Consider the following 45,930-nt stretch of genomic DNA (forward strand, 5'->3'; position numbering starts at 1 on the left):
GCTGCGCCTTTTGCCCGAATCCATTGAATCCTCCTGAGGAAAGGTCAGAAGGTGTAAACCTTATTCAGGACGGGACAGCGCACACAAAAAAGCCCGCAGCGACAGCGGGCTTTTTGTTACGACAACCACTCAGATAGGGCGGCTACCGTATTTGTTGTCCGGCTTCTTGGGCGGGTCAGCGACCACATTCGGCTCAACTTCCTGCACCTTGCCACCGCGAGCCAGGAACTCTTCCATGGCCTTGGCCAAGGCATCACGCTCTTTCTGCTTGGCTTCCATGCTTGGCATCTCGTCAACCGAGACAGCCGCCTTGGATTTGCCTTTGGCGACCGGTACGGGACTGTCGTCACCGTCGTCTGCCACGTCTTCGGCAGCGGCTTCCAGGCCTTCGTCGCCTTCGTCTTCGTCGCCTACTTCGAGGTCATCATTTTCCAGATCGTCGTCGCTCATGTTCTACCTCATGACTTGCGAAAAGCACATTAGTTATGGACCCGCGGCGCAAATAGCGCAGCCGCCGGGCAAAATTCAAAGGTGATGAAGCCCCATCACCTGCAACGCTCGCCCTACCGGCAAGCGCCATGCGAGCCCGACACACACCGAGCCCGACAAAAAGTAAAGAGCCACCGGCGACACCGAGCCGGCCCACCCTGGCGTCATGGGCATGCCCATTGACAAGCCTAGCAAAGGGTACCGAAGTGTGCGGACCACTGATAAGCACCCTTCGGCGCGCATTCTAGCGTGCTGTGGGAAAAAACAAAGTGTCTAAATATCCTTGTTGCCTGTAAGTCTTGTGCTTAAGGGCAAACGCTTCAGGGCAGTACCTGCGCAAGTATTTGAGGAAACCGTTTGCGTGTAATTTCCGGCTCAAATCGCAGGCAAAAAAATGCCCGGCGAACCGGGCAGATTTTTTCTGGCGATTACAGTGCGTAACCACGCTCGTTGTGCTGAGCCAGGTCGAGGCCGACCGACTCTTCTTCTTCGTTGACCCGCAGGCCCATGACCAGGTCCAGAACCTTGAGGATCACGTAGGTGGCGATTGCGGTGTAAATCACGGTAAAGCCTACGCCCTTGGCCTGAATCCAGACTTGCGCGGCGATGTCCTCGACGGTGCCGAAACCACCCAGGGACGGCGCAGCAAACACACCGGTCAGGAGCGCGCCGACAATACCGCCGATGCCGTGTACACCGAAGGCATCCAGCGAGTCGTCATAGCCCAGTTTGCGCTTGAGGCTGGTAGCGCAGAAGAAGCAGATCACCGAAGCCACCAGGCCGATCACCAGCGCCCCCATCGGGCCTACAGTGCCAGCGGCCGGGGTGATGGCTACCAAGCCTGCAACCACACCCGAAGCGATACCCAGAGCGCTTGGTTTACCGTGCGTCAGCCACTCGGCAAGCATCCAGCCCAGCGCAGCGGCGGCAGTGGCAATCTGGGTGACCAGCATGGCCATACCGGCGGTGCCATTGGCGGCGGCGGCAGAGCCGGCGTTGAAGCCGAACCAGCCGACCCAGAGCATGGCCGCACCCATCAGGGTGTAACCCAGGTTATGGGGCGCCATTGGGGTGATCGGGAAGCCTTTACGCTTGCCCAGCACCAGGCAAGCCACCAGGCCGGCGATACCGGCGTTGATATGCACCACGGTGCCGCCCGCGAAGTCCAGCACGCCCCAGTCCCACATCAGGCCGCCGCTGCCACTCCAGACCATGTGCGCAATAGGCGCATAGACCACGGTGAACCAGATGGCCATGAAGATCAGCATGGCCGAAAACTTCATGCGCTCGGCAAAGGCACCGACAATAAGAGCCGGCGTAATGATCGCGAAGGTCATCTGGAAGGTGATGAACACGGCTTCCGGAAACAACGCCGTCGCGGAGGTGAGGCTCGATGGCGTCACACCGGCGAGGAACGCCTTGGACATGCCGCCGACGAAAGAATTGAAGTTGACTACGCCCTGTTCCATACCGGTGGTATCGAACGCCATGCTGTAGCCATAAACGACCCAGAGAATGCTGATCAGGCCAGTGATCGCGAAACACTGCATCATCACCGACAGGACGTTCTTGGACCGCACCATGCCGCCGTAAAACAGCGCCAGGCCGGGGATGGTCATGAACAGCACCAAGGCTGTAGAGGTCAACATCCAGGCGGTATCGCCGGAGTTGAGCACAGGTGCTGCGTCCTCTGCCAGGGCCAGGCCAGGCATTACGAGGGACAAAAGGGCTCCTAGCCCTGCGAACTGACGCAGAGTCATGATGTTATCTCCTGGGGCGTTGGGTTTGGGGCGGCTTTTTGTTAGATCGCGTCGGTATCGGTTTCGCCGGTACGAATACGGATAGCCTGTTCCAGATTCACCACAAAGATCTTGCCGTCACCGATCTTGCCGGTATTGGCCGCCTTGGTGATGGCTTCGATGACCCGGTCCAGATCCTTGTCGTCAATGGCGACATCAATCTTCACTTTGGGCAGGAAATCGACCACATACTCCGCACCGCGATACAGCTCGGTGTGGCCTTTCTGCCGACCGAAACCTTTGACTTCGGTAACGGTAATGCCCTGCACGCCGATTTCAGACAACGACTCGCGCACGTCGTCCAATTTGAACGGCTTGATGATGGCAGTGACTAGCTTCATGAAACTTTCTCCCGAATTGGTGGACTTGCCCCAGGAAAACAAACCCGACTCAAGTCTAAGCGCAGCGCTTGGCTTTGTAACGCGTCGTCGACCACTCATCCTCAAGCCGACGCCACAAACCACGTCTTACGAAACACGTCCTTCGCTCCATTTGCGCACTGCATCGTCACAGCGACAGCATCGGTGCATGGGTCACAGTGGTCTAAGCAGAAACCTTGCCATGTCCGACAAATTCACCAATTACAACGACTTACGGCAACCCGGTCAGTTTGGCCATTCGCCAGCAAGGTTCGGGCGCACAACTACGGTGCGCGGCATTGCGCCGCGATGCGCAAAAAGTGTGCAATGCGAGCCCGGTTTCCTTGCGTGATACACTGCCGGCCTTGTGGAATTTTCTGGATACTGCCCATGCTCGCGCCCAAAGCCTTTCTCGATGCCCTGAGCGACCATGCCTCGCGCCTTTTCAGCAGCGACACCTCACAGCCTCGCAGTGAACTGGAAAGCCAGTTCAAGGCGCTGCTGCAAAGCGGTTTCAGCAAGCTTGAACTGGTCAGCCGCGAAGAGTTCGACAGCCAGATGGTGGTACTGGCCCGTACCCGCGCCCGCCTCGAGGCGCTGGAAGCCAAAGTGCTGGAACTGGAAGCGCGGATGACCCCGCCAGTAGAAACAACCACCGAGCAGTAATCACTCACGCGCAGCAGCTAATCGCCAGCAAGGCCGACACCTACAGGTGTGAGGTGCCTTACCGGCGACTGCGCGACACCCCAGTAACCCCAGCCATCCATTCACCAGCGCAGAAGGCGAGCGCAACATAACAACACCCCCGGATAGGGCATGCTTCAGAAGCGTCTGACAGCGAGTGGCAGCCTATACAGAGCCATGCTGTCAAAGCCTGAGACGCGGGGCTAAGATGATGAGCAGAGCACACGCCCTGACCATACGGAGCAGACATGAAAGCCGACAAAGCACTGAATGAAGACCTCCTGAACTGCCTAGAGGACAAGATCCCAGGTATGGCTGCGGGTGCTATCAGCTCTGCCTATATCAATGCTTTGGGTTCGGGTCGTGCTGTGGCGGAGGTAGTGGACGGCATGATCGTCGAGACCTCTGCGGACGGTGATCGAAAAGTGATCTGCTCAACCAAGCCCAAACATAAAGTGAGCGTTGGATCTGTAATTAACGTGCGCAGGGTTTCATGAAAGTCCCTCGTCTGCGTGTCTTTGCCGGCCCCAACGGTTCCGGAAAAAGCACCATGAAGAGCGCAATTCCGCATCATCTGATTGGGATCTACATCAATCCTGACGAAATCGAAAAGACGGCAAACGAAAGTGGCCTCCTGTCATTTAGTGACTTTCAGCTAGAGGTCGAACCATCGGATGTTCTGGATTTTTTTCTGAATCATCGACTGATTCTGAACGCCAATCTGACCGAACAGGCCAGCAAACTTACCGTCAGTAACAACTGCCTGGACTTTCGGTCTGTTCAGATAAACTCCTACTTTGCCTCCGTGGCGTCCGACTTCATCAGAAACAAACTCCTTCAGGCATGCCTCTCGTTTACATTCGAGACAGTAATGTCCTCAAAGGACAAAATCGAGTTCATGCTGAAAGCAAAAGCACTAGGGTATAGAACCTACCTTTACTTCGTGGCCACAGAAGACCCGTACATCAATATTAACCGGGTCAAGATCCGCGTAGACTCCGGTGGCCATAACGTTCCAAAGGACAAAATCATCCAGCGCTACTCACGCTGCCTGGATCTGCTGCCATCGGCAATAGCTGCAGCAAATCGTGCCTATATTTTTGACAACTCTGGTCCTGATCTGGTGTTACTTGCCGAGATTACAGATGGAACAGCGTTACAGTTCCGAACAGAAGAAATGCCGGATTGGTTCATGACTGCCTATGTAGACAAAGTCTCGACCTAGCGCATAAAAGTCCGGCGCAACAGAGCAACGGCCCGCCAACCTTGTTCAGAAACGTCTGGCAGAAAATTGCGAACGGGGCTGTCTAGCCCCGCTCGCGGCCCGCTTACCAGCCCAACTGTTTGTTGAACGACAACGCATCGTAGTAATCATGCTGCGTCGCGATCTTGCCATCCTTCAGGCGGATGAAGCTGACCCCTTTGAAACTCAACGGCTTGTTGGTCGCAGGGGTTTCAGGTGCCCAGGCACCGGTGTTATGGCCATCGAACTGCCATTCAAAGGCAATGTTGTCGCCTTCAATGATCGGCTCGCCAACCATCTGCCACTTCAAATCCGGCACGGCATCGATAAACAGCTTGATGACTTTATCCCGGGCCGTTTCCCGGCCGACTTGAGGGATCCCTACGGACGCATCCAGAAACTCCCCGTTTTCAGCAAAGTACTGCGCCGCCGCATTGGGGTCATGCTTGTTCCAGGCACTCATGTAAGCATCGATGATGCTCCGGGTGCTCTGTTTTTCCGCTGCAATCGACAACTGGGCGAACAAGAGCATGCAAAGGAGGCTAACGAGACGTATCGACAGTCGACGCATGGTATTTCCTCTTCGATTATTGCTGTTGTGGTAGAAACGGAAACAGGTATCAGTGGTGCGTTGAGGGTAGGCCACGGCCTATCGCGGCGTTGGCAGTTCAACCAATGACCACTCGATCGATAACGGTTCAAGCTTTCGCACGTTGGCAGCTGCAGGGCGGCTGGCAATGTTCCCCACGAACCAGTTGGCCGAATTGGCGGCAACGATTCGGCCTTCAGCATTGATGATGAACGCCTCGTTCTTCATCCGCAGCAGGCACCGGGTGAGCAACTGATCGAATTCGTGCAGGGCGATATCCGCTGCGGCAACGCCGACAAAATGCCCCTTGGCAACAATCGGAACGGAGAAGGCCAGTATGTAAAGCTCTGTACCGTACAGGTCCACGAATGGCCCCTCGACCGACGCTTCACCCGTCAGCTTGGGGCGCGTAAACCAAGGCATGCCCTGGTAATTGTAGAAGCTCTCGCTTTGACGATTGAAGTTCAGCATCATCGGGGCGACTTTGCCGCTGGAGGGGCGGTAGAACCACTCAAGAAACAATTCTTGGTCCGCAAGCTCACCCGGCTCCAGCACCACGCCCGTCCCGTGGATATAGCTGTCGTTTGCCAACAGCCGCGCTTCAATGGTCGCCTGAAGAAAAGCGAGGTCTTTGGAGGTCGGCTTCCGCCCTTCGGCATCCAGCGCCTCCCAGACCGTTACCACCTCCCCGGCCAAGCTGTTCAATTGCTCGAACAGGGTGCAGAAGATCGCTTCCAATCGCTGGGCACACTGATGAAGCTCTTCGTTTTGTTCGACTGTGATCATGGTGATGTAGCCTCTTGCAGCTCAAGCAGTGCGTAGCGCAAATCCATCAGGCGTTTTATGCCCTCTTTGACATGAGCCTCTGTCAGCGCACTGGCCAGATTAGACTCACCGGCCATCACGGCCTGCAGGATCGCCCGGTGCTCCGCAATGACCGTACTCTTGTGAGCGTCCGCCATAGAGATCCATAGCAACTCGCCCATTTGGGACTGAAGGCGCATTTCTGCGTGCGTCAATCGCACCGACTGCGCAGCAACCGCAACCTCGATATGAAATCGTGCATCCGCCCGGCGAAGCTCGCTTCGGGTCGTGGCCTCTTGGAGCGCCGTCACGAAATGCTCCAGCCTTTGATGCTGGGCACTGGTAGATCGGCTGGCCGCCAAGCCTGCGGCAGTAGCCGAAATAGCGATTTGCTCGTCGCACAGGTCGCGAAGCTCCAGCGAACTCATCGCACTGAGCCTGGCCTTGAGGAAGTCATCGGAAACCTCCACAGGGGCACAGACGAAACTGCCGCCGTTTCTGCCGCGCTTGGTTGCAACAACACCCCGCTGACGCAAAATCGCCAACGCGTCGCGCAATGTCACGGTCGCCACGCCGAAGCGAGTCGCCAGTTCACTCTCACTGGGCAACTGCTCACCTTCACCAATCAGCCCCAGCTCAATGACCTCGATCAGTCGGCGAGCCACTTCCTCGGGCTTGCCCTCCTGGCTGACTTGCAACAGGGACAGGCGGTTCACTTTGTTCAGTTGAGTCATCTACTCGCCACTAAAAATATGAAACCAGTTTTCTTTTAGCCATATCGGCTTAAAAACTCAACAGGAATGCACAAGCCAAACAAAAATCAGTCGCTCAAATGTCGTTTTTAGGCAAAAACGACAGGTCAATTGGCAGGCTCAAATTCATAAGATATGGTTTTAAATGTTTACTAGGCAGCCCGGCTCCGCGACTCACCGATAGCGCTGAGGGGCCATTGGCATCGACACAGAGGAATGGCAGATCATGACGAATCCAACGCTAAGCACATGGGAAACCCGGGCACGAGAACTGAAGATAGAAGGGCGGGCCTTTGTCGGTGGGGAATACACCCACGCGATCGAAGGCGGAACGTTTGACTGCCTGAGCCCGGTCGACGGTCGACTGCTGACCAAAGTCGCCAGTTGCACGGCCGCCGACGCCGACCATGCTGTCAGCGTTGCTCGCGCCACGTTCAATTCTGGCGTCTGGTCGCGCATGGCGCCAGCGGACAGGAAGCAGATCATGGTGCGCTTCGCCGACCTGCTGATGGCCAACGCCGACGAGTTGGCGCTGTTGGAAACCCTGGACATGGGCAAGCCGATCAGCGACTCACTGGCGGTCGATGTGCCGCAAGCAGCGCAAGCGCTGAGCTGGAGCGGCGAAGCGATCGACAAGATCTACGACGAAGTGGCGGCAACCCCCCATGATCAATTGGGCCTGGTAACACGCGAACCGGTCGGTGTCGTGGTCGCCATCGTGCCGTGGAACTTCCCGTTGATGATGGCCTGCTGGAAACTGGGCCCGGCCTTGGCCACCGGCAACTCGGTAATCCTCAAACCCTCGGAAAAATCACCGCTGACCGCCATTCGCATTGCCCAGCTGGCGATTGACGCAGGCATTCCGGCGGGCGTGCTGAACGTATTACCAGGCTTCGGCCACACCGTCGGCAAGGCGCTGGCCCTGCACATGGACGTCGACACACTGGTGTTCACCGGCTCAACCAAAATCGCCAAGCAACTGATGATCTATGCTGGCGAATCCAACATGAAACGCGTCTGGCTCGAAGCCGGCGGCAAAAGCCCGAACATCGTCTTCGCCGATACCCCGGACCTGCAAGCCGCTGCCGAGTCTGCTGCCGCGGCCATCGCCTTCAACCAGGGCGAAGTGTGCACCGCCGGCTCGCGCCTGCTGGTAGAACGTTCGATCAAGGACGCCTTCCTGCCACGGGTGATCGAGGCCCTCCAGTACTGGAAGCCAGGCAACCCACTGGACCCGGCGACCACCGTTGGCGCGCTGGTCGACACCCAGCAGATGAACACCGTGCTCTCGTACATCGAGTCGGGCCATACCGAGGGCGCCAAACTGGTAGCCGGCGGCAAGCGCATCTTGCAGGAAACCGGTGGTACCTACGTTGAACCGACCATCTTCGACGGCGTCAGCAACGCCATGAAGATCGCTCAGGAAGAGATCTTTGGCCCCGTGCTGTCGGTGATCGCCTTCGACAACGTCGACGATGCCATCCGGATCGCCAATGACACCCCGTACGGCCTGGCCGCGGCCATCTGGACCGCCGATATCTCCAAAGCCCACCTGACCGCCAAGGCCTTGCGCGCCGGTAGCGTCTGGATCAACCAATACGACGGCGGTGACATGACCGCGCCCTTCGGTGGTTTCAAACAGTCGGGCAATGGCCGTGACAAGTCGCTGCATGCCTTCGACAAGTACACCGAACTGAAGGCCACCTGGATCAAGTTGTAAGGCAGCAAGACAACAGCAAAAACAGCCGGCAGGACACACTTTTCAGGACAACAACATGAACAGCTCTGAATTTTCCATGGCTGATAGCGATGCCGCCCAGTTAAGGGCGCTTGGCTACACGTCCAACTTTGAAAGAAGCATGAGCCTCTGGGAAAACTTTGCCCTGGGCTTCACCTACCTCTCCCCGGTGGTCGGCGTCTATACGCTGTTCGGCCTGTGTTTGGCGGCGGGCGGGCCGCCAATGTTCTGGTCGTACCTACTGGTCGGTCTCGGGCAAATGCTGGTGTGCCTGATCTTCTGCGAAGTCGTCTCGCAATTCCCGATCTCCGGGGGCGTTTATCCGTGGGCGCGTCGCCTGGTGGGCAAGCGCTGGGCCTGGATGGTGGGCTGGATCTATTCCGTCTCATTGTGCGTGACCATTGCTGCCGTATCGCTGGGCGCAGGGCCCTACATTGCCGCCATGCTGGGCTTCGAGCCCAGCCCGGTGACCAACACCCTGATCGCGCTGGCGCTCACCGCAATGGCCACCGTGCTGAACCTGAGCGGGACCAGCCTCTTGGCAAAAGTGGCCATGTTCGGTTTTATCTGCGAACTGCTGGGCGCCATTGTCATCGGTGGCTACCTGCTGATCTTCGAACGCCACCAGCCGTTCTCGGTGCTGTTCAATACCTTCGACATCAGCATCGACGGCAGCTACTGGCCCGCATTCCTGACCGCATCGCTGGCAGGCATGTTCCTCTACTACGGCTTTGAAGCGTGCGGCGACGTCGCGGAAGAAACCCCCAACCCGAGCAAACGCATTCCCAAGGCCATGCGCATGACCATCTACATTGGTGGTGGTGCCGCGATTTTTGCGGCACTGGCACTGATTCTGGCGGTCCCGGACATCGCCAAAGTGCTCTCCGGCGATGACAAAGACCCGATGTCCACCATCATGGCCAATGCGTTCGGGCCAACCGGATGGCGCGTCGTGACTGCGGTCATCACCATCTCCTTCGTGTCGTGCGTACTGAGCTTGCAGGCTGCCGCCAGCCGGTTGCTCTACTCCTTTGCACGGGACGAAATGGTCATGGGCAGCAATGTACTCAAGCGTCTTTCGCCGACGACACGTGTGCCAACGGCTGCACTGATCACCTGCGGTGTGATCCCGGCATTCATCGTCTGCGCAGGCTTCTTCTTGGAGAACGCCATCGCGATCGTCGTCAGCTTCGCAGCCATTGGCATTTACCTGTCCTTCCAGATGATCGTGGGCGGGGCGCTGTTCGCTCGAATCCGCGGCTGGAAACCAGCTGGTCAATTCACCCTTGGCGGTTGGGGCTGGATCGTGAACATCCTGGCGCTGGTCTACGGCTTGCTGGCGGTCGCCAACATGTCCTGGCCGCGTACCCCGGATGCGCCTTGGTACAGCAACTACGGCATCTTGCTGACCGCCGCCGTCGTGATCGTCTTCGGCTTGCTCTACATGACCCTGTTCAAGCCATACGACAAAGGCACGGCGCCGTTTGCCGATGCGTGGGAGCTACACAAAAAGTAGCGCCTTGGTACGCTTAAAAAACGAAGGCCTTGCAGCAATGCACGGCCTTCGTTGTTTTTCGGGGCAGGTATCAGACGTGACCTGCTACCTGCCCCGCAATCTCCAGCATCACTCTACATCCGGCATCCCTGCCCTACCCCACTATCCTTGCCTTAGCCGCAGGGCGCGGCCCCGTACTGATCATGGAGCGAACATGTCTCTTGCTATCGTTCACAGCCGCGCCCAGGTTGGCGTGCTGGCCCCGGCCGTTACCGTCGAGGCGCACCTGGCCAACGGCCTGCCCACGCTCACCCTGGTTGGGCTACCCGAAGCCACGGTCAAGGAAAGCAAAGACCGGGTACGCAGTGCGATACTCAACTCCAGCCTGGAGTTTCCTGCCCGACGAATCACGCTCAACCTCGCCCCTGCTGACCTGCCCAAGGATGGCGGACGCTTCGACCTGGCCATCGCGCTGGGCATTCTCGCTGCCAACGGGCAGATCCCCATCATGGCGCTGCATGACGTGGAGTGCCTTGGCGAACTGGCGCTGTCCGGGGCGATTCGCCCGGTGCAGGGTGTGTTGCCAGCAGCGCTGGCCGCACGCGATGCCGGACGGGCGCTGGTGGTGCCGAAGGAAAATGCCGAAGAAGCCTGCATGGCCTCCGGGCTCACCGTATTCGCCGTCGAACACCTGCTGGAACTGGTCGGGCATTTCAACGCTCAGGAGCCGCTCTCGCCTTACCGCGCCAACGGCCTGATCCTGCAAAGCCGGCCCTACCCCGACCTGAGTGAAGTGCAAGGCCAGATTGCCGCCAAACGCGCATTGCTGGTGGCCGCAGCCGGGGCGCATAACCTGTTGTTCAGCGGCCCGCCCGGCACTGGCAAGACGCTCCTCGCCAGCCGCTTGCCCGGCCTGTTGCCACCACTGGACGAGCGGGAAGCGCTGGAGGTAGCGGCGATCCAGTCGGTGGCCAGCCCGGTACCGCTGAACAGCTGGCCTCAGCGCCCGTTTCGCCACCCACATCACTCGGCCTCGGGGGCGGCACTGGTGGGCGGTGGCAGCCGACCGCAACCCGGTGAAATCACCCTGGCCCATCATGGCGTGCTGTTTCTCGATGAACTGCCGGAGTTCGAGCGGCGTGTACTTGAGGTGCTGCGCGAACCCCTGGAATCGGGCGAAATCGTGATCGCCCGGGCTCGTGACAAAATCCGTTTCCCGGCGCGCTTCCAACTGGTAGCGGCGATGAACCCCTGCCCCTGCGGCTACCTGGGCGACCCGAACGGGCGCTGCCGCTGCAGCAGCGAGCAGGTCCAGCGTTACCGCAACAAACTCTCCGGCCCGCTGCTGGACCGTATCGACCTGCACCTGACCGTTGCCCGCGAAGCCACGGCGCTGGCCCCAACCGTCCACAGTGACGACAACAGCGCCAACGCTGCCGCCCAGGTCGCCGCCGCCCGCGCACTGCAGCAACAACGCCAAGGCTGCGCCAACGCCTTCCTCGACCTGCCCGGCCTGCGCATGCATTGCCCGTTATCCACCACCAACGAACGCTGGCTGGAAAGCGCCTGCGAACGCCTGACCCTGTCATTACGCTCGGCCCACCGCTTGCTCAAAGTGGCGCGCACCCTCGCAGACCTGGAGCAGGCCAAGCAGATCAGCCGCGCACACCTAGCCGAAGCCCTGCAGTATCGTCCGGCAACGCAGTAAGGCGAGCGCTTGGTAGCGATACAAAGACCGCGCACCGCCGGATACCTCACGGATGCTCTCGCACGCAAGCTTCCCCCAGATCGCTCTGGATTTCCCCGGATTCTGCTCTTTACTTTCAGCAGCTCACCGAGCCGAGACACGCATGTTTGAACTTATCCACAACTGGCCCTTGCTGATCGGCACGACCCTGCTGCTGATCGACCTGCTGCTTTGGCGCGCGATTCCGGCGGAGCGGCGCAATGCGCGTACGGCGGCACGTTTGCTGGCGTTTCTGTTGTTCAGCTGGGTGTTGATCAGTGCAGGGATGAGCCCACTGCAACCGGCCCCTTGGGTTGAGGATGTACCGCGCAATTTACTGGCAACCGTGCTGGAGATCGTCTGGTGGCTGTTCGCCGCGCGTACGTTGACGGTGGTGCTCGGGTTGATGTTGATTGCTCGCAGCGGGCATACCGGCCGGCTGTTGCAGGATGTGCTGGGGGCGGTCATTTTCCTGATCGCTATCGTTGCGGCGGCGGCCTACGTCATGCAGTTGCCGGTCAAGGGCCTGCTGGCCACCTCGGGCGCGATGGCGATCATCGTCGGCCTGGCCTTGCAGAGCACCCTGAGCGATGTGTTCTCCGGCATTGTGTTGAACACCACACGGCCCTATCAAATCGATGACTGGATCTCCATCGACGGCACCGAAGGCAAGGTGCTGGATATCGACTGGCGCGCAACCCGTTTGCTCACGGCCAACGGCAGTATGGCGGTGATTCCAAACTCGGTGGCGGCCAAGGCCAAGCTGTTGAACTTCAGCCGCCCGAACGATGTTCATGGGGTATCGATCAGTGTCGTGGTGCCCTCGCAGATTCGCCCGCGACGCGTCCTCGATGCCTTGGAAAAGGCCCTGCAGGGCACCAGCGCCCTGCTCGCCATGCCCAAAGCCAAGGCCACGGTGAAGAGCGTCAGCCTGGAATCGGTGGAGTACGAGGCCAGTGGTTTCGTCGCGGCCATGGACAAGAAAACCGACGTGCGCAATTACCTGTTCGACCTCGCCCACCGCCATCTGGAAGCCGCCGGGGTCAACTGGAACCCGGACGCAGTGCCCAAGCCCTGGAGCCGTCAGCGCAGTTTGCTGGAAGATGTGCGCATTTTTCGCTCGCTGAGTGATGAGGAAAAGGACAGCCTGAGCCAACGCATGATGCCGGTTGAGTACCTGGCCGATCAGGTGATTCTGGGGCTCAATGAGGCCTCTGATTACCTGCTGGTGATCGGTACGGGGGTGGTCTCGGCGTCAATTCGCGACGGGGAGCGCAGTGTCGAAGCCGGACGGATGGGGCCGGGGGAAATTCTCGGGGCCGAGGGCCTGCTGGACGGCAACGACTCCAATGCGGAGTTCCGCAGCCTGACCAACTGCCTGCTCTACCGAATCGAGAAAACCGCCGTACGCAGTTGCCTGGAGCAACGCGAAGAGGTGAAAAGCGCGCTGAGCAAGTTGCAGCGCCATCGTCAGCAAGCCAGCCAGTCGCTGTTGTTACAGCGACCGGCTGCGGTCAAGAAAGGCGGCTTCCTGAGCTGGCTAAAGCCGCACTAAAGCACGACTCGCAGGCACTGGCCGGCGTGGTACAGCGAGAACCCGGTCTCGTAGAAGCCGGTACGCAGCGAAGCGCCCGTCACCGGTTTCATCGGCGAGAATGGAATCGGCAGTTCGTCCGGGTTGTCCTTGAGCAGGTACTCGGCGAACGCCTTGCCAATCACTGTGCCGGTGGTGTTGCCACGCCCGTTGTAGCCGGTTACCGCCACAATGCCCGGGGCCGGCTCGAACAGCCGCATCAGGTGATCGGGGGTGAAGTCGATACAACCGGTCCAGTGCATTTCCCATTCAACCTTGCCCAGTTGCGGGAAGTAATGGCTCTGGATGCGGTCGGCCCAGCTGCGGATGAACCAGGTCGGTTTGTTGTCGACCCGCCCCAGGCTGCCCAGTAGCAGACGGCCCTGATCGTCACGACGAATGCTGCTGAGCACGGTGCGGGTATCCCAGGACCCCTGACCATGCTTGAGCACGTTGTCCGCTGCGGCACCGGTCAGCGGCACCGAGGCTACCTGATAGTAGTAACCACGGAAGAAGTTGCGCTGCAGGTCGGTCCAGTCACCTTCGGTGTAGGCACCGGTGGAGATGATGACCTTGTCGGCGCAGACCGAACCCTTGGCGGTCTTGACCCGCCAGGCGCTGCCTTCGCGCTCCAGCCCCTGAACTGCGGACTGCTGATGAATCTGCCCGCCCAGGCGCGCCACGGCAGCAGCCAGGCCACGGGTGTAACCCATCGGGTTGATGGTGCCGGCGCGGCGGTCGAGCAGCGCGGCGGAAATCTTGTCGGTACCGCAGTATTCCTGGCAACGAGCCCCGGTGAGCAGCTCGACGTCGGCACCACGGCGGCTCCATTGGGCATGCCGTGCCTCGAGATCGGCCACACCGTTGGCATTGTGTGCCATGTGCAGCGTGCCTTCGTTACGGGCCTGGCAATCGATGCCCAGACGCTTGATGGTGGCAAACACCTCGGCCGGCGCTTCACCGAGTACCTTGTTCAGGCGGCTGCCTTGTTGCTGGCCAAGGGTCGCTTCAACGTCATCCGGACGAATCCAGGTGCCTGCGTTGACCAGGCCAACGTTGCGTCCCGAGCCGCCGTGGCCGATCTTCCAGGCCTCCAGCAGCACCACGCGCTTGCCTTGCTCGAGCAAATGGATCGCAGCGGACAAACCTGTAATACCGCCGCCGATGATGCACACATCGGCCTTGATGTCCGCGCTCAACTCGGCAGACGGGGCCGCCGCCGGTGTAACGAACTCCCATAGACACTCTTGACGCAGGTCGGTCATGGTCGGCTCCGCTTTATTGATCTTTTTAGTCGGTGGAAACCCCATCGCCGGCAAGGCCTGCGCCCATTAGAGGCAGGCGTTACCGGCGACGAGGGCCTGAGTGGCTATCAGTCGAACACAATACCCTGCGCCAGCGGAAGCTCACGCGAGTAGTTCACGGTGTTGGTCTGACGACGCATGTAGGCCTTCCAGGAATCGGAACCCGACTCACGGCCACCGCCCGTTTCCTTTTCGCCACCGAAAGCGCCACCGATCTCTGCACCGCTGGTGCCGATGTTGACGTTGGCGATGCCGCAGTCACTGCCGGCCGCACTCTGGAAGCGCTCGGCTTCACGCAGGTCGGTGGTGAAGATGCACGAGGACAGGCCTTGTGGCACTTCGTTGTTCAGGCGCAGGGCTTCTTCGAACTCGTCGTAGGCCAGCACATACAGAATCGGCGCGAACGTTTCGTGACGCACGACTTCACTCTGGGCCGGCATTTCGACAATGGCCGGGGCCACGTAGTAGGCGTTCGGGTAGTCCTGCTGCAGTTGGCGCTCGCCGCCAAATACCGTGCCGCCTTCGTCACGGGCACGGGCCAGGGCGTCCTGCATGGCCTGGAAGGATTGCTTGTCAATCAGCGGGCCGACCAGGTTGTCCTTGCGTGGGTCACCGATACGTACCTTGCCGTAGGCGGCTTTGACGCGTGCGACCACCTCGTCCTTGATCGAGCGGTGCACGATCAGGCGACGCAGCGTGGTGCAACGCTGGCCAGCAGTACCAACGGCACTGAACAGGATGCCGCGCACAGCCAGGTCCAGGTCGGCGCTTGGCGCCAGGATCATGGCGTTGTTGCCGCCCAGCTCGAGGATGCTGCGACCGAAGCGTGCGGCCACACGTGGGCCGACTTCGCGGCCCATGCGGGTGCTGCCGGTAGCGCTGACCAAGGGCACGCGTGGGTCGTCGACCAGTACCTGGCCCGCTTCACGGTCACCGACGATCAACTGGCTGAGGCCTTCCGGTGCATCGCCGAAGGTTTTCAGGGCTTTCTCGAACAGGGCCTGGCAAGCCAGGGCCGTCAGCGGCGTCTTCTCCGACGGTTTCCAGACTACGGCGTTACCGCAGACCAGGGCCAGCGCAGTGTTCCACGCCCAGACTGCAACCGGGAAGTTGAACGCGCTGATCACGCCGACCACACCCAGCGGGTGCCAGGTTTCACGCATGTGGTGGCCTGGGCGTTCGGATGCGATGGTCAAACCGTACAGCTGACGCGACAGGCCAACAGCGAAGTCGCAGATGTCGATCATTTCCTGTACTTCACCCAGACCTTCCTGGGTGATCTTGCCCGCTTCGACAGACACCAGTTCGCCGAGCTGCGCCTTGTGCTCACGCAGCACTTCGCCGAACAGACGAATCAACTCGCCACGGCGTGGCGCTGGGACATTGCGCCAGGCCTGGAAGGCTTTTTCAGCCTGGTCGATCTTGCCCACGACCTGGGCTTTGCTCTCCAGGTGGACCGAGGCAATGACGCTGCCATCGATGGGGGTGTGAATGGGATGGTTGCCGTTGGTGTAGGCGCTGGCCGGTACACCCAGGCGATCAAGCAGTCCATCAACCATTTTTGTTCTCCTGCATACGATGAGTAGTTGATTTCAATGACGGAGGTCAGTATTAATCCGATTACTCTGGCACAACAAACGACCTTTACTCAGCACATCATTCCGCCAGGTAATGATTAACGAGAACACCATGTCCAAACGCCTCGTGCCCTCGATGGCCGCCCTGCAATGCTTCGAAGCTGCCGCCCGTCATTTGAGCTTTACCCGCGCGGCCGAAGAGCTGCACCTGACCCAAAGCGCCGTCAGCAAACAGGTGGCACAGTTGGAGGACATGCTGCGCCATCACCTGTTCCTGCGTATACGGCGACGTCTGCAATTGACGCCGGCCGGCGCGCTGTACCTGGCCGAAGTGAACAAGATCCTCACCCAGGTCGACATGTCGAGCCGCTACATCCTCTCCTATGGTGAGCAAACCGAGGTGCTCAAGGTCGCCACCCAGCCAAGTTTCGGCGTGCGCTGGCTGATCCCGAACCTGAAGGGCTTTGGCAAACGCCACCCGAACATTCACCTGGATATCCGCAACGAGATGGAGCCCTTCGCCCTGCTTCAGGGTAATGCCGATGTGGTGTTTTTCTTTGGCCAGGGCACATGGCCCGGGGCAACCTGCATCGAACTGTTCGGCGAAGAGATGGTGCCGGTCTGCTCGCCGGAGCTGTTGCAAGGGCGCACCCTGAACGATGCCAGTGAAGTGGCCGACCTGGTGCTGCTGCAAGCCACCTCGCGCCCCGAAGCCTGGCACGAGTGGTTCCTTGAGCAGGACCTGCATTCGGCGAACAGCTATCACGGGCCGCGCTTCGATACGTTCTACATGTGCCTGAGTGCCGCCCAGGCTGGTTGTGGCGTGGCGTTGGTGCCACGCTATCTGGTGGCTCAAGAGCTGGCCGAAGGCAAGCTGGTCGTTCCTTGGCAGCACGCGATGAAAAGCAACGGCGCGTATTTCCTGGCGTTCTCCGAACATGCTGCAGAAGTGCCCAAGGTACGCAGCCTGGTGGAGTGGATTCGCGAACACGTGTGAGCGCCGACGTTTCCTGAATTTCAGGAATGATGGCTCGACTTTTTTTCGCTTGTGTCGGAACAGCATTCCTCGCTTTCATGTAAGCCTGCACTTTTCACCAGGAAGCTTTCGATGACCGCTCAAGATTTCGTCAGCCCGGATAGTATTCGCGCACAGTTCTCGGCCGCCATGTCGCAGATGTACAAACAGGAGGTGCCGCTGTACGGCACACTGCTGGAGTTGGTGAGCGAGACCAATCACCAGGTGATGCAACAGCATCCCGACATCGCCGAAGCCCTGCGCTGGACCGGCGAAATCGAACGCCTCGACCAGGAGCGCCACGGCGCCATCCGCGTGGGCACGGCTGAAGAGCTGGCCACCATTGGTCGCCTGTTCGCAGTCATGGGCATGCAGCCGGTGGGCTACTACGACCTCAGCCCTGCCGGTGTGCCAGTGCATTCCACAGCCTTTCGGGCCGTCCACGAACAGTCGCTGCATATCAGCCCGTTCCGCGTCTTTACCTCGCTGCTGCGCCTGGAACTGATCGACAACCCGCAGTTGCGTGAACTGGCCCGTGGCATCCTCGCCAAACGGCAGATCTTCACCCCACGTGCGCTGAGCCTGATCGAGCAATTCGAGCGTGATGGCGGCCTGAACGACGTCGATGCCCGTGAGTTCGTCGAGCAGGCGCTGCATACCTTCCGCTGGCACAACACCGCCACGGTCACCGCCGAGCAGTACCGTCAGTTGCATGATCAACACCGTTTGATCGCTGATGTGGTGGCCTTCAAAGGCCCGCACATCAACCACCTGACGCCGCGCACACTGGACATCGACGCCATTCAGGTCGGCATGCCGGCCAAGGGCATTCCACCCAAGGCAGTCATCGAAGGCCCACCACGCCGGCGGTGCCCGATCCTGCTGCGCCAAACCAGCTTCAAGGCGCTTCAGGAGCAGGTTGCTTTCAGTGACCAGGACGCCACGGCAGGCGGCAGCCATACCGCCCGCTTCGGTGAAATTGAACAACGCGGCGCCGCACTGACGCCCAAAGGGCGCGCACTGTATGACCGCCTGCTCGATGCCACACGCGAAAGCCTGGGTGGTGTCCCCGCAGAAGCGAACGCTGAGCGCTACATGAGCCTGTTGGCAGAACAGTTCCAGGCCTTCCCGGACGATCTGGGGCAAATGCGTCAACAAGGCCTGGCCTACTTCCGCTACTTCCCGACTGAAAAGGGCATGGCCGCACGTGATGCCGCGCAACGACCAACCTCGCTGGACGCGTTGATCGACGCCGGGCACATTCACTTTGAAGCGCTGGTCTACGAGGACTTCCTGCCGGTCAGTGCCGCAGGCATCTTCCAGTCCAACCTGGGTGATGACAGCCATAGCCAGTACGGCAGCAACGCCAACCGCGAGGCGTTCGAGCAGGCACTGGGCAAGTCGGTCCAGGATGAGTTGGCGCTGTACGCGCAGAGCGAGCGTCGCTCGCTGGAAGCCTGCGCCGAGGCGTTGAACCTGGCCTCTTTGTAAAGCGCTGAGCGGCTTTGCCTACCCCCACGAAGATCGCCTACGCGCACCCTTCGTGGGGGCTGGCTTGCCAGCGATGCGGGTCAGCCTGGATGCGTGGCCTCAAGCGCATTCAGTACCTGCACATCCGGCAGGTTCATGACCTGGGCTTCATGTTGCAGAAAGTCGCTGAGCCGCCGCAGCCGCTCACCACCGGGACGGGTCTTCGGCCATACCAGGTAGTAATCCAGACCACTGGCCACCGCCGTTGGCCAGGGCAGGCTCAAACGCCCCTGGGCCACATCCTCGGCCACCATCAGCAGGTCGCCCATCGATACGCCATAACCACGCGCCGCAGCGATCATGCCCAACTCCAGCGTGTCGAACACCTGACCACCCTTGAGTGAGATCTGCTCGGTGAGGTGCATGCAGGCCAGCCAACTGCGCCAGTCGCGTTTATCCGGGGTCGGGTGCAACAGCTCGACCGAGGCCAGCCGTTCAGCGTCCCAAGGGCCGTCATTGAGCAGCTCTGGCGAACCGACCGGTACCAGCAGCTCGGAGAACAGACGGTTGACTTCCCAGTCCGGGGGAAAATGACCATCACTCAACAGCACCGCACAGTCGAACGGCTCCTGATTGAAATCCACGTGATCGACATCCATCCAGGCGCTGGTCAGTTGCACTTCGTTGCCAGGCTGTAAATGACGGAAGCGGCTCAGACGGGCCAGTAGCCAACGCATGGTGAGGGTTGATGGCGCTTTCATGCGCAGGATGTCGTCTTCACTGCGCAGCGTGTTGCAAGCCCGCTCCAGTGCAGCGAACCCCTCACGTACGCCGGGCAACAACAAGCGGGCGGCTTCACTCAGCTGCAACGTTCGGCCATTGCGTAAAAACAGTCGACAAGCGAAGTGATCCTCCAGCGTACGAATGTGCCGGCTGACGGCACTCTGGGTGATCGAGAGTTCCTGTGCCGCGCGGGTGAACGAGCTGTGCCGCGCGGCTGCCTCGAATGCCCGTAGTGCATAGAGCGGCGGTAAACGACGTGACATGACCCTGCTCCCGACAATACCCCGATACGTGATGAGCGATCTTACTCGCATGAGTTTTAATCATGCCAATGATCGTTATTATCCTTTTGTGCAGCATCGTCCAAAGCACGAGAATCAATGGCTTCACCTTACCTTGCCCGAGAACAGGACGATCATCATGCAAGCCGTGCCATCTAAAGAACTCAAGGCGTTGCTGCGCCTGGCCGGGCCGCTGATCGCCTCTCAGTTGGCACACATGCTGATGCTGCTGACCGACACCCTGATGATGGCCAGGATCAGCCCGCAGGCCTTGGCCGGGGGCGGGCTGGGTGCCGCGAGCTATTCCTTCGTGTCGATTTTCTGCCTGGGGGTGATTGCCGCTGTCGGCACGTTAGTCGCGATTCGCAAGGGTGCTGGCGATACCGAAGGTGCCACGCGCCTGACCCAGGCGGGCTTGTGGCTGGGTTGGGTGATGGCACTGGTTGCCGCATTGGTGCTGTGGAACCTGTCGCCGGTGCTGTTGCTGCTCGGCCAGACACCAGACAACGTCGAGGCCTCCAGCCAGTTCCTGCTGTTGTTGCCCTTCGCCCTGCCCGGCTACCTGACCTTTATGGCCTTGCGCGGTTTCACCAGTGCGTTGGGGCGCTCGGCGCCGGTGATGGTCATCAGCCTGGTCGGTACCGTGCTCAACTTCCTGCTCAACTATGCGCTGATCGAAGGCCTGTTCGGCCTGCCAAAACTCGGGCTGGTAGGGATCGGGCTGGTCACGGCCATCGTCGCCACCGGTATGGCGGTGGCGCTGGCCCTGCATATTCATTGGCACCCAGCCTATGACGCCTATGCCATCCGCCACCGGTTGAGCCGGCCATCCTGGCCAGCCTTGAGCGAGTTGTGGCGGCTTGGCCTGCCGATTGGCGGCACCTACACGGTAGAAGTCGGGCTGTTCGCCTTTGCGGCGCTGTGCATGGGCACCATGGGCAGTACCGAGCTGGCAGCACACCAGATTGCCCTGCAGATCGTTTCAACAGCGTTCATGATCCCGGCAGGGCTGTCCTATGCAGTGACCATGCGGGTCGGCCTGCATTTTGGTGCCGATAACCTGCATGCTGCGCGGCATGCCGGGCGAGTCGGGATCGGATTTGGCGCCTCGCTGATGCTGGCGTTTGCAGTGTTGTTCTGGCTGCTGCCAGAAGCCTTGGTCGGGCTGTTCCTCGACCAGGGTGATCCGGCGTTCGCTGAAGTCATTCAATTGGCGGTCAGCCTGCTGATGGTTGCCGCCTGGTTCGAGCTGTTCGATGGCACCCAGACCATTGCCATGGGCTCAATCCGCGGCCTGAAGGACGCCAAGACCACCTTCCTGATTGGCTTTGTCTGCTATTGGCTGATTGGTGCACCTGCCGCCTGGGTTTTCGCTTTCCCGCTCGACGGCGGAGCCGTCGGTGTCTGGTGGGGCCTGGCATTGGGGTTGGCATGCGCCGCAATCTGCCTGACCCTGGCATTCGAGTGGCGGATGAAACGCATGCTGGGGGTACCAGTGGAAACCCGACTTGCCAGTGGTGCAGGCGCTGTATAAACAGGCAACCTCATGCAGGGCAATACTCAGGCTTCGTGCTCGCCTTCAATCGCCTGGGCCTGAATTGCCGCTTTGCCATGTATGGCCGAATAAGTGCACAGTTGCTGCAGGCGCCGCTCTAGCTCCATCAGCAGCCGATTACGCGTGCTCAGTACTTCGCTCTTGTTGAAGAAACCGGGCTCAACCGTATAGATGTTGAACATCTGATTGATCTCCGCCGGGGCAGCAATGATGAAATTCTCAGCGGAGCTGTGGTTGTAGAGCGCAACCATTTCCCCGGTCTGGCTCTGCGCCGCTCGAACAAACAGCATGGTAATGTCCTGGCCTTCGCGTATCCGCACGGCCTTGTCAGCGAACTGGAAGCAGGCCTCTTTTCCATCGCGCAACTTCACCCAGAACTCGTGCTCTTGTACGTTGCGGCTGCTGACGTAGGACGATGACGAGCTACTCCCGGTCGAGCCGTAGCCATTAATGAGATAACCACCGCTGGAGTGATGCGAGTGGCCAGCGGCCAAGTGCACCTGGTTACGCTTCTGGGTGTCCAGTACCTGCCCGGTCACGACGAAAAAGTAGAACTGGCGCCCATAGTGGTTGAACGGTTCGTCGATGAAGTTCACATCTTCGGGTGACAGGCTGATGTCGTACATGGTCCGGATCATTTCATCGCGGGCGGCTTTGTCGTGCTTGGCCTGCTCCTGAAGTTCGGCGCGCCGAACCTTGGCATCATCAATGGCCTTGAGTGCTTGAGCCTTCAGCACCGGTGTTTTTTCCTGAGCATAGGCCGCAGCCTTTTCACCGGCTTCTTTCAGCACCGGCGCGGCCTTCTGCCCTGCTTCAACGGCGAGGTCCTTGGCTTTGTTCAGTGCCTGAGCAGCCTTGGCGGCCAATTCAGGGTTGGCGTTGACAGCTTTTTGCTTCAGCTCATCCCAGAGACTCATCGTCTATCCCTTTTTAATGCTGCATCAATGAAAAGGCCATCTACAGACGACCTGACAATCGGAAAACCGTAACCGTCAACCAGAGGGTATGCCGGGCAGTCTACAGGCACTTATGGACCGCGGCGATCCACGCCACACGATCACGCTAGCACACTGCCGGGATGCGCCAGGCCGCGAAAAACGTGCCCTCCAGCGTGAAATCACCCATTAGACAAGCCAATAGCACTTTGCCACCCATTTGAATTGACGGCGTGTCGAGTTTGCCGTTAGTGTGGCTGCACTTTTTGAGTGCCATCAATGGGGCACTCAAATACTTATGGATGAGTGATCAAGGTAGGGATGATGCGCGGAGTACTGCTACGTAGCGGCAAAAGTGAAGATTTCACCGCACTAGGAGAAACAGGCCAACCGGTGTACCGGGCAGCGCTGCAATTGCGCGAGGCTATCCGCCGCAAGAACCCCGACCAACCTGAACTGGTCGAGCACCTCGCCATTCCGCAAACCGACGAGCGCGGCAGTACCATCGATTGGTACAGCGATCGGCCGGGTGATGTAATCCCCTGGAGCAGCGCAACCGAAGAAGAACGGGCACCCGCCCGTGCTCAACTGGAAGTGCTGCAACGCAAGATCGATGAGCTCAGCAATGACCTGCTGGGCCTGGATGCCAACGGTCAGCCGCTTCCCGGTAGCAAGCCAGGCGCTCAGGGTGATCGGACGGTGTTCGGCAAGCTGCTGACCTGCGTGGTGCCATTTCCCGACGAGAATTTCGTGTACCTGGTTGATGGTCGGCCAGTCCTGACGTTCTGGGGCTTCGTCCACGCGGGTGCCGAGCGCAGCCGCCAGCCACTGCATTGCCTCTACCCAAGCACAGCCAAAGTTGCCGAGCCGGCACCACCAGCACCGGTCGCACCGCTGGCGGCACCCGCCGCAGCACCATTGCTCAGCCAGGCAACCAAGCCATCCTGGTGGCGCCGCTGGTGGTGGTTACTGCCGTTGTTGCTGTTGCTCCTGCTGTTACTGCTGTTTGGCCTGCGTGGCTGCCTGCCCAACGCTGCACTGCCAGGCTTGCCAGGTATGCCGCAGGTTGAAGTACCGTCTATGAATGTGCCCTCCTTGAATGGGCAACCCGGCGTCACCCTGCCCGGCGGCGCAGTCTCAGCGGGTAACGGGCTGAACGTTTCTGGCAGCACAGTGGGCATGCCAAATACCGCGCCAGGCAGCGTAGCTGCACCAGCCAATGAAGGTGCCGGTACAGGCTCCGCCGCCAACACCGCGCCGGAGCCCACCACTGCGCCACCAGCAGCGCCGGACGAGGCATCTACCGGTGCGGCACAAACGCCGCCCGCAAGCGCAGGGGCACCCGCCAACGCCCCATCGACACAACTACCGGCGCTTGCGGAAGGCACCCAGCCTTCGCCGCTACTGAGTATTCCTGCAGATGCCGCAGACGGTACGGCCAACTTCCTCAACGGCGACTGGAGCGGTGCCGGCATCCAGGAAGTCGGCACCGGTAAGCCGCTGCGTCTGAAATATGACTTCCAGGACGGCAAAGGTAACGCCACGGTCAGCCGCTCTGACGGCGTGCGTTGCAGCGCTCCGGTGGTCGCGGCAATGAACGGCGGCAATCTGTCGATCAATAGCGATGGTCAGGCCGCCTGTGCCGATGGCAGCAGCTATGACCTGCCCCAAGTGAACTGTAAACCAGGCGCCCAGCACATCGCCGACTGCAGCGGTAGCTACGGCACCGAAGCGTTCCCGATGCTGATGAAGCAAGCCGGCCAATAACACGAGAAGCGCAGAAGATGTTGCCTGAAATCACCCAGTTCGAAGAAACGGTCACGCTGATCAGCGATACCGGCATTCAGTTTATGGACTTCGCCCTGCGCCTGGGCCCAGATGGCGAGCAAGCCGGCAAATTCGTGCAGCTCAACAACGGTCTGGTACCTACGCGCCTGTTGTGGTCCAAGGAATACAAGGATTTCTACGAACCGGAGCCCGACAAAGTCGTGCCGGTAGAGTTCGACTCCAGCGAAGACAACCACTTCCGACTGAGCATGGAAGAAAGCCTGAAGCTGTTTGACGGCATCTGGCTGCCCATTCCGTTTCTGCGCTTCATGCCGCCCTATCGCTTCGACGAGGGGCCGAACAACTGGTCGCGGATGCGCCTGATCAAACTGGCCGAGCCCGATATTGACGGCAATACGCACCGTCTCACGCTAGCCTTTGACAGCCGTATCATGCCGTCCGTCAGCGGCACCGCCTACCTGGCGCCAAACGAAGAAGACGTGCGCTCTGGTGTAGCCTTCAAGATCGCCTGCAGCGCCCGCGAGTACGGCTGGTTCCTGACTCACAGCTGGATCCGCGAGTGGCTCAGTGAGCTGTATGCCGAAGCCCGTGCAGACTGGACCCGCGAGCGCCTGGACAAAGACCTCAAGGGCAACCGCCACCTCGGGCATTACCTGAACCTGCTGAGCCTGCTGCGCCGCCCGACACCTGCAGAGCAGAGCACAGAAAAGCCCAAGGTCGAAATCCCCGAGATCAAGGTCGTCGCCAATGACGCCTTGGGCGTTGTGCGCCCGATTCCGGTGGACCTGGTGCTGGACGTCGGCAACTCACGCACCTGCGGCATTCTGATCGAAGATCATGGCCAGTCGGGTTCGGGCATGAAGCACAACTATGTGCTGGAGCTGCGCGACCTCAGTGAGCCCGAGAAGATCTACAACCAGGCCTTTGAGAGCCGCGTCGAATTTGCCCAGGCCTATTTCGGCAAGGACCATTTCTCGGTCAAGAGCGGCCGTCACAATGCCTTCCAGTGGGCCACGATTGCCCGTGTCGGCGGCGAGGCCGGACGCTTGGCCAGCCGCCGTCGCGGCACCGAAGGTTCCACCGGCCTGTCCAGCCCGAAACGTTACCTGTGGGATGAGAAGGCCTATGGTCATGGCTGGCGCTTCAACGCTTCGTATGTCAAAACCGACAAGGAGCCGCTGGCGACCGCCGCACCTTTCTCGCACTTGATCAACGACCTCGGCCAGGCGCTGTACCTGCCGCCAAAGAACGACATGCCGGTGTTCACACCGCGCTATTCCCGCAGCAGCCTGATGACGTTCATGCTGGCCGAAGTGGTCACCCAGGCGCTGTCGCAGATCAACAGCCCGGCCCAGCGTTCACGCCAGGGCCATGCGCGGGTACCGCGCCAGCTCAATAGCATCACCCTCACCGTACCGCCAGGCATGCCGCAGGCCGAACGCAGCATCCTCAACAACCGTATGAACGAGGCCGTCGGCCTGGTGTGGAAGAGTCTTGGCTGGCATGAGGGCGAGAGCAACCCGTTCAAGGACAAGTCGGTCAAGCCGCTCACACCGCTGCCGAGCATTCGCGTTGAATGGGACGAGGCCAGCTGCGGGCAACTGGTGTACCTGTACAACGAGGTCAACGAGAACTTCGCCGGGCACCCGGAAGAGTTTTTCGCCGCCCTGGCGCGCCCGGACAAAAGTGAAACCGAGCAGATCACCCTGGCCACCATCGACATTGGTGGCGGCACCACGGATCTGGTGATCACCGACTACCACCTGGACCGTGGCAGCAACGGCGGCACAGGCAGTAACGTACACATTGTGCCCAGCCAGCGCTTCCGCGACGGATTCAAGATCGCGGGCGACGACATCCTCCTGGACGTCATTCAAGAGTTCATCCTGCCCAGTTTCAAGCAGGCGCTGCAGAACGCCGGGGTATATGCCCCGGATGCCCTGATGTCGCGCCTGTGCGGCAACGGCGATGCCAGCGCCCAGGAGCGGATTCTGCGTCAGCAGCTCAACCTGCAGGTGTTCATGCCGCTGGGTCTGGCGTTGCTCAAAGCCTATGAGCAGTACGACCCCGAAACCCCAGTGGAGGTTGTTGAGCGCTCATGGCAAGAAGTACTGGGCGATGCTGTTGTCAACGACAGCGTGCTGGAGTACGTGTATGCCGCCGTGCGCCGTGATGTTGGCCGTGACGGCACCCTGGACCTGCTGAAAACCCCTATCGCTTTTGACCTCGAACAGGTACATACGGCGTTCCTCGGTGGCCAGATCAACATCACCAAGATCCTCGCCGAACTGTGCGAAGTGATTTTCCACTACCCCTGTGACGCACTGTTGCTGACCGGCCGCCCGTCGCGCCTGCCGGGCATTCAAGCCTTCATTCGCCAGCGCTTGCCACTGCCACCGGGGCGCATTCTGCCACTGCAGAACTACCGTACTGGTGGTTGGTACCCGTTCCACAAAAACGGCCTGATCGACGACCCGAAAAGTACCGCCTCGGTGGGAGCAATGATCTGCCTGCTGTGCTCCAAGCACAGTGTGCCGAACTTCTACTTCCGCACGGCAGCACTCAAACCGTACTCGACCATCAAGCACTTCGGCCAGATTGATAACGCCGGCACTATCAAACATGGTGACGTGCTCTACCACAACCTGACCTCCGACAAAGGCCGCATTCAACTGCCAATCGTGGGCGAAGGTGAACAACGCGGTACGCCGTGGCTGGAAATGCGCGGCGACATGCACCTGGGTTACCGCCAACTGGCCGCCGAGCGCTGGTCCGCATCGCCACTCTACACGCTGCGTTTTACCGCCAGAGGCAGTCGTAACTTCTCAAGCGCCATCGGCAAGGGCGGTGAAACGCCGGTGCTGCGCATTCGTCTGGCCGTGGACGAGCCTTCGGACCAACTGCTGGAGCAGGGCCTGATCAGCGACAAGCTGGTCATCGCTGAGCTGCAATCGAATATCCAGGATGCCGATTTCGATTTTGAAAGGGATCTTGAGCTCTCACTCAATACCATGCCGACCATGAGCCTGAGTGACAGTGACTATTGGCTCGACAGCGGGAACGTCAAAGGAAAATGAGCAATCTAACGCCAAAGCAACAGCAGCTGATGGGTGCCTGGGGTGCCGTTCACAAAGGTGCGAACGAAGCGCTGGAGTGGATTCAACAGGTGCGCGGCAACGCCGCCAGCGTAGAGGCCGAGGGCGATGCCCTCAACCTCCGGCTGCACCAGGCACGCAACCGAGCCAAAGACCTGCAGCGCGCCGCCGGCACACCGATGGTGATCGGTTTCTTCGGCCTGTCTCAGGCCGGCAAGTCGTACCTGATTTCCGCCTTGGCAGCCGACAGCCGTGGCCGCCTGGAAACCGACTTCGGCGGCAAGACCCTTGATTTCATCGAGCACGTAAACCCCACTGGCCTCGGCAAAGAGGCTACAGGGCTTGTGACACGCTTCAGTCGCTGGGCCAAACCAAGCCCCGATGCCAATTTTCCGGTAGAACTGAAGCTGTTCAGTGAAATCGAAGTGGCTAAGATTCTGGCTAACGCCTGGTTCGAGGACTTTGACCAGGAAAAGCTCGACTACACCTTCACTGACGCCCGCATTCAGGATGTGCTCAAGGCTTTCGAAGGCCAGGAGCATGAACAGGTACAACCTGGGGTCACCGCCGACGATGTAGTGGCCCTGTGGGACTACCTGAAAGGCAACTACGAAAAGTCCGTGCGCAAGCTCAGTGAGCTTTACTGGCCGCGCGTAATGAAATTGGCACCACGGTTGAACTACCGTCAGCGGGCCAAGCTGTTTTCTGTGCTATGGGGCGAGCAACACCTGCTCACCGAGGTCTACGAACAACTGGTCGGTGGCCTGCACAAAATGGGCTTCCCCGAGACCGTGTTCGCACCCTTGAGCGTACTGGTGAAAGACGACAACGGCGTCTACACCCAAGCCAACAGCATCATGAACGTCGATATCCTCGGGCGTCTGGGCACCAATCGCGACCTGCCGGTGAACGTGTTGCCATTGTGCGACGGCAAACTGCAGAGCAGCGTGGGCCTGAGCATCGCCCAACTCGCCGCACTGACTGCTGAGATGACCTTCCGTCTGATCAATCGTCCGCAAGACCCGGTCGTAGAGGAAGTCGATTTGCTCGACTTCCCAGGCTATCGCACCCGGCAGAAACTGCTGCGCATCGAGGATGCGGCCGACCCGGATGCAGTCGAGCAAGTCAATCCGGCCTCGACCCTGATCCTGCGGGGCAAGGTCGCCTACCTGTTTGAGCGCTACACCGACTCGCAACAAATGAATGCCCTGGTGCTCTGCACCAGCTCGTTCAAGCAAAGCGAAGTGGTCAGTGTTGGTCCAGTGCTCACCCGCTGGATTCACCGCACCCAGGGCCGCACGCCGAAAGAGCGCGGCCAGCGTGAGCCAGGCCTGATCTGGGCCCTGACCATGCTCGACGGTTTCATCAGCAACACACTCGGCCTGAGCGAAGGGCAACTGCCCGAAGGCTGCGAGAACATGATGAAACTGACGATGATCGAGCGTTTCGGCACCCAGGAGTGGATGAAGGACTGGGCAAGTACTCCGTTCAACAACACCTATCTGGTACGCAAGCCTCGCCTGGACACGGCCTTTATCGAGCGTGACGCTGGCACCGGCGAAGAAACCGCATTCACTGATCGACATACGCAGCGCCTGGAACAATTGGGCCAGTGCTTCGCCGCCAGCCCTTCTGTGCAGCGTCATGTGAAAGACCCAGGCACCGCCTGGAAAGCCATGCTCGAGCTCAATGATGGCGGCATCAGCCGTTTCAGCAGCAGCTTCAAGGGCGTTGCCAACATCGACTTCAAGCTCACCCGGATCGAAGAGCAACTGGAAGAGTGCCGTACAGAGCTGCTTGAAAACGGCCTGTACGCCTGGCGTGAAGAAGACTTTGAGAAAGTGCTGGAGAAGAAGCGCGAAAAGGCGCAGATGCTCCTCAACCAGTTGGGCGCTGATCCCGATGTATTGGGCGAGTTGATCCATGAGCTCCAACTGCCGGTCGACGAATTGCGCGAGCTGTACCTGGGCGGTGTGTATGACATCGACGGGTTGGACGACGATGCAGAACAAGAGCCGGAGCATAGCGCCAAGGCCCCGGCCAACAAGGCCCCTGCGATCAATTTTGGCAACCTGTTTGCCAACCCCGCCGCAGAGCCAGTAGCAGCGCCAGCGAAGCCGCTGACACGGCGACTCACCTCAGAGCAACGCTTTGCCCGGGCGGCCCTAAAAGCCTGGATCAAGCATATGCGCGAGCTCGGTTCACGCACACTGCTGCTCAACAGCCTGCGGTTGAACAAAAGCGTGGTCGACAGCCTCACCGAGGAGCTGATCAGCGCCGTGCGTAGCCCGAGCTTCCTCACAGAATTGGACGAAGCCGTGACCCGTCGCGCCCAAAGCGGCACCCGCCGCGATCAGATGGTGCAGCGTCAGGTGTTGGCCGTGCAGTTGGTAATCCGCGACTTCATCTCCTGGTTCGGCCTGCTGAGCAAACCCGTAAGCGCACGCCCCAACAGCCTGTTGGGTGCTCGCGAGCCGTTGTTCAGTTTCTACCGCTCGGTGGCTGTTGGCGAACTGCCCGTGCTGCCTGAACAGCCCTCGCATCAAGAGCAGCTTTATTTGGTGGATTGGTTGTCGGGGCTGGCCTGGCTTACCCAGGAAAACGCCAAGAGTGGCGCCGACCCCGAAATTACCACCGAGCAGCGACGCCAACTGGCCGTCCTGCTGAACACATTTGAAGCGAGTTAATCCATGGGTATCAGAGTTGACGTGCTGTCACTGAGCAGCAACGTTCCAGGCCACGCGCGCGTTCGAGTCAGTGGCTGGAGCGAAACCACCGACAACCTCGAGTTTTCGGTACAAAGCAGCCAAAGCCAACATTTCCTGCAGAAGGAAGCACAGTGGAGTAGCAGCCCCTACTGGTTCCAAATTACTCAGTTGGAAACCGTAGACGACGCACAAGCCTTCGAGACCCGAATTGGGCCGGAGCTACTCGACCCCTTGCTGGAACTCAGCAACAACGCCATGTTCCGCATTGAACTGAAGGGCTCGGGCCTGAGCGAGGAAACCGTACTGCGGCTGGCCAAGGACCTGCAGCATTCGTTGTCGCAAGGGAGCACCCCGACAAACGCAAACAGCGGCACGCTGGAGGTACCGGCAACTGCGCCGGTAGAGGAGCAGGCGCCGTCCCAGGCGACGACGGTCGCTCAGGCCGCCCCCCTGACAGAGCCTGAAGTGGTTACCCCGGCGCCAGCTGTGGCAGCCACAACGCCGACGAAAAAGAACCGCTGGCTGTTGCCGGTACTGCTATTGGTACTACTGGCAGCTATCGCGGCAGGCGCCTGGTGGTGGCTCAAACAGCAACCGGAACCTGCCGCACCCAAGCCTGCGGAGCCGGAAAAACCTGCACAGGTCGAGCCCGCAGTAACCGCGCAGCCTTGCACGCTGGAAAGCATGAAGAGCCAGTCGGAACTGGCTTTCGTGCAGAGCTGCATCCAGCAGGCGCCGGACAGCACTGCGCTGCTGGAAGTGATCAACGTCGCCAAGGCCAACAGCACGTGCGGCGTCGCCCAGCGCCTGTACGCCAACCGCGCTCAGGGCGGCGACGTCCAGATCGCCACAGCCTACGCCCACGAATATGACCCAAAATACCACCAGGCCAGCGAGTGCTTCAAAGCACCTGACAACGCCACTGCCGCCTACTGGTACGAGACCATCCTTAGCTTCGACGAGAACAATGCCGATGCCAAGGCGCGTCTTGAGGAGCTCAAACAATGAGTATGCGTCTGCGCGGATTGACGGCTGCCTTGCTGGCCTTGAGTCTCAGCCCGGCCTTGCAAGCAGCGGACACGCCTCTGCTGCAAGCAGGTAAGAAAACCCTGTTTCAACGCGTCCTGACCACGCCAAGCTGCCAGCTCAGCGACGCAGCAGGTGCTTCCAGCGGCGCAGCCCAACCCGCGTTCAGCCGTTTTTACGTGTATGAACGGGCTCAGGTCGACAACCGAGAATGGTTGCGGGTTGGCCCCGACACCCAGGGTAAGAGCATCGGCTGGTTACCGGGCGAGTGTACTGTTGAGTGGAAAATGCAGCTCACACTGGCGTTCACCAACCCTGCCAACCGCGACCGCCTGCTGTTCTTCAAGGAGCGCAATCAGCTCGAGGGTATTCTGGACGCCCCCGATCCGGTCAGTCATGTCGCACCACTGCGGGCCAAGCTCAAGAAAGGCAGCGAGGCGCCCGGCGTGTTGGCTCAGGAGCCGGAATACTTCATCGACCTGCAGAAGAACTTCTACCTGCTGCCGGTGTTGAGTGGCGAAGAAGTGATGACCGAGGAAGGTTTCCGTACACGAATCCTCAATGTCGCCTCGGTGAGCAAGGCCGACGCCAGCAGTAGCGCTGCGGCGAATGCGAATACGCCAGGCAATGCCAAGACCCAACTCAAGGCCTTCAGCGCGGCGGTGGTGTTCGTCATCGACTCGACCATCTCCATGGACCCATACATTGATCGCACCCGTGAGGCGATCAAGCGCGTATATGAGCAGATCGAGAAGGAAAACCTCGGTCAGCAGGTCAAGTTTGGCCTGGTCGCTTACCGTTCCAGTACCAAGGCGGTACCAGGCCTGGAGTACGTAAGTAAAATGTACGCCGACCCCAACACCGTCAAAGACGGTGCCGACTTCATGGCCAAGGTCGCTGACCTGAAACAGGCCAAGGTCTCCAGCAGCACCTTCGACGAAGACGCCTACTCCGGCGTCATGCACGCGGTGGACAAGGTCGACTGGAGCCAGTTCGGCGCCCGTTATGTGGTGCTGATCACCGATGCAGGCGCCATCGACGGTAGCGACAAACTGTCGGGGACTGGTTTGGGCGCGGAGCAGGTGAAGATCGAGGCCAGCAACCCTGGTGTCGCCCTCTATACCCTGCACCTGAAAACCCCAAGCGGTGCCAAGAACCACAGCAGCGCCGAGGCCCAGTACCGGGCGCTGTCGAATTACCCGGGAACCAACACCTCCCTCTACTATCCGGTTAACGCTGGCGATGTGGATGCATTCGGGCGCAAGGTGGACGGCCTCGCCGCCGCCATTACCCAACAGGTAAAGTCAGCCTACATGGGCGAAGACGCCATTGGCAGTGCAACCAACGCCAAAGCCGATCCGAGCGAAAAGAAAATGCTCGAAGACGCCGCGCTGATCGGCCATGCCATGCAACTTGCCTATCTCGGTAAAACCACCGGAACCAAAGCACCACCCGTGTTCCAGGCCTGGATCAGCGACCGTGACCTGATCAAGCAGAACCTGCCGACCACCGATGTGCGTGTGCTGCTGACCAAAGCTCAGCTCAGTGACTTGAGCGATGTACTCAAGCAGATTCTGGACGCAGCCAACGAAGGCATGATCTCGCCCAGCGAGATGTTTACCCGCCTGCGCTCGGTAGCCGCCACCATGGGTGCCGACCCGAACCAACTGAAACAGGGTGCCAACACCCGTGTTGCGGACCTGGGCGTGCTGGGTGAGTACCTGGAAGACCTGCCGTACCACAGCGACGTGCTGAACCTGGATGAAGAAACCTGGAAAGGCTGGGACGGCCTTGCTCAGGAGAAGTTTATCCGCAGCCTGAGTACCAAGCTGCGCCACTACCAGCGTTACAACGCCGACGTGGACCGCTGGGTTGCACTGGCACCCGGTAGTGATAGCCGCGATAACGTCTATCCGGTACCGCTCGAAATGATGCCCTGAGCCCCATGCTTGACATCAAAGGACTGTTGGTAGCGCGCGGGGAAGGCGCCCAGGCTCATCGGGTGCGGCTCAATGAGCTGCACCTGGAGCACGGTGAAATTCGTGCCATTACCGGCGAGAGCGGCTGCGGCAAGAGCACCCTGCTGGAAGCCATCGGCTTGCTCCTGGCGCCTCAGCAACTGAACCACTATCGCCTTGGACGTGAGGCGGTGGATGTACGCCAGTTGCTGGCTGAGAACCAGCAGCCGGCGCTGGCCGCATTACGCTCCCGACAGCTCGGTTTCGTGTTGCAGAACGGTGGCCTTCTGCCGTTTCTCAAGGTACGCGACAACATCCAGTTACCACGGCGCCTACTCGGCCTCTCCAGCCGCAGTCATGCCGTCGAGAAAGCGATTGAAGTCCTGCGCCTTGAGCCGTTGCTCGACAAGTACCCGCAGTCCCTGTCCATCGGTGAGCGCCAGCGCGTGGCCTGTGTGCGCGCCATCGCCCACGAGCCACAGCTGCTGTTGGCCGATGAGCCCACCGCCGCACTGGACCCACACAATGCTCAGCGCCTGTTCGAGTTGCTACTGAGCCTGGTCAACGAGCTGGGCCTCAGCGCGTTGGTGGTGTCCCATGACTGGGCATTGATCGATCAGTTCGGCCTACCGCGACTGTGCGCAGTGAATGGGGAAGGAGAAACACGCTTTGAACCCCTGGTTTAAACAGCTGGGGCTGCTGATGCAGCTTTCGGTGGCCGATCTCTGGCATGACCGCAAGGTCTCGCTGTGCATGGCAGCCTCGCTAATGGCGGTGATCGCCCCCCTGTTGCTGCTGTTCGGGCTCAAGCATGGCGTGGTCAGCCAACTGCAACAGGAACTGCTGAGCGACCCGCGCAACCTTGAAGTGAAGATGCTCAGCAGCAGCCATTACGACCTCGACTGGCTGGAACGCTTGCGCCAGCGCCCGGAAGTCGGTTTTGCCATTGGTCAAACTCGCTCGCTGAACACCCAGGCCGACCTGCAGGGCGAGCGTGGGCGCTTTGCCGATAACATCGAGATTATTCCCACCCAAGCCGGCGACCCACTACTCAACACGCCTTTGAGTGCAGTACAAGGCAACCAGGTCATTCTCAGTGCCCGTACAGCTGAACGCCTGGCCGCCAAGGCCGGCGACAACATTCGGCTTCGCGTCGCCCGCCGTCTGGACGGTGTCAACGAACGCGGCGAGCAAACACTGCAGGTGCAGGCCGTGCTGGAGCCCGCACGCTTTACCCGCCCTGCAGCCTTTGTCAGCCCCGAACTGCTGCTCGACCTAGAGTACTTCCGTGACGGCTATCGCGTGCCGATCCTGGGCAGCACCAGCGGCCAACTGCTGGACAGCGTGAAGGTTGGTTATGCCCGGGCCAGGGTCTATGCCAAAGACATCGACAACGTCGAAGCGTTGGAGCGCTGGCTCAACGAGCAACATGTGGAAACCAGCAGTCGTCTCGCTGAGATCGATAGCGTCAAAGCGATCAACCATGTGTTGGGGCTGATCTTTGGGGTGATTGCCGGTGCCGCACTGATCGGTTGCATCGCCTCGCTGGTCGGTGCCTTCCTGGCCAATATCGACCGCAAACGCCGTAACCTCGCAGTATTACGCCTGCTGGGCTTCGGCAGCCTTGCCGTGGCCGGCTATGTGGTGCTGCAGGCACTGCTGCTCAGCGCTGTGGGTTACATCGGCGGCCTCGCTGGCTATTTTGCTGGCAGCGTACTGTTCGATCACTTGCTGGGCAGCAGCCAGGCTACTGGCACGTTCATCTGCCACATCACGTTTGGGCACGGCCTGACCGCCCTGCTCCTCGCGTTCCTAGTCGCCGCGCTGGTCGCCATGATCGGCGCCCTGCGAGCCATTCGAATTCAACCTGCGGAGAGTCTGCGTGAGCTCTAAAGCCTACGGCCGTCTACTGTTCTTGCCCCTGAGTTTCGGCTGCCTGATGCAAGCCTCGGCTGCGGCCTGGGAGGAGAAACACTATAACCCCATGCCCGACACCGACGATGTAGTGCTACCCATGCCCTGCGAAGGGTCGATGGTGTTTCGCAAGGTGCTGATCCCTCTGGCCGGACCATTAGACGACTACCCAATCAACATTGGCCAGGACAGTGCCGAGTGGGGTTATGTCGAGCAGACCCGACCCGCCTTTATCGCCGGTAGTTTCACCAGCGCGAAAGGTGAGAAATCGCGCTACTACCTGATGGCCAAGTATGAAATGACGCAGTTGCAATACCGTGCATTGACGGACGAAACCTGCCCGACGCCGTCGAACAAGCTGCGCCTGCCGGAGGTGTCGCTGAGCTGGCTCGATGCACTGCAAGCAACCGATAAATACAACCGCTGGTTGCGCGCCAATGCTGCCGCAAAACTGCCCAAGGAGGATGGCGCCCAGGGCTTTCTGCGCTTGCCCACCGAGGTCGAATGGGAGTACGCAGCGCGCGGTGGGCTGCAGGTCGGTACCGCTGAGTTTCGCGATGCTCGCTACCCGATGCCCGAGGGTTTGAATGCCTACGAATGGTTTGCTGGCGCCCAGTCGTCGAACGGCAAACTGCAGCTCAGCGGGCTGCTCAAAGCAAACCCCCTGGGCCTGCACGACATGCTTGGCAACGCCAGCGAGATGATGTTTGAACCCTTTCACTTGAACAAACTGGATCGCCAGCACGGGCAGGCCGGCGGCTATGTGGTGCGCGGAGGCAACTACCTGACTGCCGAGGGCGAGCTACGCACGGCGCTGCGTGAAGAAGAGCCGTACTACAACGCCGAAGGCCCGGTGACCAGCAAAACCACAGGCATGCGCTTGGTGCTAGTGTCGCCCACGATGACCTCTCGCGAACGCGTCAGCAGTATTGAGAGTAGCTGGAAGAAGCTGGGCGGCGATGAACCCACCGGACACGCCAAGGACAAAGGCACCGTGAAAGCCCTGGAAGACCTCGCCTCGAAGGTTGATGACCAAGGCCTGAAAGACCAGCTCAAGACCGTAGAAAACCAGCTGCGGGCGAGCAACCAGCAACAGCAGGAAGCTCGCGATCAGGCGATCCGCGCCAGCCTCAACCTCGGCGCTTTCCTCTGTACCAAGATGCTCGACGACGGCCAGTACCTCGACTTCCTGCAGAAGAACTATGCCAGCAACTGCAAGGCCGGCGAAGAAGACCCCACCTGCGGCATGCGCAAAACCAAGCTCGAAGAACAGAGCACGCGCTTGCACAAGCTGAGCCGTTACTACGCCAGCTCTTTGGTGGAGTCCGGGTCGCTCTATGGCAAGCCCCTGCTGGAAGCGCAAGTGCCGGTGCTGGAGGGCACGCTCAAGGCCAACAAGAACCTGAAGGAGCTAATGCCTTACCTACGTACCCACTGGGCTAACCAGGCCGAATTCCTCAAAACCCAGAAAATCGACACTGCAGCCTGGCTCAACAGCTGCAAGGCCGTAACCCTCTGATCAACAACGAGTCAAGGAACGCGAACGTGAATACCAATAAAGCAGGCATCTCCCGGATTTGGGTCAGTGTGATGGTAGTAGTCAGCCTAGTGCTGAGCGGTTGTGCTGGTACCGGTAGCTCAATGTTGGGTGGAAGCAGCAACGCAGACCCACGGCTGACCTCCGGCAACGATGCCAAGTTTTTCACCACCTCGGGCTATCAGGCCTGTGCTGTCGCCGCAGCCGGTGGCGTGCTCGCCTGCACCCTGTCGAACTCGAGCAACAAAGCTACCTGCGCCATCGTCGCCGGCCTTGCCGCGTGTGGCGTGGCCATGGGCGCCAACTACTACCTGGATCAGCGTCGTGCCCAGTACTCCGACACCAACCAGCGCCTGACGATGATGACCACCGATGTTCAACAGGAAACAGCCAAGGTTGCCGAGCGGACCAACACTCTGCAGCGCGTGATCAACGACGACAAGCAACAAATCGCCGCCCTGCAACGCGATATTCAAGCCAAGACGGTTAACAAGGCCAAGGCTCAGCAAGACGTTGCCGCCATCGACAGCAACATTGCCTTGATGCGCAAAGACGTAAACAACATGAAAGCCCGTGTCACCGAATTTGAGAAGGTCGCCAAGCTTGAGCGAGAAGGCGGCGCCAACCAGGCTGAGGTGCAGAAGGTCGAGGCAGAAATTGCCAAGATGAACAACAAGGTCGTTGCCCTGCAGCAGGAGGTCGACGGCCTCTACAGCCAGCGCTCGGCAATTACCCTGGGCTAAGGAGCACGCTATGTACCTACGCCTCAGCCTTTGCATTCTGGTCCTGCTCTCAGTGGCCGGATGCGCTACTACTGCGTCACAGTGCAATGCCTCCGACAGCGACGTCAGCATGATCAAGAAGCTCAACTGCGACTACGGCGGTGGTTACAGTGAGCAGGTGCGCAACAGCGAGCAGGCCTTGGTCGATGCCCGTGAGCAGAACCGTCAGTTCAACGACGTGTATGCTCAGCTCAGCGCGCAGCAGACGTCGACCCGCCAGGACCTGGCAACCGTACAACGTCAGCAGGCTAGCCTGGAAAAGTCTCTCAATGGTCTATTGGCAACGCTCAAGGCCCGGCATGCCAACAAGCGCGACGTGCAACAGCAGATTGCGGGCCTTGAACAGCGGATGAAGGCCTCGCAGAACGCACCTGCCAACACGGCCAACGCCGCCCAGGTCGAGGCCCGCAAGCAAGAACTGAAAGCTCTGCAGCAGCAGGTCAGTCGCCTCCAGCTAAGCCTCGGTTACGAGTAAGCCTATAACCGGCAGCTTCGGCTGCCGGTCCTTTTCAGGACATCCTCATGCAACGGGTTATCCGTGATGCCAGCACGAGCCAGGACGGCTTAGCCTCGCTCGAACACACCGTAGCGATTATCGCCAAGCATTTTCCACCCAGCGTTGCTCACCTCTATGCGGTGCCACGAAAAGGCGCCGATGGCGCCCGTGAATGGTGGTCGGAACTGACCGGACAGCCACGCCAGTACCGCGAACTCAACGCCGATGAGCAACAGGCGTTGCTGGAGATCTATGCGCAGCGCCAAGACGCGGTCACGCAATTGGCCAACGAACTGGAACGTCGCGGCCAGGGCACAGAAGCTAGCGCACTGCGGCGACTGGTAGGGCCACCGAACCTCGACAACCTTTACAGCATCAATGGCTACCCGCTGTTGGTGCGCTGGGGTGACCCTGAACCTAGGCCTGCACCAGGCCCTACTCCGCAAGCAGCCGCACCAATTGTGCGTCGGCGAACGTGGATCTGGTTGCCTTGGTTCCTGCTGCCATTACTCTTGCTGCTATCGCTACTGCTCGCGCTGTGGATTGGCTGGCCTTACCTGCAACGTTGGCTGAATACACCCCAGCCGCAGCACTTCGCCTGCGTTAAAGACCCACAGGTACAACCCCCTGAGTTTTCCGTAGTCCTCGATACCTCCGGCTCAATGCAACTGAGCGTGGATGCCACGCTCGAGGACGAGCAATGGTTTTTCACCCTTGGTCAAGAGGACGGAGCCGACCCTGAGCGCCTGGCCCGGATAACCCAAGGCCCAATACGCATGGACGTGGCCAAGAGCGCGTTGAGCCAGATGGTGAACGACCTGCACCCGGCCATCGACATGCGCATCGTGACCTTTGATGGCTGCCGCGCGCCAATCGACCATGGCCAGTTCAGTCTTGCCCAACGCCCGGCCTTGATCCAAGGCATTAAAGGCCTCGTGGCCAACGATGGCACTGCACTCACGGCAAGCCTGGAAAGCGCAGCGCGCACGATGAATGGTCGTGACCGCGACGGGGTAATCGTAATGTTCGTCGATGGTGCAGACGGTTGTGGCCAAAACGCTTGCGACGTGGCGCAACGTATTGCCCGAGAACAACCACGGTTGCGGGTCAACCTGGTCAACATCAGCAACAACAGCCTGGCCAGTTGCATCGCTGACAGCACCGGTGGCCGGGTGTATTCAGCAAACAATGCCGTGGAAATGGCGAAGGCCCTGCAAGACGCCAGCCAAGAGGTTTCCGGCAGCGCCAATTGTGACTAATGCCTGTTGATTGTAAGGAATGAACGTATGCAACGGGTAACCCGCGATGCCCACGCAAGCCAGGACAGCGCACAGGCTCTGGATCAGACGGTAGCGTTGATTCACCAGCACTTTCCGCCAACTATTGCTCACCTCTATGCCATACCCCGCCAAGGTAAGGGTGGCGCGCTGGAGTGGTGGTCAGCGCTTGCCGGGCAGCCACACCTCTACGCCACGTTGAACCGTGAACAGCAGGCAGCGTTGTTGATGCGTTATGAAGAACGCCAGACCTCAGTGGGTCACCTGGCCCTGGAGCTGGAACGGCGGGGTCAGGAGCAGGCGGCCAAGGCTCTGCGCGGCCTGATCGGGGCACCCGACCTCGACAATCTCTACAGCGTCAATGGCGAGCCACTGGTGGTGCGCTGGGGTCAGCAACCGGCCCCGCTGCAGACTCCCTCTGTAGCTCACAAGCCGAAACCGGCTCCAGTCACTGCACCGACCAAACCTGCGGCCCCGAAACCGGCCCCGGCACCACGCACGGTGTCTCCACCTCGACGCTGGCTCATGTGGCCCTGGTTACTGGGATTACTGCTACTGGCAGCGCTCTGGTGGATGTACGCGTGGTGGCCTTCAATCCACCAATGGTGGGTAGCACCAGGACGCCCTACCTTTGCCTGCGTTCCAGGTACCCCTTCACAGGCCGCCGAGTTTTCCGTGGTACTCGATACCTCAGGCTCGATGGACAGCCGTATTCGGGTCAAACAAGAAAGTGACCCGTGGTACATCGACCTGCTGCAAAAAGTCCCGCTGCTGGAGGATTACCTTGCGTCCAAAGGCCCACAACGGGTCACGCGTATGGAGGTCGCCAAGAACTCACTCGGCACGTTGGTGGAGAACCTGGACAAAGACATAGACATGCGTCTGGTGACGTTCAACGGTTGCCGCGCACCACTGGACCATGGCGTATTCGACCGAGACAAACGTCCACAACTCACAGAGCTGATCCAGAAACTCGATGCCAAGGGCGGTACCGGGTTGGGCATCAGCCTTGAAGCGGCAGCCCGGCAGATGAACGGTCGTGACCGCGACGGGGTGATTGTGATGTTTGTCGACGGCAGCGACAGCTGTGGCCAAAGCGTCTGCAAGGTGTCCCGTCAGATAGCCCAGGCACAGCCGCGACTGCGGATCAATGTCGTCAACATCAGTGCCAGTACGGGCTCGAACTGCGCGGCCGAAAATACCGGCGGCCGTGTCTACACAGCCAATGATGCGGCAGCCGTGGCTGCAGCACTGCAAGAAGCCAGCCTGGAAGTGTCGAGTGGCGTACGTTGTGAATGACCGCCCTGCCGACGATCCGAACTTTACGCCAATGACGCTTTTCAATCGGACCAATGCCGCTTTCAACCTTGCCCTGTGGTGATTACTGCACGATTCTTTAGCTATCGATCGTCACTACCACCACTTGGCAGGGCTCCCTATGAAAACCGTGGCACAGCTCCTGAAATTGAAGTCCCAGCAGCATCAGCAGGTTCACACTATTGCCCCTGACCAGATGGTGCTTGATGCGCTGCGGGTGATGGCTGAAAAGAACGTCGGTGCCTTGCCCGTCGTTGAAGGCGGCAAAGTGGTCGGCGTAATCAGTGAACGCGACTATGCGCGCAAGATGGTACTGAAGGGGCGTTCATCGGTGGGCACACCGGTCAGCGCAATCATGAGTGCGCCCGTGATTACGGTAGGGCCGCATCAGAACATCGATACCTGCATGAGCATGATGACCGACGGCCACCTGCGTCACCTGCCGGTGGTGGAGAACGGTGAGCTGCTGGGCCTGCTGTCGATTGGCGACCTGGTCAAGGCAGCCATTGCTGAACAAGCGGACCTTATCCAGCAATTGGAGCATTACATTCGCGGAGACTGAAGCCGAGGGCTGATTTCAGATCAGCCCTGCACCGTCGTCTTCATCGTCGACCAACAGGCGGGTCAGGCCTCCCAGGGCGATACGTGCCTGGGAGCGCCCTAGCAGCTTGCCTTGGGCGCCTTCTGGCAAGTCGGTGATGCTGATCAGCCCTTTGCGGGTCAGCACATCGATCAAGTCTTCCAGTACCCGGATCATGTCCAGGTCGCTTTGCTTGAGTTGCTGAAGGCTGCCTTCCAGCACGTCGTCAGCAAACCACTTCTGAATTTCCGCGTTGTCGGCTGGCAAGGTTTCCGTAGCGTCGGCATAAGCTGCAGCTTCTACCCGGAGCAATTGGCCCTGTGCATCGCGTTGCACGTAGAACATGGGGTACCCCTCGTGTGTGTCAGTCCATATCCGCCATCAGCAGCATAGGCCAAGCCCGCCGGGCAGTAGCGCCCGGCGCGCCAGTATGCGCCGCGAAGACGGTATAGGGAAAGGCCCGAGGCCAGCAGCAACCCGGGTAGGGCTGCCGCTGGCACAGGGATTAGCTGTTGGAGTGATCGATCTTGATGGTCGGGTCTGCACCGGAGATCAACGAGTTGATCGTGGTATTAGACCAGTTCACCCCTTCCAGCTTGATGGTGACATCAGCATTGGCCGTTCCACCGGCGGCATTGAGCTTGCCTTCGGAACTGACCTGCAGTGTAGAAACACCATCGACGGTCGTGAGCTTCAGGTAATTGTCGATGGTGCTGCCCTTCTCGCCTTGCAGCAAATCGCTCAGGTCGAGACGGTCACCTTCGGCGGGTTTGAAGTCCTTGATCACATCGTTACCCACGTCACCGGCCTTCCAGACGAAGGTGTCGGCACCGCTACCGCCGGTCAGGATGTCATCGCCCTTGCCGCCGATCAGGTAGTCATTACCTTCACCGCCAATCAAGGTGTCGGTACCGCTTCCACCGAACAGGATGTCGTTGCCCTTACCACCGTCAAGGGTGTCGTTACCGCCCTGACCAAAGATGATGTCGTTGCCATCACCTCCCAACAGGTTGTCATTGCCATCGTTGGTGCGCGACACGTCGAATTCGCTAGTGTGCTCAGCGATGTACTGGTGCACTACGCGGCCATCGACATCCGCCAGGCTCAGGCCGGTTTTCTGCGCGATATACGCCTGGATGGCCTCGACACCGTTACCGGTAATCGAGTCGAAGCTGACCAGATCACCAAACAGGATGTCATTGCCGTCACCACCGTTGACTGTGTCGTTACCCGGCTGAGTGGCTTCGGTATGCCCGAGGATCGCTTCAGCCAGTTTGCTTGGGTCAATGTTGGTCTGCGGTTTGCCATCACTGTCGTACGGAGCCAGGGCGGTCTCGCTAATCCCGCTTTTGAGACCAATGGCCTCAACCTTGGACAGGTTGGCAAGCAGCAAATAACTGTCATGTGAGTTGGTGTAGGTTTCGCCACTGTTATACCAAGACTCTTGGGCTACGTACGACAGTTCATAGGTACCGTTGCCCTCAGCATGCAATTGGCCAGAGGCATTGCTGTCTGCGCTCCACTTTTTCCCCGTCCAGTACTCGGCCTTGAGGTTGCCCTGAGCATCAATCGTGATTCGGTTGTAATCACCAACCATCTTCTTGTCAAAAACATCGCCCAGTTTGTAGTTCAACGAACCCAGGACACCATCCAACGTATAAGAAGATCCCCGGAACGTTGGGTCCGTCTGCTCACCACTCTGGAACCGGTTAGGCTGTCCATCGGTGATGAAGAACGTCTGGTTTTCGCCTGTAACACCCGTGTTTTTGAGCGTCTGGAACCAGTTGGCCGTAGTTTTGAAAGCGTCCTCATAGTTGGTGTTGCCACCTGCGTAGAACTTCTGCAGGGCCGCCGTCAGGGTAGTCAGAGCCGAGCTATCGGCGAGGTTGACGGAAATAGTGGTGTTGACCTGCTCAGAGAAGTCCACCAACAGAATGTTGACGACACCAGCACCTGCGCCTTTGACACTGTTGGTCAGCGTCGTGAACACGTTCTGCAATGCCTTCTGTGCGGCATCAATACCGGATGACCCCATACTCCCGGACGTGTCGACAATGAACGCCAGGTTGTAGTTCTGGCCCTGGACAACATGCAGACCGTTGATGTCAGCCACGATAACGTCGTTATTGTCAGTGCCCGACAAGTTGTCATTATTTTCGGTGCCGTTATTGAGAGCGTATTTGTCCTCATACACGGTCACCTTGATGGTGCCATCGCGGGAGTCAGTGCTGCCATTGGCCGTTTCGGTCGAAGTCGAGGTGACTTTAACGTCGAAAGTACCGTGGTAGTACGCTGGCGGCTTGATGCTCAGGCTGCCCAGGTTCCAACCGGTGACGTTCACCTCGGAAGCACCGACGGTCACGGTGTGGCCTGCACCATCGCTCAGTACCGAGCCGGCTGGAATACCACCCAGCTTGACGCTCAGCACCTCAGAACCATCGGTATCGGTCAACGAAGTGTTGATCGAGGACAGTTTGACAGTGCCATTCTCAGCGCCTTCGTTGAGTTTGTAACCATCGTAGTAACCATCGCCGTTGCTGCCGTGCAGATCAGACAGGGTAACGCCGGCGTTGGTCAGGTCCGCAGTACTGGTGTAGATCGGAACGCCCGCGCTGCTAAGGTCTACAGCAGTGCCGCCATTGACTGACAGGTTGACGTCGTAGCTACCTGGGCCCGCCTGGTTGTAGTGGTAGATATCAACGGTGTAGTAACCGCTCTTGGTCGGTGAGAAGCTGCCATTAAGCTGGCCACCCGCGCCCCAGGTCGTGCTAGCCACGGTATTGCCACCAATCGACACCGCCAGGCTGTCATCACCGACACCTTTGAAGGTGTAGGTGCTACCAGCTTCCAGGTAGATCAGGCCCGACACTTTCGTGGCGATACCAGGGCTTACGTTGCCAGTCGATGCCACATCAGTGGCGATCGTAGTGCTGTTAGGTGTGCCGGCCGCATCGATCACCGACTTCAGCGTTGCGGCATCGGCGCCATTACCGCTGGTGCCCAAACCACCGAGGTTATTCCAGACTTCCTTGATCAGGCCGGTCGAGGCCACGCCGTTGCCGCCGATGGTCAGGCCTGGCTTGTCTGCTACGGGGGTCACGTCCACTTTCAGCGTGGCTTCGCTGCCCTGAGTCTGGCCGTCAGTTGGCTTGTACTGGATCTGCGCGTAGTCGGCCTTTTGGTCGCCGACACCATTGCCACTGAAGGCATCGGAGCCCGACTCGTTCTTGTCCGGCATGAACTGCAGCTTGCCGGCGTCGATGTCAGCCTTGCTGAAGACCTTGCCGAGATCACTGTCGGTCATGGTCTTCCAGGTCGAGCCATCCTTGTACTGCAAGACACCATCGGCCGGCAGCTTGGTGATGACAATACCCTGGCTGGACAGCGCGCTGTCCACATCGGAGACATTGAAGTCACTCCAATTCAAGGTCAGCGGTGCATCTTCACTACCAGTGACAGCGCCGCCTGCCGCAACCGGCGCATCATTGACCGCCGTCACATTGACTGTCGTAGTCGCAGTGTTGGAGGTATTGACGCCATCGGTGACGGTAACCGTGATCACCCGTGGTGTGGTGCTCGGGTCGTCCGAGTTGTTGGTGAAACTGATGTTCTTGATTGCCTGGATGTAATCCTCCAGGGTCGCCTTACCGCTCAAGGTCAACACGACCTGGCCATCCGTGCTGTTGGCATTGATGGAGATGCCGTTGACGCTGTTACCCAGGTTCAAGTGATCGCCTGGCTGACGGTTGGTCAAGGTGACAGTAGCGCCCATCATGAAGTCGCTGTCGACATCGGCGATTTTCACGTCGACGTCGCCAATCGAAACGCCCGGGCCGGTAGTACCTTCAGTAAAGGTCACGTTGTAGTCAGCACCGGTCGAGCCACTGGAGTTGTTGCCATCCAGGTCGAGAATCGGCGCAGGCTCAAAGATCTGCGTGGTAACACTGCCCGCGTTGCTATCAACCACCAGGTTCTCGAACCGACCACCACTGGCCGAATCGATCTTGACGGTGAAGCTCTCGGTGCCTTCAGTGGCCGCATCCTTGATGGTTGGGATACTGAAGTCTGCGCTGCTGGAGCCCGCTTTGATGACCACCGTTGCAACACCGGTGAAGTCGGAGCCATTGGCCGCGGTACCGCTGTAGCTCAACTTGACGATGACATCCGTAAGTGGCGGATTGCTCAGCGACACGGTGTAAGTGGCAGTGCCACCTTCAACGACCGAGTTCGTGCCGGTAATGCTGACAGTGGTGCTGTCAATGGTATCGGTGACCTTGGTGACCGCTGGTGTCTGGGTGTAAGACAGGTTCTCAAAGTTACCGCCGGTGGCACCGGTGATATACGCACTGACGTTCCCTGCATCCAGATGCACATCATCAGAAGGTGCAGCGATGGTGATGCTGTTTGACGTTTCACCTGCGGCAATCACAATCGTCTTGCCGTTGGACAATGTCACGGTGACCGGGGTATCCGCCGCATTGCTCAGCGATGCGGTGTAAGTGATATTGCCACCTTCAGCCACAGAGCCGGTCGCACTCAAAATCAGGTTAGTGTTGTCGATAGTGTCTGTGACCTCGGTGGTCACAGACTTGCCATCCGGAACCAACGCCTCGAAGTTACCGCCACTGACGTCAGTGATGCTGTTGGTCAGCGGCTCGTGGCCATTGATCACATCGTTCGGCGCAGTGAAAGGTACCGAGCCCGACAACTCACCCACCGGGATAGTGATGGTCTGGCCGTTAGCCAAGGTCACAGTGACCGGGGTACCAGTAACCGGCGAAGTCACGGTTGCGGTGTACACAACAAGCCCGCCTTCGACCGCACTTGGTGTGGCGCTCAGGGTCACGGTGGTGGTGTCGATGGTGTCGGTTACCGTGGTCACTGCCGCCGTTGGGCTGGTCACCAGGCTTTCGAAGTCACCACCGGTGCTGCCGGTGATGGTGACGTTCAGCGTTTCGCCGTCTTTGTAGACGTCGTCGGATGGAGCATCAACCGTGATCGAACCTTCTTTCGCACCGGCGGCGATGGTGACGACCTGGTTGTTGCTCAGGGTCACCTTCATTTCCGTGCCGGCCGGGTTGGTCAGCGATACGGTGTAGACGATCTTGCCGCCTTCAGTCACTTCGCCAGTTGCGCTGACGCTCAGGCCAGTCGAATCCTGCGTGCCTGGACCATCGGTGACAGTCGTGGACGGCTTACCAACGGCTTCTACTTTCTCGTAGTTGCCGCCACTGATGTCCGTGATGCTGTTGGTCAGTGGTGCGTTGGTGTTGTGAACGTT

35 protein-coding genes are annotated in these 45,930 nt (G+C 59.6%); 23 read left to right on the plus strand and 12 right to left on the minus strand.

All coding sequences use genetic code 11. From position 1 onward, the window contains the following. Window positions 1–129 precede the first annotated feature (129 nt). From sutA to glnK, 3 genes are all read right to left on the minus strand, one after another. Window positions 130–450 carry a transcriptional regulator SutA gene (gene sutA / locus CYD26_RS20355; RefSeq protein WP_099773278.1) on the minus strand — a complete coding sequence of 107 codons (321 nt, stop codon included), beginning with the start codon at window positions 448–450 and terminating at the stop codon, window positions 130–132. Window positions 451–917: 467 nt separating this feature from the next. Then, window positions 918–2,249, minus strand: coding sequence for an ammonium transporter (locus CYD26_RS20360; RefSeq protein WP_065758057.1), 1,332 nt, complete (start codon window positions 2,247–2,249; stop codon window positions 918–920). Window positions 2,250–2,290: 41 nt separating this feature from the next. After that, window positions 2,291–2,629, minus strand: a complete 339-nt coding sequence (gene glnK / locus CYD26_RS20365; RefSeq protein ID WP_002555808.1) for a P-II family nitrogen regulator — start codon at window positions 2,627–2,629, stop codon at window positions 2,291–2,293. Between the two features lie 408 nt (window positions 2,630–3,037). On the opposite strand from glnK, the gene CYD26_RS20370 reads away from it, so the two are divergent. From CYD26_RS20370 to CYD26_RS20380, 3 genes are all read left to right on the plus strand, one after another. Next, window positions 3,038–3,313, plus strand: a complete 276-nt coding sequence (locus tag CYD26_RS20370) for an accessory factor UbiK family protein (RefSeq protein ID WP_102053475.1) — start codon at window positions 3,038–3,040, stop codon at window positions 3,311–3,313. A gap of 266 nt (window positions 3,314–3,579) precedes the next feature. Continuing rightward, window positions 3,580–3,828 carry a hypothetical protein gene (locus CYD26_RS20375; RefSeq protein ID WP_065758059.1) on the plus strand — a complete coding sequence of 83 codons (249 nt, stop codon included), beginning with the start codon at window positions 3,580–3,582 and terminating at the stop codon, window positions 3,826–3,828. Then, the gene (locus CYD26_RS20380; RefSeq protein WP_102053476.1) at window positions 3,825–4,556 is read left to right on the plus strand and encodes a hypothetical protein; all 732 of its coding nucleotides are present in this window, start codon (window positions 3,825–3,827) and stop codon (window positions 4,554–4,556) included. The genes CYD26_RS20375 and CYD26_RS20380 overlap by 4 nt, the downstream gene beginning before the upstream one ends. Before the next feature lie 103 nt (window positions 4,557–4,659). On the opposite strand, the gene CYD26_RS20385 is transcribed toward CYD26_RS20380, so the two are convergent. The 3 genes from CYD26_RS20385 to CYD26_RS20395 form a co-directional block, all read right to left on the minus strand. Next, window positions 4,660–5,145, minus strand: coding sequence for an ester cyclase (locus CYD26_RS20385; protein WP_065758061.1), 486 nt, complete (start codon window positions 5,143–5,145; stop codon window positions 4,660–4,662). 78 nt (window positions 5,146–5,223) lie between these two features. Beyond that, window positions 5,224–5,949 (minus strand): cache domain-containing protein, encoded by a 726-nt coding sequence (locus CYD26_RS20390; protein ID WP_099773276.1) that lies wholly within the window; start codon window positions 5,947–5,949, stop codon window positions 5,224–5,226. After that, entirely contained in the window at window positions 5,946–6,701 is a 756-nt protein-coding gene (locus CYD26_RS20395; protein WP_102053477.1) for a FadR/GntR family transcriptional regulator, read from the minus strand. The genes CYD26_RS20390 and CYD26_RS20395 overlap by 4 nt, the downstream gene beginning before the upstream one ends. 244 nt (window positions 6,702–6,945) lie before the next feature. Here CYD26_RS20395 and CYD26_RS20400 point away from each other — a divergent pair, with 244 nt between their 5' ends. The 4 genes from CYD26_RS20400 to CYD26_RS20415 all read left to right on the plus strand — a co-directional run bounded on the left by CYD26_RS20400 (window position 6,946) and on the right by CYD26_RS20415 (window position 13,233). After that, window positions 6,946–8,439 (plus strand): aldehyde dehydrogenase, encoded by a 1,494-nt coding sequence (locus CYD26_RS20400; RefSeq protein WP_065758064.1) that lies wholly within the window; start codon window positions 6,946–6,948, stop codon window positions 8,437–8,439. Between the two features lie 55 nt (window positions 8,440–8,494). Continuing rightward, on the plus strand, window positions 8,495–9,973 hold the full coding sequence (locus CYD26_RS20405) for an APC family permease (protein WP_102053478.1): 1,479 nt from the start codon (window positions 8,495–8,497) through the stop codon (window positions 9,971–9,973). A gap of 193 nt (window positions 9,974–10,166) precedes the next feature. After that, window positions 10,167–11,660, plus strand: a complete 1,494-nt coding sequence (locus tag CYD26_RS20410; protein WP_102053479.1) for a YifB family Mg chelatase-like AAA ATPase — start codon at window positions 10,167–10,169, stop codon at window positions 11,658–11,660. A gap of 142 nt (window positions 11,661–11,802) precedes the next feature. Then, window positions 11,803–13,233 carry a mechanosensitive ion channel family protein gene (locus tag CYD26_RS20415; RefSeq protein WP_102053480.1) on the plus strand — a complete coding sequence of 477 codons (1,431 nt, stop codon included), beginning with the start codon at window positions 11,803–11,805 and terminating at the stop codon, window positions 13,231–13,233. Here the strand turns inward: CYD26_RS20415 and CYD26_RS20420 are convergent. Together CYD26_RS20420 and CYD26_RS20425 are read right to left on the minus strand one after the other, a co-directional pair. Continuing rightward, the gene (locus tag CYD26_RS20420; RefSeq protein ID WP_102053481.1) at window positions 13,230–14,516 is read right to left on the minus strand and encodes an FAD-binding oxidoreductase; all 1,287 of its coding nucleotides are present in this window, start codon (window positions 14,514–14,516) and stop codon (window positions 13,230–13,232) included. The genes CYD26_RS20415 and CYD26_RS20420 overlap by 4 nt on opposite strands. Window positions 14,517–14,623: 107 nt before the next feature. Continuing rightward, window positions 14,624–16,114 (minus strand): aldehyde dehydrogenase family protein, encoded by a 1,491-nt coding sequence (locus CYD26_RS20425; RefSeq protein WP_102053482.1) that lies wholly within the window; start codon window positions 16,112–16,114, stop codon window positions 14,624–14,626. Window positions 16,115–16,244: 130 nt separating this feature from the next. Between CYD26_RS20425 and CYD26_RS20430 the strand changes: the two genes are divergently transcribed. Together CYD26_RS20430 and CYD26_RS20435 are read left to right on the plus strand one after the other, a co-directional pair. Further along, window positions 16,245–17,129: a LysR substrate-binding domain-containing protein gene (locus CYD26_RS20430; RefSeq protein ID WP_065759791.1), complete on the plus strand. Its 885-nt coding sequence runs from the start codon at window positions 16,245–16,247 to the stop codon at window positions 17,127–17,129. Between the two features lie 111 nt (window positions 17,130–17,240). Next, on the plus strand, window positions 17,241–18,638 hold the full coding sequence (locus CYD26_RS20435) for a VOC family protein (RefSeq protein ID WP_102053483.1): 1,398 nt from the start codon (window positions 17,241–17,243) through the stop codon (window positions 18,636–18,638). 80 nt (window positions 18,639–18,718) lie between these two features. On the opposite strand, the gene CYD26_RS20440 is transcribed toward CYD26_RS20435, so the two are convergent. Further along, window positions 18,719–19,663: a LysR substrate-binding domain-containing protein gene (locus CYD26_RS20440; RefSeq protein WP_099773268.1), complete on the minus strand. Its 945-nt coding sequence runs from the start codon at window positions 19,661–19,663 to the stop codon at window positions 18,719–18,721. Between the two features lie 157 nt (window positions 19,664–19,820). Here CYD26_RS20440 and CYD26_RS20445 point away from each other — a divergent pair, with 157 nt between their 5' ends. Then, window positions 19,821–21,215 carry a NorM family multidrug efflux MATE transporter gene (locus tag CYD26_RS20445; protein WP_102053484.1) on the plus strand — a complete coding sequence of 465 codons (1,395 nt, stop codon included), beginning with the start codon at window positions 19,821–19,823 and terminating at the stop codon, window positions 21,213–21,215. A gap of 26 nt (window positions 21,216–21,241) precedes the next feature. Here the strand turns inward: CYD26_RS20445 and CYD26_RS20450 are convergent, their stop codons facing one another. After that, window positions 21,242–22,153, minus strand: a complete 912-nt coding sequence (locus CYD26_RS20450; protein WP_065759795.1) for a hypothetical protein — start codon at window positions 22,151–22,153, stop codon at window positions 21,242–21,244. A 342-nt stretch (window positions 22,154–22,495) separates the two neighbouring features. On the opposite strand from CYD26_RS20450, the gene CYD26_RS20455 reads away from it, so the two are divergent. From CYD26_RS20455 to CYD26_RS20515, 13 genes are all read left to right on the plus strand, one after another. Further along, window positions 22,496–23,938: an SrfA family protein gene (locus tag CYD26_RS20455; protein ID WP_102053485.1), complete on the plus strand. Its 1,443-nt coding sequence runs from the start codon at window positions 22,496–22,498 to the stop codon at window positions 23,936–23,938. A 17-nt stretch (window positions 23,939–23,955) separates the two neighbouring features. Next, window positions 23,956–27,036 (plus strand): virulence factor SrfB, encoded by a 3,081-nt coding sequence (locus tag CYD26_RS20460; protein WP_065759797.1) that lies wholly within the window; start codon window positions 23,956–23,958, stop codon window positions 27,034–27,036. Continuing rightward, window positions 27,033–29,741, plus strand: a complete 2,709-nt coding sequence (locus CYD26_RS20465) for a putative virulence factor (RefSeq protein WP_102053486.1) — start codon at window positions 27,033–27,035, stop codon at window positions 29,739–29,741. Before CYD26_RS20460 ends, CYD26_RS20465 begins: the two co-directional genes overlap by 4 nt. A 3-nt stretch (window positions 29,742–29,744) precedes the next feature. Then, complete coding sequence (locus CYD26_RS20470; RefSeq protein ID WP_099773264.1) at window positions 29,745–30,770, plus strand: hypothetical protein; 1,026 nt, start codon at window positions 29,745–29,747, stop codon at window positions 30,768–30,770. A gap of 2 nt (window positions 30,771–30,772) precedes the next feature. Next, entirely contained in the window at window positions 30,773–32,728 is a 1,956-nt protein-coding gene (locus CYD26_RS20475) for a vWA domain-containing protein (protein WP_065759809.1), read from the plus strand. A gap of 5 nt (window positions 32,729–32,733) precedes the next feature. After that, on the plus strand, window positions 32,734–33,432 hold the full coding sequence (locus tag CYD26_RS20480) for an ABC transporter ATP-binding protein (protein WP_102053487.1): 699 nt from the start codon (window positions 32,734–32,736) through the stop codon (window positions 33,430–33,432). Continuing rightward, window positions 33,416–34,639, plus strand: coding sequence for an ABC transporter permease (locus tag CYD26_RS20485; RefSeq protein ID WP_065759801.1), 1,224 nt, complete (start codon window positions 33,416–33,418; stop codon window positions 34,637–34,639). The genes CYD26_RS20480 and CYD26_RS20485 overlap by 17 nt, the downstream gene beginning before the upstream one ends. Beyond that, complete coding sequence (locus CYD26_RS20490; protein ID WP_065759802.1) at window positions 34,629–36,179, plus strand: SUMF1/EgtB/PvdO family nonheme iron enzyme; 1,551 nt, start codon at window positions 34,629–34,631, stop codon at window positions 36,177–36,179. Before CYD26_RS20485 ends, CYD26_RS20490 begins: the two co-directional genes overlap by 11 nt. A gap of 71 nt (window positions 36,180–36,250) precedes the next feature. Further along, window positions 36,251–36,940: a hypothetical protein gene (locus CYD26_RS20495; RefSeq protein WP_099776497.1), complete on the plus strand. Its 690-nt coding sequence runs from the start codon at window positions 36,251–36,253 to the stop codon at window positions 36,938–36,940. Window positions 36,941–36,950: 10 nt separating this feature from the next. After that, complete coding sequence (locus CYD26_RS20500; RefSeq protein WP_102053488.1) at window positions 36,951–37,454, plus strand: hypothetical protein; 504 nt, start codon at window positions 36,951–36,953, stop codon at window positions 37,452–37,454. A 47-nt stretch (window positions 37,455–37,501) separates the two neighbouring features. Continuing rightward, on the plus strand, window positions 37,502–38,734 hold the full coding sequence (locus CYD26_RS20505) for a VWA domain-containing protein (RefSeq protein ID WP_102053489.1): 1,233 nt from the start codon (window positions 37,502–37,504) through the stop codon (window positions 38,732–38,734). Window positions 38,735–38,761: 27 nt separating this feature from the next. Then, on the plus strand, window positions 38,762–40,051 hold the full coding sequence (locus CYD26_RS20510; protein ID WP_102053490.1) for a VWA domain-containing protein: 1,290 nt from the start codon (window positions 38,762–38,764) through the stop codon (window positions 40,049–40,051). A gap of 139 nt (window positions 40,052–40,190) precedes the next feature. Continuing rightward, entirely contained in the window at window positions 40,191–40,631 is a 441-nt protein-coding gene (locus tag CYD26_RS20515; RefSeq protein WP_065759806.1) for a CBS domain-containing protein, read from the plus strand. A 15-nt stretch (window positions 40,632–40,646) separates the two neighbouring features. On the opposite strand, the gene CYD26_RS20520 is transcribed toward CYD26_RS20515, so the two are convergent. Both CYD26_RS20520 and CYD26_RS20525 read right to left on the minus strand, forming a co-directional pair. Further along, a complete protein-coding gene (locus CYD26_RS20520) occupies window positions 40,647–40,994 on the minus strand; it encodes a tryptophan synthase subunit beta (RefSeq protein ID WP_065759807.1) in 348 nt (115 codons plus the stop codon). Between the two features lie 160 nt (window positions 40,995–41,154). Next, a partial coding sequence (locus tag CYD26_RS20525) for an immunoglobulin-like domain-containing protein (RefSeq protein ID WP_145991802.1) occupies window positions 41,155–45,930 on the minus strand: 4,776 nt, incomplete at its 5' end.

This window comes from Pseudomonas sp. FFUP_PS_473, assembly GCF_002858665.1.
Classification (GTDB): domain Bacteria; phylum Pseudomonadota; class Gammaproteobacteria; order Pseudomonadales; family Pseudomonadaceae; genus Aquipseudomonas; species Aquipseudomonas defluvii.

What these genes read in the sequence shown, in the direction of transcription:
- CYD26_RS20440 (WP_099773268.1), bottom strand. Translation starts at nt 19,663, where the DNA reads ATGTCACGTCGTTTACCGCCGCTCTATGCACTACGGGCATTCGAGGCA.
- CYD26_RS20405 (WP_102053478.1), top strand. Translation starts at nt 8,495, where the DNA reads ATGAACAGCTCTGAATTTTCCATGGCTGATAGCGATGCCGCCCAGTTA.
- CYD26_RS20455 (WP_102053485.1), top strand. Translation starts at nt 22,496, where the DNA reads ATGCGCGGAGTACTGCTACGTAGCGGCAAAAGTGAAGATTTCACCGCA.
- CYD26_RS20450 (WP_065759795.1), bottom strand. Translation starts at nt 22,153, where the DNA reads ATGAGTCTCTGGGATGAGCTGAAGCAAAAAGCTGTCAACGCCAACCCT.
- CYD26_RS20430 (WP_065759791.1), top strand. Translation starts at nt 16,245, where the DNA reads ATGTCCAAACGCCTCGTGCCCTCGATGGCCGCCCTGCAATGCTTCGAA.
- CYD26_RS20465 (WP_102053486.1), top strand. Translation starts at nt 27,033, where the DNA reads ATGAGCAATCTAACGCCAAAGCAACAGCAGCTGATGGGTGCCTGGGGT.
- CYD26_RS20510 (WP_102053490.1), top strand. Translation starts at nt 38,762, where the DNA reads ATGCAACGGGTAACCCGCGATGCCCACGCAAGCCAGGACAGCGCACAG.
- CYD26_RS20515 (WP_065759806.1), top strand. Translation starts at nt 40,191, where the DNA reads ATGAAAACCGTGGCACAGCTCCTGAAATTGAAGTCCCAGCAGCATCAG.
- CYD26_RS20420 (WP_102053481.1), bottom strand. Translation starts at nt 14,516, where the DNA reads ATGACCGACCTGCGTCAAGAGTGTCTATGGGAGTTCGTTACACCGGCG.
- CYD26_RS20380 (WP_102053476.1), top strand. Translation starts at nt 3,825, where the DNA reads ATGAAAGTCCCTCGTCTGCGTGTCTTTGCCGGCCCCAACGGTTCCGGA.
- CYD26_RS20375 (WP_065758059.1), top strand. Translation starts at nt 3,580, where the DNA reads ATGAAAGCCGACAAAGCACTGAATGAAGACCTCCTGAACTGCCTAGAG.
- sutA (WP_099773278.1), bottom strand. Translation starts at nt 450, where the DNA reads ATGAGCGACGACGATCTGGAAAATGATGACCTCGAAGTAGGCGACGAA.
- CYD26_RS20435 (WP_102053483.1), top strand. Translation starts at nt 17,241, where the DNA reads ATGACCGCTCAAGATTTCGTCAGCCCGGATAGTATTCGCGCACAGTTC.
- CYD26_RS20480 (WP_102053487.1), top strand. Translation starts at nt 32,734, where the DNA reads ATGCTTGACATCAAAGGACTGTTGGTAGCGCGCGGGGAAGGCGCCCAG.
- CYD26_RS20470 (WP_099773264.1), top strand. Translation starts at nt 29,745, where the DNA reads ATGGGTATCAGAGTTGACGTGCTGTCACTGAGCAGCAACGTTCCAGGC.
- CYD26_RS20425 (WP_102053482.1), bottom strand. Translation starts at nt 16,114, where the DNA reads ATGGTTGATGGACTGCTTGATCGCCTGGGTGTACCGGCCAGCGCCTAC.
- CYD26_RS20400 (WP_065758064.1), top strand. Translation starts at nt 6,946, where the DNA reads ATGACGAATCCAACGCTAAGCACATGGGAAACCCGGGCACGAGAACTG.
- CYD26_RS20370 (WP_102053475.1), top strand. Translation starts at nt 3,038, where the DNA reads ATGCTCGCGCCCAAAGCCTTTCTCGATGCCCTGAGCGACCATGCCTCG.
- CYD26_RS20520 (WP_065759807.1), bottom strand. Translation starts at nt 40,994, where the DNA reads ATGTTCTACGTGCAACGCGATGCACAGGGCCAATTGCTCCGGGTAGAA.
- CYD26_RS20385 (WP_065758061.1), bottom strand. Translation starts at nt 5,145, where the DNA reads ATGCGTCGACTGTCGATACGTCTCGTTAGCCTCCTTTGCATGCTCTTG.
- CYD26_RS20475 (WP_065759809.1), top strand. Translation starts at nt 30,773, where the DNA reads ATGCGTCTGCGCGGATTGACGGCTGCCTTGCTGGCCTTGAGTCTCAGC.
- CYD26_RS20460 (WP_065759797.1), top strand. Translation starts at nt 23,956, where the DNA reads ATGTTGCCTGAAATCACCCAGTTCGAAGAAACGGTCACGCTGATCAGC.
- CYD26_RS20495 (WP_099776497.1), top strand. Translation starts at nt 36,251, where the DNA reads ATGGTAGTAGTCAGCCTAGTGCTGAGCGGTTGTGCTGGTACCGGTAGC.
- CYD26_RS20360 (WP_065758057.1), bottom strand. Translation starts at nt 2,249, where the DNA reads ATGACTCTGCGTCAGTTCGCAGGGCTAGGAGCCCTTTTGTCCCTCGTA.
- glnK (WP_002555808.1), bottom strand. Translation starts at nt 2,629, where the DNA reads ATGAAGCTAGTCACTGCCATCATCAAGCCGTTCAAATTGGACGACGTG.
- CYD26_RS20395 (WP_102053477.1), bottom strand. Translation starts at nt 6,701, where the DNA reads ATGACTCAACTGAACAAAGTGAACCGCCTGTCCCTGTTGCAAGTCAGC.
- CYD26_RS20505 (WP_102053489.1), top strand. Translation starts at nt 37,502, where the DNA reads ATGCAACGGGTTATCCGTGATGCCAGCACGAGCCAGGACGGCTTAGCC.
- CYD26_RS20410 (WP_102053479.1), top strand. Translation starts at nt 10,167, where the DNA reads ATGTCTCTTGCTATCGTTCACAGCCGCGCCCAGGTTGGCGTGCTGGCC.
- CYD26_RS20415 (WP_102053480.1), top strand. Translation starts at nt 11,803, where the DNA reads ATGTTTGAACTTATCCACAACTGGCCCTTGCTGATCGGCACGACCCTG.
- CYD26_RS20445 (WP_102053484.1), top strand. Translation starts at nt 19,821, where the DNA reads ATGCAAGCCGTGCCATCTAAAGAACTCAAGGCGTTGCTGCGCCTGGCC.
- CYD26_RS20390 (WP_099773276.1), bottom strand. Translation starts at nt 5,949, where the DNA reads ATGATCACAGTCGAACAAAACGAAGAGCTTCATCAGTGTGCCCAGCGA.
- CYD26_RS20500 (WP_102053488.1), top strand. Translation starts at nt 36,951, where the DNA reads ATGTACCTACGCCTCAGCCTTTGCATTCTGGTCCTGCTCTCAGTGGCC.